Raw genomic sequence first — 49,253 nt, 5'->3', positions numbered from 1 at the left:
GGCCTTCTCTCCTGACGTCTTCAGCCTCAAGAGCCGATAACGCAACAGGCCCCTTGTGGGAGAGGGTGGCTCGCCGCGTAGCGGCGAGACGGGTGAGGGGTCACTCTCCGCGCGTGAGCCTCTCGCATTTGAACTCGCTGAAGCAACCCCTCATCCGGCGCTTCGCGCCACCTTCCCCCACAAGGGGAGAAGGAAGAATCACCGCCGCTCTTTCTTCTCCTTCGGAAGGGGCGCCGGTCTGCGCGGTGCTGCGGGACGTTGCGCGGCGGGGAGGCGCTGCTGGAATCCGCCCGGTCGCTGGATGCCGCCTGGCTGCTGAGCCGCGGGCGGCTGGCCCGGCTGCAATCCGGTGCGCGGCGTTTGTGGCTGCGGCGCCGTGCCCGGCTGCGACGGCACAACTCCGCCGGGCTGCGCCGGGGTCTGTCCGCTTCGCTGTGGCTGCGTCTGCCGTGCGCCGCCGGGCTGCGTTCCTTGTCCAGTACGCGGCGCACCTGTCGCTTGTCCCGCACCTTGCTGCTGACCGGGTTGCTGCTGGCCTCGCTGCTGCTGACCCTGGCCCGCGCGCGGCGTGCCCGGCTGCACGGCGCCGCCTTGTCCTTGCCGCTGCGGCGGCTGCGCGCCTTGCTGTGTTCCTTGGCGGCCCGGCGTGCCCGGCTGCTGCTGACCTGGACGATTGTTCTGGCCGGGCTGGCCGTTCGGGCGCTGCGGCTGTTGGCCGGGCGCTGTCGTCGGCCGCAATTGCTGCTGCTGCGGCGGCTGGGTCGGCCGCGGAATGCGGCTGATCGCGGCCGGATTCGCGCGGCGGAAGTCGCGCTGCTCGGTGACGATCTGCCGGCCCGTGGTCTGCGCCAGATGCACCTGGCTGACGAAGCCACGGTCGCGCGCGATCTGCTGCGGGGCAATCGTGATCGGCACGGCGGCAAAGCGCATGCCGCCTGTGCCGCTTGCGCCCGGGCGGATCGCAAAACCGCTTGCGGCCTGCGTCAGCGCGCCGAGTCGCGTGCCGCTGCTGCGGTCGTTGACCTCGATGTGGCCGACACGGCCGTCGGCGTCGGGATAGAGCTTGATGTTGACGTTGTTCGCGCTACTCGCCGCCGCGCCTTCGGGAACGTCGACGACGCCGGTGGTGCCGCGGATGCCGAGCGTTGCGGTCGGCGTCGCGATCTTCATGTCGCCGGTCTTCGCCACGGCTGCTGCAACGAAGGCAACGGTGCCCTTGCCGATGTCGAAGATCGCCGAGTTCTGCTTGCCGCCGTCCTCATAGACGTAATTGTCGATGGTGATCTTCGCGCTGGCGGAGAGGTTGAACGTGGTGGCGTCGTTGAAGGTGATGCCGAGCGAGGAGTTGGACGAGGTCTGCACGACGTCGTTGAGATAGATGTCGTCGCGCACGCGCAGCGGATACGAGTTCCTGTCGCGGACCACGGTTGCGATCCCTGTGACCGTCGCGACGTTGCCGATCGGCTCGACGGCGGCGGGTTGCGCGTCCGTGGCGGGCGCAGGTGAAGCCGACGGCGTCGGGGAGGGGGCGGGCGTCGGCTGCGCTTGGGGCTGGGCCTGCGCAAGCTCGATTGCATCGGATGCGAGCGCCACGCTCGCGCCGGCCAGCGGCAACGCCAGCAACGGAAGCGCGAAGACGAAGCGGCGCCAAGCCACCATTGATGTCACGAGGAAGTCCCGGTGAGAACGCGAGGCGAGATCGGCCGATATCAACTGGGGCTAGCTGAATGGCGGATGAACATGTGTCGCATGGGAGGGGCGAACGTGCAAACGGTGCGCGATGCTGGCTTGTGGCCAAGCCGCTCCATGCCGTCATGGCCGGGCTTGTCCCGGCCATCCACGCCTTGATGTGCGGCACAAAGAACGTGGATGCCCGGGCCTTCGCCTCGCCGAAGCGGCTTCGGCCGCGCAGGCGGGACAAGCCCGGGCATGACGAAGAGTGTGTATGTTTGGAGACGGCAGCTTCGGTGTCAGCTCACGCGCTTCCAGGTCTGGCCGCCGCAGAACATGCCGCCGAAGGCGCAGCCCTGCACGCGCATCGCATTCGGGCCCTTCATCGCGATCGTGGAGTCGTAGTTGCGGTCGGAATCGGGATCGTGGATGCGGCCGCTCCACTTCGCGCCGTCGGGCTTCATGTTGATCAGGATGCGCTCGTTGGAGTTCACGGCGTAACCGCAGAGATTGGCGCCGCACTGTTCGACGCGGACATTGCCCTTGTTCTCTTCGGTCGCCCAGACGCCGATCGGCGTATTGGCGGCCGGCGCCGGCGCGGCAACGGGAGCCGCGACGGGCGCGGTCTGCGCGGTGTTGTCGTAGCCGGCGGCCGGAGCGGCGGCAACAATCGTGGCGGGAGCCGCGGGGGCGGCGACAGCAGGCGCTGCCGGCGCGGTCGCCTTCACCGGCGCCTGTTGCACGGGCTGCTGCTGCACCGGAGCCGGCGCGGGCTTTGCCGTCGTCGTCGCCGGCGTGGTGTCGTCATCGTCCTTGGAGCCGCCAAGGCCGTTGAGATTGATGTTGTTCAGCTTGATCGGTTTGTTCGACAGGCCAGGCGCCACGATGGTGACGCAATCGAGCGAGGCGCAGTTGCGCGGCGTCTCGATGCGGATGTGCTGGCCTTCGATCTGGAACGCAATCGAATTGCCGGCATGCGCGGCGGCGGTCGAAGCGAGGAAGAGCGCGGTGGCGGCGATGGTGAGCTTGTTCATGACAACCTCCGAAAATTGTGCCGGTCTGAACTGGTGTCGCTGGTGGATGAAGCGTGGTTCGACCCTACGCCGGGCCTGTCCTGACTTCTGTGATGGACGTCACAACGGTTCGCGCCGGCTGGGTGAGGCAGCCCACATTCAGCGGCGGGTCGTCCCACGTAACCTCGTGGCGACACAGAGGGAGGCGCCGATGAAGCGGCTTGCGACATCGCTTGGCACATTGATCGCTTTGGTGGCGATGGCGTCTCCCCCGGCAGGCTTCGCGTCGAAGCCTGCGCGCTCGGCCGCTTCTGGTGCTCCGGCAACGACTGGACGCGCGTCGAGGAGCGGCGGGAGAAAATGATGACGACATCACGGCAGTGGGGAGCGAGGTCGTAGATTCTCTCTCCGCCAGCTCGGAATCGTAGGGTGGGCAAAGGCGCACTTGCGCCGTGCCTACCATCGATCCAAGACTACTATAGAAATGGTGGGCACGCTTCGCTTTGCCCACCCTACGATGCTGAAGCAGCAGCGCGGCGACGATGCGCTGCATGTCGACAGCGCGTTCTGCGATGCGCGACTCGGCGCGCCGCAGAACGGCACGGCGACTTCGGCGCAATACAAGCGCTGCATGCGCACGCGGGGCTGGCGTTTCAGTCATACCGTTCGCGAGAAGGACGACGGCTATCCCGATCCTGATAATCCCGGTCTGGTCTGCCACGACTTCAAAATCGGCGGCGTCACGGGATCGTCCTGCTCGGATTTCTGAGCACGGCAATAGGCCCGGCGGCCGGATGATCCGGCGCCGCCGGGGCAAGCCGGTGATGCGGTCGGTGATGTCTCTAGATCATGCCGAGCACGATGGCGCCGACAAAGGCCATGGCGAGGCACGCGGTGATAACGCTCAGTCTCCCGGCCAACGTCATAAGGTCGCTCCCGCTGTTGTCCCCCGTGCGAGCGCGTCATGGTTAACAGAGAGTCTCTCTTCGAAAAAGTCAGCCTTGCTTCCGCTGCTGCCGGGCGGCGTATGCGCGTGCGTGCCGGTATGGTTAAAGAACACTGAAATCAACACGTTGAAGAGTCTTTAAGTAAATTCACCGAACGTGCGTGCATGACGCGCGGAGTTCGTTTGTATCTCGTCGGCTCCATCGTCCTTGTTTCGCTTGCGGGTTGCGGACGCGGCTTTTTCCAGGCCGAACGTGAACCGTGGCGGGCCGAGGCCGAAGCCGCATGCCTGAAATCAGGCGCGGTGAAAGAGGGGCCGGATCTCGTCCGCATCGACCCGATCTCGGGCCCCGGCATGTGCGGCGCCGAGTTCCCGTTGAAGGTCGCTGCCATCGGTGAAGCCTCGGGCAGCTATGGCTTTGCCGACGAGGAACTGCGCCCGCCGGGGAATGTCGGCGGCCAGCCGCGATGGCCGGTGGCGCAGCCGCGATCGAACGCTCCGCAGGGCCAGAACTATCCGTCATCCTCCTATCCGCAGCGGTCGAACTATCCCGAGAGCGCGGTGCGCCAGCCCTCCGGCTATGGCAACGGGCCCGCCCCGATGTCACTGAATGCGCCCGGCGTGGCACAGCAAGAGGACGAGATCGACCTGCCGCCCGAGGGCACCGATGCCGCGGGCGCGGCGCGCTACATGAATGCGCCGAGCTATCCGACGCGGCCGGCGCCGTACTCGCAGGCGCCCGCGCAGCAACCTTTGCCGCGTCTTGGTCCGGCGCAGGGCAATCCCGTCGTTGCCGTCGGCCCCGTCGCGATCAAGCCGACCGCGACGCTCGCCTGTCCGATCGTGTCCGAACTGGACCGCTGGCTCGCCGACACCGTGCAGCCATCGGCGATGCGCTGGTTCGGCGCCCGCGTCGTCGAGATCAAGCAGATCTCCGCCTATTCCTGCCGCGGCATGAACGGCAACTCGCATGCCCACATTTCCGAGCACGCCTTCGGCAATGCGCTCGACATCGCCGCCTTCGTGCTCGCCGACGGCCGCCGCGTCACCGTGAAGGACGGCTGGCGCGGCATGCCGGAAGAGCAGGGGTTCCTGCGCGACGTGCAATCGGGCGCGTGCGTGCATTTCACCACGGTGCTCGCGCCGGGCTCGAACGTCTATCACTACGATCATATCCATGTGGACCTGATGCGCCGCGCCAGCCGCCGCCTGATCTGCCAGCCCGCCGCTACCTCCGGCGAAGAGGTTGCCGGCCGCGCCCAGCAGCGCAACCCTTACGCCGGTCGGCGCGATCCCTATGTCACGGGCTCGCTCGGAACGCGCAAGAGCACGACGCGCAAGCAGGAAGAGGACGAGTACGCCGACGAGTAGACCAGTTCGCCAGTAGCCCGGATGGAGCGAAGCGCAATCCGGGAAAAGTGCCCCCGCATTCCGCTTCGCTCCATGCGGGCTACTATCGCGTCAGCTGAATGGCCATCGTCCGCTATCTCACCCATCCGCAAGTGCAAATCGATCCCGCCGTGCCGGTGCCGCAATGGGGCTTGAGTTCGGTCGGTCGCGCGCGCACTGAGACCGCGGCGAATGCGGGCTGGCTCGCGAACACCACGCAGATCGTCTCGAGCGCCGAGCGCAAGGCGATCGAGACCGCGGAGATCATCGCAGGCCGCCTCGGACTCATGATCGAGATCCGCGAGGCCATGCATGAGAACGATCGCTCGGCGACCGGCTTCCTCAAACCGGCCGAGTTCGAGGAGGTCGCCGACCAGTTTTTCGCGCAGCCGCATCTCAGCGTCCGCGGCTGGGAGCGTGCCGTCGATGCGCAGGCGCGCATCGTGCGCGAGACCGAGGCGGTGCTCGCCCGCCATCGCCCGGGTGACGTTCTCTTCGTCGGCCACGGTGCCGTCGGCACGCTGCTGTTCTGCCACCATGCCGGTCATGCCATCGATCGCGTTCACGATCAGGCGGCCGGCGGCGGCAACTGCTTCGCATGCACCCGGGAGGGGCACCGCGTCCTGCACGGGTGGCGCAAGATGGAAGAGATCGGGGCCTAGCTCCAGGGGCCCGGACAATCATTTCGAGGCCGGCTTCGACGGTACGGGGACCAGCCCCATGCACCGCTGCACCTCGCCCGGAACGTTGTAGGTCCGCATGATATGGCGGCTGTCGCGCAAGCCGGACGCCTCACGTTGCACCACGAACATCCAGAGCGCCTGGCCGGCTTCCATCACCAGCTTGCGCCGCGCCGCCTGCATTGAGGCCGGCGCCTCCGCGCGCACGTGAGCGGCGTCGAATTCGCGCAATCGCGCAAGGCTCTGTTCGAGTGCGCTACCCATCCGTCCAAGCGCTGAGGCCTGTTCCTGGACGATCTCGTAATGGAGGATATCGACAGGCGGGCGAAGATCACGGGACATGGCGATTAATATAGTGCAGCGGCAGCGGCCTGCGCAACGCGTGGCCTGCCGCTGCTATTTCGCCCGGTACGCCGCCAGAAACATCCGCGTCGCACTGTCGACGACCTCGGTCATGCGCTCTTCCGACGGCGCAGGCGCGGCCTGGAAGACGAAGGGCAAGAAGAGCGAGGCCTTGCACAGCTCCATGAACTGCGATGCCGCAAGGTCGCAATCGTCGATCTTGAGATCGCCGGAGGCGACATGGATTTCGAGATATTCGGAGAGCCGGTTGATGGTCTTGTCCAGCACGCGCAGATAATAGCGGCGGCCGACGTCGGGCATGCGCTCGGCGATCGCCATCACGGTGCGGATCGCCGAACCGCCGCCGGGCCGGCACAGCAGGTGGATATAGGCCCGGCCAAAATCCTTCAGCGTGGTCTCGGCATCGCGCGTGGGATCGAAATTGAAAACGACCTGGCCGTGCTGGAGCGCTTCCTCCTCGAGAATAGATTCGAACAGCGCGCATTTGTCGGCGAAGTAGACGTAGAGCGTGCCCTTGGAGACCTGCGCCGCGCGCGCGATCTCGCCCATGCTGGCGCCGTCGAAACCGAGATCCATGAACACCTTGCGGGCTCCGTCCAGGATCTGGCGGCGCTTGGAGCTGTCCTCCTCCTGGACGACGTGGAGATGTTCGCGGCCGGCTACAACCATTGGTTCAGCGTCTCGGAAGGTTTCTGGATCGGGCCCGACCCATGAAACCCAAATAAAGGATTCGGGCCAGTAGGCTCCTGCCCGGGAATATTATCTATGTTGACCGAACCGTTCGGTCAATGATATTTGGAATGGGCGAGAGGGAACCGGCCGCAGGACGGCCGTCCCTGGTCGCCGCTTTTTTTGTTGGGGAGGCCTTTATGGCCGTATCGAGAGACCAGGCTGCGCGCGTCATTCGCCAGGAAGCGGTGGAGACGACGCCGGGGCAGGCCGGCAGTGAAGCTGCGACCGAGAAATCCGTCGCCCTTGCCGAGCAGTTGCGCTCTCATGTGGCCGAGGAAACCAAGCGCCGCACCGCTGAGGCGCCGGAGAAGCCCGTGACCGACAAGCCGGCCGCACCGGATGCGTCCGCCGCCGGCGCGCCGAAGCCCGGCAAGCGCAAATTCGTGCTGATGGGTGTTGGCCTCGTGCTGGCGCTCGCGGCCGCGAGCTATGCCGGCTACTACACGCTGGTCGGCCGCTTCTACGTCTCGACCGACGACGCCTATGTCCGCGCCAACAACACCATGCTGGGCGCGCGCGTTGCCGGGCACATCTCTTCGATCCTCGCCGGCGACAACACGGTCGTGCGCGCCGGCGACGTCGTCTTCCGCATCGATGACGGCGACTACAAGATCGCGGTCGATGCCGCCGCGACCAGAATCGCGACCCAGCAGGCCACCATCGATCGCATCGGCCGCCAGATTGCAGCGCTCGAGAGCCAGGTTGCACAGGCCAAGGCACAGCTCGTCTCGGCCGAAGCGGGCCTCAAGCGCGCCGACCTCGATTATGAGCGCCAGCAGGCGCTGAGCAGCAAGGGCTTCGCCTCGCGCGCCACGTTCGAAAGCTCGGAAGCCGGACGCGACCAGGGCGCCGCCGCGGTCAAGGCCGCGCAGGCCGCCTACGATGTTGCGGTCAGCAATGTCGACGTCACCAAGGCGCAGCAGGCCGAAGCGCAGGCGCAGCTCGCCGAGCTCAAGACTTCGCTCGCCAAGGCCGAGCGTGACCTCAGCTTCACCGCGGTGCGCGCGCCGGTCGACGGTACGTTCTCGAACCGCCTGGTCAGCGCCGGCGACTTCGTCGCGGTCGGCCAGCGCCTCGGCAACATCGTCCCGCTCGACGACGTCTATATCGACGCCAATTTCAAGGAAACCCAGCTCAAGCGCATTCGTCCCGGCCAGCCGGTGACGATCAAAGTCGATGCCTACGGCATGCGCAAGTTCTCCGGAATCGTCGACAGCATCGCAGCGGGCTCCGGCTCGGTGTTCACGTTGCTGCCGCCCGACAACGCCACCGGCAACTTCACCAAGATCGTGCAGCGCGTGCCGGTCCGCATCCGCGTGCCGAAATCGGTGGCGAAGCAGAACCTGCTTCGCGCCGGCATGTCGGTCTATGCGACCGTCGATACCAACAAGGGCGCCGCCGACGCCGACAGCGAGATCGATCTCGACGATCCCACCGCGATCCACCCGCAGTAGCCACAAATCGAGCGCTGCGAGGTCAGACCATGGCCAACGCCACCACCGCTTCACCCGCCATGATGGCGAACCCCGCCTCGGAGCGCATCGCGCCGAAGCGGCTGTTCGCCTTCATCATCATGGTGTTCGGGATGTTCATGTCGATCCTGGACATCCAGATCGTCTCGGCGTCCCTCAGCGAAATCCAGGCCGGCCTGTCGGCGAGCTCCAGTGAAGTCGCCTGGGTCCAGACCGCCTATCTGATCGCCGAAGTGATCGCGATCCCGCTGTCGGGCTTTTTGTCGCGCGCTTTCGGCACGCGGCTGCTGTTCGCGATCTCGGCGGCCGGCTTCACTTTCTCGAGCCTGCTCTGCGGCTTCGCCACGACGATCGAGGAGATGATCCTCTGGCGCGCGCTTCAGGGCTTTTTGGGCGCCGGCATGATCCCCACGGTGTTCGCCTCGGCCTACACCGTGTTCCCGCGCTCCAAATTCCACATCGTCGGTCCCATCATCGGGCTTGTTGCGACCCTGGCTCCCACGATCGGCCCGACGGTCGGCGGCTACATCACCGATTTGATGTCGTGGAACTGGCTGTTCTTCATCAACGTCGTGCCCGGCATCGGCATCACCCTGGGCGTGCTGGCGCTGGTCGATTTCGACGAGCCGCATTTCGAGCTGCTCGACCGCTTCGACTGGTGGGGCCTCCTGTTCATGGCCGGCTTCCTCGGCACGCTCGAATATGTGCTGGAGGAAGGTCCGCAACATGAATGGATGCAGGACACGTCCGTCGCCATCTGCGTCTGGATCTGCGCGATCTCGGCGATCGCCTTCTTCTGGCGCGTCTTCACCGCGGCCGAGCCGATCGTCAATTTGCGCACATTCTCCAACCGCAATTTCGCGGTGGGCTGCGTGCTGCAATTCTGCATCGGCATCGGGCTCTACGGCCTGACCTACATCTATCCGCGCTATCTCGCCGAGGTGCGCGGCTACAGCGCGCTGATGATCGGCGAGACCATGTTCGTCTCGGGCATCACCATGTTCCTGGTCGCGCCGCTGGTCGGCCGGCTCATGGTCAAGCTCGACATGCGCTACATGATCGCGTTCGGCCTCGTCGTGTTCGCGATCGGCTCCTACCAGATGACCTGGATCACGCGCGACTACGATTTCTACGAGCTGTTGATACCGCAGATCCTGCGCGGCATCGGCATGATGTTCGCGATGGTGCCGACCAACAACATCGCGCTCGGAACGCTGGCGCCCGACCGCGTGAAGAACGCCTCCGGCCTGTTCAACCTGATGCGCAATCTCGGCGGCGCGGTCGGCCTTGCCGTCATCAACACCGTGCTCAACAACCGCACCGATTTGCACATCACCCGCCTTCAGGAGCGGGTGACCTGGGGCAATGCGACCGCGACCGAAACCCTGACCATGTTCATGCAGAAATTCCAGGGGCTCGGCGATTCCACGCTGATGGCGATGAAGCAGCTCAGCCAGATCGTGCACCGCCAGGCCGTGGTGATGAGCTTTGGCGACGCCTTCTTCGTGCTGACGCTGTTCTATCTCGGCCTCAGCCTGCTGGTCACGCTGCTGAGTAAACCGGCCTCGATGACCGGTGGCGGCGACGCGCATTGACGCCACGCACGGCGTCTTCGCCCGGCTTCTTCGCCAGGCTTGACCGGGCGATCCAGTACGCCGAGACGGCGCGGCTAGAACCGAGAAGCCGCGGAGTGCTGGATGCCCCGCCTTCGCGGGGCATGACAGCGGAGATTGAGGCGGCGGCGGAGCACATAGGCGCCCCGCACCAAATTGCAACACTCGTCCGTGATCTCGCGTGGGCCCCGTTGCAAATCGCACGTGACGCATCTATAAAGCGCACCTCATTCAATCGAGCCAGGGAGAGATTTGCATGATTTCGTCGCACTCGCAGATCGTACGCCCGCGCTCGATGATCGCCTGGTTCGGTATGTACGCGGCCTGTTAGAGGCCCCTTCCGCCAGATTCGATCGGGTCACGAGTCCCGATCGCTCCACTTCCCAAGTCAAAATCAGTTGTGAGTGATGCCGGTCAGCCCTCCGTGGCCGACTTGCGTCCGTCAATGGAGCCGGCCGCGCCGAAAGCGGCCGGATAATGTCATGACCTCTCTGTCAAAAAGGCCCGCGGCCATACGCGTGGTGCTGCCCTTCGTATTCCGGCACTGGCTGAAGCAGCCCGGACGCGGCCTGATCGTGGCCGGCGGCCTGCTGGGCGCGACCATCGCCGACCTGTTCATGCCGGTATTCTCCGGAAATCTGGTCGACGCGCTGACGCGCGGCTCGTCCGATCCCGACGCGCGCCGCGCGGCGCTGGTTGCGTTCGGCGCCATCGTGGCGCTGGGCGCGGCCTCCGTGGTGCTGAGGTTGATCGGTCTCCAGGCGATCGTCCCGTTCACGCTCAAGATCATGTCGGATGTCGCCCAGGAGGCTTTCACGCGCGTCCAGCGCTTCTCGACCGACTGGCACGCCAACTCCTTTGCCGGCTCCACGGTGCGCAAGATCACCCGCGGCATGTGGGCGCTCGACCTGCTCAACGACACCATCCTGATGGCGTTGGCGCCGTCTCTGCTGGTGTTGATCGGCTCCATGGTCCTGATCGGCCTGCACTGGGCGTCGCTCGGCGCGGTGATCGCGGTGGGAGCGCTTTTCTACGTCGCCATCACCGTGCTGTTCTCGACGCGCTACATCGCGCCGGCCGCGCGCGTCTCCAACGCCTGGGACACCAAGGTCGGCGGCACGCTGGCGGACGCGCTGACCTGCAACGCCGTGGTGAAATCCTTCGGCGCCGAAGCGCGCGAGGATACGCGGCTCGCCCGCGTCATCAACCGCTGGCGCGTGCGCGTGCGGCGGACCTGGTTTCGCTACAACTACACGGCCATGGCGCAGCTCTCGCTGCTGCTATGCCTGCGTGCGTCCGTGATCGGCGGCGCGGTGCTGCTGTGGATGTCCGGGCACGCTTCGCCCGGCGACGTTACCTATGTGCTGACGAGCTACTACGTCATCCACGCCTATCTGCGTGACGTCGGCATGCACATCAACAACCTCCAGCGCTCGGTCAACGACATGGACGAATTGGTGGCGATCCATGGCGAGCCGATCGGGATCGCCGATGCGGCCGGTGCGCGGCCGATCGCGATCGAGGCTGGCGAGATCGTGTTCGACGACGTCACGTTCCACTATGGCGGCCATCGCGCGCCACTGTATGACGGGCTGTCGGTCACGATCCGCGCCGGCGAGCGCGTCGGCCTGGTCGGCCGCTCCGGCTCCGGCAAGACGACCTTCGTCAAGCTGGTGCAGCGGCTCTACGACGTCTCCGGTGGCCGCGTGCTGATCGACGGGCAGGACATCGCGCTGGCTACGCAGCAATCACTGCGCAGCCAGATCGCGATCGTGCAGCAGGAGCCGATCCTGTTCCACCGCACGCTTGCGGAGAACATCGCCTATGGCCGGCCCGGTGCCAGCCTGGAGGCCATCGAGCACGCGGCGCGGCTGGCGAATGCACACGATTTCATCCTGCGCCTGCCGAAGGGCTACGGCACGCTGGTTGGCGAGCGCGGCGTGAAGCTGTCGGGCGGCGAGCGGCAGCGCGTGGCGCTGGCGCGCGCCTTCCTGGCGGACGCGCCGGTGCTGATCCTGGACGAGGCGACGTCGAGCCTCGATTCGGAATCGGAGGCGCTGATCCAGCAGGCGATGGAGCGGCTGATGAAGGGCCGCACCTCGATCGTGATCGCACACCGGCTGTCGACGGTGCGCAGCCTCGATCGGATCCTGGTGTTCGACCGCGGCGAGATCGTCGAGCAAGGTACCCATGCCATGCTCGCGGGCAAGCTAGGGGGCATCTATCGCGGCCTGTTCGAGCGCCAGGTGGTGGAGCTCGGACATATCGCAGCAGCGGAGTGAGAGGCGCGCGACAGCGGGACGAAAATCCCGCGGTCACGCCGTTAAGGATGGAATGAGATGAAGGACCTGACGCGCGGCTCCATCGTGAGCCACATCTTGCACATGGCGCCTCCGATCGTGGTCGGCATGATCACCATCATGATCTGCCAGCTCGTCGATCTGTACTTCGTCTCGGGACTGGGCGAGGCGGCGATCGCCGGCGTCGCGGCGGCCGGCAATGCCGGCTTTCTGGTCAATGCGCTGATGCAGGTGCTCGGCGTCGGCACGGTTGCGCTGATGGCGCACGCCGTGGGGCGGAAGGACCGCGGCGACGCCAATCTGGTCTTCAACCAGTCGGTCGTCCTGTCGGTGCTGTTCGGGATCCTGACATTGGTCGCGGGCTTCGCGCTGTCGCGCCCTTACATGCGCGCGGTTGCAGCCGACGAAGCTACGGTCGAAGCCGGTACCGTTTATCTGCTCTGGTTCATGCCGGCGCTGGCGCTGCAATTCGCCACGCAAGTGATGGCGGCCGCATTGCGAGCGACCGGCATCGTGCGGCCGAGCATGCTGGTGCAGGCGCTGGCCGTGGTCATCAACATCGCGCTGGCGCCGGTCCTGATCACGGGCTGGGGCACCGGGCACGCGCTCGGTGTCGCCGGTGCCGGCCTTGCCAGCTCGATCGCCGTCTTCATCGGCGTGCTGATGCTGCTCGGCTATTTCCTCAAGCTGGAGCGCTACGTCGCGTTTCACCCCGAGCAATGGCGGCCGCAGCTGCGGGAGTGGAAGAGAATCCTCAATGTCGGCCTGCCCGCGGGCGGGGAATTTGCGATGATCTTCATCATCATGGGCGTGGGCTATTACGTGCTGAGCGTTTTTGGCCCGGCGGCGCAGGCGGGGTTTGGCATCGGGACGCGTCTCCTCGGGCTGATCCAGATGCCGGCGCTCGCCATCGCCCTTGCTGCAGGGCCCATCGCCGGCCAGAATTTCGGCGCCGGCAATGGAGCACGTGTGCGGGAGACTTTTGTCAAGGCGTCGCTTATCGCGACCGCCGTGATGATTGTCTTCATGATCCTCGCGCAGTTCGCGCCCGGTCTGCTACTTGCCGGCTTCTCAAGGGATCAGGAGACGATGGCGGTTGCGTCGCTGTTTCTGCGCCTCGTCTCGCTCAACATGGTGGCGCAGGGGCTGATCTTCACCTGCTCCAGCATGTTTCAGGGGGTTGGCAACACCAAGCCGGTGTTGTGGGCCTCGGCGACGCGGGTCCTCACCTATTCGCTGCCGTCGATCTGGCTCTCGACGTGGCCGGGCTTCCGGATGGAGCATGTCTGGTATTTGTCGATCGCGACGACCACGCTACAGGCCGCCATGAGCGTGTGGCTGTTGCTCCGGGAGTTCAGAAAACGCCTTGCGCTGCCGGCACAGGAGAAGGTCGCGAAGCCGGCAAATCCCGAGCCGGTTGTGCCTCCCATGCGTGAGCCCGCGTAGCACATTGAACGGACGCGCGCTTGTCGCCCACCCACGGCTCCGGCTAGTTTGCCGCGCCGTGGGTGGGCCGCGAATCTGCTGGGGATAGGAATGACCGAGGTGTTGAACGAGCAGGGACGAGCGCAGTGGCTCTCCCCGATCTGGGCGGCGCGCTACCGCACACCGGCCCGCTTCGTTGCGCTGGTCGCGTTGCTGCTGCCCTGGAGCACCACCGGCGTGACTTTTGCGCTCGTGCCGTGGCTGATCGCCTTTGCTTTCATCGACCTACGCGAGCTCCCGCGCTCGCTGCTGCGCCCGATCTGCCTGCTGCCGATTGCGCTGTTCGCGCTGGCACTCGTCGGCATGCTCTGGTCGGATGCGCCCTGGGCCGAGCGGCTGCACGCGCTCGGGCCGCCGGCAAAACTGCTGGTGATCCCTCTGCTGATCTACCAGTTCGAGCGCTGGCCCTTCGGCAAATGGGTTTTTGCGGCGTTCCTGGTCTCCTGCGCACTGCTCATGCTGTATTCCTTCGCTGTCGCAATCGATCCCAGGCTCTCGCTAAAGCTCTATCTGTCGCGCGGGCCCTACCAGGTCGAGAGCGGGATTGCCGTGCGCAACTATATCGACCAGAGCCAGGAATTCGCGCTCTGTGCGATCGCGCTGGTGTACCCGATCGTGACACTGGTCCGGCAGGGCCGCGTTCGGATCGCGGCCTTGTTCGCCGTACTGGCGCTCGGCTTCCTCGCCAACATGATGTTCGTCGTGGTCTCGCGCACGGCACTGGTGACGCTGCCGGTCCTGCTCGTGGTGTTTGCGCTGCTGCATCTGCGCTGGCGGGCGGCGCTCGTCGCCGGCGCTGCGACGGCGTTGGTCGCCGTATCGCTCTGGGCCGTCTCGCCGCATCTGCGCGCGACCATCGGCAAGTTCCAGAGCGATTATGAAAGGAGCCTGGAGGCCGACAACAATTCGATCAGCGGTATGGGCTCGCGTCTCGAATATTGGCGGAAGTCCCTTGGGTTCATCGCCGACGCGCCGCTGATCGGCCACGGCACCGGCTCGATCCGCGGTCTGTTCGCCAGCGTGGCTGCCAATCCGCACGACGACCCGCTGCGCGGCGAGATCGTCAGCAACCCGCACAATCAGACCCTCAGCAACGCCGTGCAGTGGGGCGTGGTCGGCGTGCTGGTCCTCTACGCGCTGTGGATCGCGCACCTCTTGATGTTTCGCGGCGAGGGGCTGGCCTGCTGGATCGGCATGCTGGTCGTGGTGCAGAACATGCTGTCGTCACTGCTCAACACGCATCTGTTCGATTTCACCTCGGGCTGGATCTACGTGCTCGGTGTCGGCGTCGCCGGCGGCATGGCGCTCGCCGCGAAGAGAGCATCGAGCTAGAGCGCGGCAATACTGTTCCAGACGAGGGTCAGGCCCGACAGGAACAACAGGCCGAGCACGACGTCGCCAAAATGCTTGTCGTTCAGCGCATGATAGACGCGGGCGCCGGCCCAGGCGCCGATCAGCGTGCCCGGAAAGGCGACCAGCGCGAGCCAGACCACTTTGAATTCGACGAGACCTGATGCCGTCTGCAACACCAGCGCGGTAGCGAGCACGGTGAAATTGAAGAGCTGGAAGATGCCGCGCCGCTCGTGCTTGTTCCAGCCGCGGATATTGGCCCAGAGGATCGGCAGCGGTCCGGACAATCCGGCGAGGCCGCCGAGAATGCCGCCGGCAAAGCCGATCGCGCCGTCGGCAATGCGGCCACCGAACGTCACGGCGAGCGGCCTCTTGTTGAGATAGAGAGCGGTCGAAAAGATCAGGATCAGCATCCCGACGCTCAGCTTGAACACTTTTGGATCGGCGGAGGCGATCAGCATGGTGCCGAGCGGCACGCCGATCAGGCCCCCAATCAGGAACGGCCAGACCAGCGACAGGTCAAAACTCTTCCACATCGACGGCAGCGTCGAGGTCTGCGCGATCACCGAGCAGATCAGCACCAGGGGCACCGCGAGCGAGGGCGGCAGGACGTAGAGCCAGATGCCGAGCGCCATCAGTGCGGTCCCGAAGCCGGCCAGTCCCGAGACGAAGCCGCCGGCCAGCGCGCCGAACAGCAGCAGCGCATAAGTGAGCGTTTCCAACAGATTGTCCTTGTCGCAACGGACGATCCCGAACTGTTGATCGCCAACGCCCGCATAGCACGGCTGCGGCCGTGCAGGTCAATTCCAAAACCGCACGCAAGCGTGATCCCGAACCGCGGGCATTCGCCAAAGGCAGGCCTACATGACGACCATACTTCAATCCGGGGGCCTGCCCGACGCCATGACGTGCTCCGATTGGCCTTTCCCCGAACGAGATGATGGAGAACGACCATGACCCGCACGAAGATTGCCGTTGCAGCCGCGCTGCTGTCTGCGGCGGCCCTGATGCCGACAATGGCGCAGGCGCAGTTCTCCGAACCCGCGGCCTATCAGGCCGCCCATCCCGACCGCGATGTGCTGAACGGCGGCCGGCTCACGCCTGCGGCGCGCGGGGCTCGTGGCGAGACAGTGGCACCGAGCGAGGCCTATGCGGCTTATCCGTCAGCCGTTGCGCCAGTCGTTCGCCCGCGCCACCGCCGTCACCACCAATAAGAAGTCTCTAGACGATCTGCCTTGTGTCGGCGGGCCTGTGCAAGGCGCCGACCAGGATGCGCAGCGCTTCCGTCAGCTCCGATCGATTGCGGGCGGCGCCGAGCGAGACGCGCGCGGCATGCGGCGGTGTTCCGTCCACAGTGAAAGCGTCGCCGGCGACGACCGCAAGTCCATTCCGCAACAGATGCGCGGCAACGTCGGGGCGGCCGTCCGGCAGCCGCAGCCAGAGATGATGGGCGGCGGGCTTGGCCAGGAACTGAATGCCTTTCAGCGCGCGCTGCGCAAGCTGCTGGCGGCCGATCGCCTCGTTGCGGATGGCGGTGATGATGCGATCGGCGATGCCGGTCTCGATCCAATGCGTCACCAGCGCGACCATCAGCGGCGCCGGCATCTGCACGGTGGCCTGCAGGCCGGCACGCATGTCGCGCTGCGCGGCGTTGTCGGGCGACACGAGATAGGCGACGCGCAGCGCCGGCGCGATGCATTTCGACAGCGTGGTCGCGAGATAGGTCCGCTCCGGAATGAGGTTTGCGATCGGCGATGCCGAACGGTCGAGCAGCCCGTAGGCATCGTCCTCGATCAGAATCGTATCGGCATCGCAGATGATCTTTGCGATGGCGTTGCGCCGCTCGGCGGAAAGCGTCGCGGTGGTCGGATTGTGCAGTGTCGGAATGAGATAGACGGCCTTGGGCCTGTGCGCGCGACAGGCCTTCGCCAGCGCATCGGGCAGGATGCCGCCGTCGTCCATGGCGACACCAATGAGCTTGACGCCGAGCCGCGCCGCGGCGGCCTTGATGCCGGGGAAGGTGAGGGCTTCCGTCAGCACGACGTCGCCGGGCCGTGCGAGATGCGCGAGCAGGTTGAACAGGATCGTCTGCGCGCCCGGAAAGATCACGAGCCTGTCGGCGTGCGCGTGGGGAACGCGGGCACGCATCCAGCGGGCCGCGACCTCGCGCTCATGCGTGCTGCCGCCGGGCGGCTGATAGTTGAGATGCGCCGTCAGGCCCGATTGCGCGCGGATGGCTTCCATCCCGGCCATGATCCGCTCGTCGAGCTGCGCTTCCAGCGGATGCGGCGGTACGTTCATCGACAGGTCGATCGCCACGGGATGCGGCAGGTCAACCGCGCGGCGCGCGCTGGTCTCCGACACGAACGATCCCTGGCCGACGCGCGCTTCCATGATGCCGCGTCGCCGCGCCTCGGTGTAGGCGCGCGTCACCGTGGTGAGGTCGATGCCGAGCGCCTTGGCCAGCGCGCGCTGCGTCGGCAGCTGCTGGCCGCGCACCAGCCGGCCCGCGGCGATGTCGGCCTCCATGGCCTCGACGATGCGCTGGTAGCGCGGCCCGCTCAGCTCCGAGATTGTAGGGGTCCAATCCATGCAATTTAGGCCCATATCCTTTGAATGTATGGATGCAAGATATTATTGTATGGATCGGTGAAAAGGAAGAGGTGCTGTCATGGCAACCGGTTCAGTCTCTCTCACGAAGGCGATGTGGCGTGGTTTCTTGGGCAAGTGCCCGAACTGCGGCGAAGGACATATGTTCGGGCGCTTCCTGAAGGTCGCGGACAGCTGCGACCATTGCGGCGAGGAGCTGTTTCACCAGCGCGCCGATGACTTCCCGGCCTATCTCGTGATGGTCGTGGTTGGTCACCTCGTGGTGCCGGCGATCCTCGCGGTCGAGACGGCCTATGCGCCGGCGGTCTGGTTGCAACTGGCCGTGTGGCTGCCGGTGACGCTGTTCGCTTCACTCGCGCTGCTGCAGCCGACCAAGGGCGCCATCGTCGGGCTGCAATGGCAGATCGGCATGCATGGTTTTGAGGCGGGCAAGCTGCGGCGCGAGGCCACCGAGTTTGCTCCGGCACTTGTGAAGGATTCGCGCGCCGCCTGAAGCAGTCGTGAAGTTTATTTGGCGCGGCCCACCACTACACTCCATCGGACCGACACTAACGATGGAAAATGTAGATGGCCGGATGCCCGAAGATTTTTCTACTCTGTCATGGCGCGTGGTCCGGCGGATGGTCCTGGAAGAAGATGCATCCGTTGATGGCACAGGCCGGCCACCGCCTGATCGTGCCGACCTACACCGGGCTCGGCGAGCGTGAACATCTCGCCAGTCCCGGTGTCGATCTCGACACGCATATCCAGGATATCCTGAACGTCATCAGGTTCGAGGATCTCAATGACATCGTGCTGATCGGCCACAGCTATGGCGGCATGGTCGCCACCGGTGTGGCCGATCGCGCCCGCGAACGCGTGAGGCAGCTGATCTATCTCGATGCCTTCGTGCCGCGTGACGGGCAATCGCTGTTCGATCTCAACGAAGGCGGGCGCGAGCCGATGCGCAAAGCAGCCGCCGCGGGAGACGGCTACCGCATCCCGCCGAATCCGCCGCCGCCGGATACGCCGCAGGCCGATCTCGACTGGCTGGACGAGCGCCGCGTCAACATGCCGATCAAATGCTGCGAGACGAAGCTGAAGCTCGTGCATGGCGAGCCGGCGATGCCGCGCAGCTACATCTATTGCAAGCGCATTCCGCCAGGCGACGTGTTCGGGCAGTTCGCGAAGCGCACGAAGAGCGAGGATGGCTGGCGCTATTTCGAGCTCGATGCGAGTCATGCGCCGAACGTGACGGCGCCCGAGGCTTTGATGGACGTGTTGAACGAGATTGTCGCTTAGTTCGTCATTCCGGGGCGTGCGCAGCACGAACCCGGAATCCATTTCGCCACCAACTCTGTCGCCCGATGGATTCCGGGCTCTCGCTTCGCGAGCCCCGGAATGACGACGGAGGCCAAAATGGTGAGGGGTCCGATGTGCTAGCATCGAACCCCTCGTCACTCTCTTAGTAAGACGCGTTTTCTTCATGCGAACCGGAAAACCACTTCGCTCGAAAACGCTTTAGAATATCAGCCGGCCTGTAAGCCGGGTTCTGTAAGGCACCGTCCGCTTGCGCGAACGATACGTGACGGCCATTCCTCTGGGACCATGTTTGCACATGGCCTCGAGCAACCTACCCGGACGGCGGGCCTGACATCGCCCCGCGGCGTTATCGCTTGCGCGAACAGCCCGCTACGCCGTCCCTATTCGGTTTTGCTCCCGGTGGGGTTTACCATGCCGGCTCCGTTGCCGGAGCCGCGGTGCGCTCTTACCGCACCTTTTCACCCTTACTTCCTCCGAGGAGGAAGCGGTTCGTTCTCTGTGGCACTTTCCCTGGGGTTGCCCCCGCCGGACGTTATCCGGCACCGTATGTCAAGGGAGCCCGGACTTTCCTCCCCGGCGGCCTTTCGGCACTTGCAGGGGCGGCCGTCCGGCCGACTGACGGCCTACGCATGGGCATTTGTGACGGTTTCGTCAAGCAGAGATCGCCGCGCACGCCGGCTGCGAATAATTTATCCTGAACATGTCGTTGGGCGTGGGCCCGCTTCGACTGGATGCCGGCAATCCAGCCGAGCAACAGGAGTTAGGCGATGCAGTATTTGCTGCTGATCTACCGGAACGAAGCTCAACAGAGCAAGATGGACCCCGCAGATTACCAGAAGCTGTCGGCGGAGTATTCCGCCTACACCCAGTCCATCGTCCAGAGCGGCAACTTCAAGGCCGGCGACGGGCTCCAGCCGACCTCGACTGCGACCACCGTTCGCGTTCGCGACGGCAAGATACTCGCGACCGACGGTCCGTTCGCCGAGACCCGCGAGCAACTCGGCGGCTATTATCTCGTCGAGGCGAGAGACCTCGACGTCGCGATAGCAATGGCGGCGCGGATTCCCGGAGCCAGGGACGGATCGATCGAAGTCAGGCCCGTGATGATCTACAAATGATCTCGTCCCCTGATATCGAATAATTATCCCGAGGATGTCGTTTGATGTTGGCCCCGTTCGACTGGATGTCGGCAATCAGGCCGAACAACAGGAGTAAGCCATGCAGTACCTACTGCTGATCTACCGGAGCGAAGCGGAATTGAGCAAGATGACCCCCGCAGACCGTCAGGCGATGTCGGCGGAGTACGGCACTTATACGCAGTCGATCGTCCAGAGCGGCCATTTCAAGGCCGGCGACGGGCTTCAGCCGACCACGACCGCGACCACCGTGCGCGTGCGCGATGGTAAGACCCTGACCACCGACGGTCCGTTCGCCGAGACCCGCGAGCAACTCGGCGGCTACTATCTGGTCGAGGCCAAGGATCTCGACACCGCCATTGGGCTGGCCGCGCGGATTCCCGGGGCCAAGGAGGGATCCATCGAGGTCAGGCCGGTCATGATCTACAAGTGATCTCTCCAGCCGACATCGCTCGGATCTTTCGCGACGAGGCGGGGCGGGTGCTTGCCACGCTGATCCGCCTCGTCGGCGATTTCGATCTCGCCGAGGACGCACTCCAGGATGCCTTCGCGGTCGTGCTCGAACGCTGGTCGGCGGGCGAGGTGCCCGATAATCCGCGCGCCTGGCTCGTCAATGTCGGTCGCAACAAGGCGATTGATCGCATCCGACGGCAGGCCGTGTTCCGCGGCAAGCAGCAGGAGCTCGTGCATGAGCTCGAGCTCAACGCCCAAGCGCCGGACGAGCCGCCGGCGATGCTCGACGACGACATGCTGCGGCTGATCTTCACGTGCTGCCATCCAGCCTTCGCCATCGAGGTCCAGGTCGCGCTGACGCTGCGTACCGTCTGCGGGCTGTCCATGGCGCAGGTCGCGCGCGCCTTTCTCGTCGGCGAGGATGCGATGGCGCAGCGCCTCGTCCGCGCCAAGCAGAAGATCAGGCTCGCCGGCATTCCTTATGAAGTGCCCGAGCACGCCGCGCTTGCGCCGCGGCTCAACGGCGTGCTCGCCGTGATCTATCTCGTCTTCACCGAAGGCTATGTTGCGACCTCGGGCGCGGATTTGATGCGGCCTGATCTCGCGGCCGAGGCGATCAGGCTCGGTCGCCTGCTCGACCGGCTGATGCCGGATCGCGCCGGGATCAAGGGCCTGCTGGCCCTGATGCTGCTGCACGATGCGCGTCGCGCCGGGCGCGAGACCTCGGCGGGTGACATCGTGCTGCTGGAAGAGCAGGACCGCACGTTGTGGAATCGCACGCAAATCGAGGAGGGCCTGCGTCTGGTCGATGTTGCGCTGCGCGTGCCCGGCCCACCACAAGCCTATGCGGTGCAGGCCGCGATCGCCGCGCTGCATGCGCGTGCGCCGAGTTTTGAGCAGACCGACTGGCCGCAGATCGCCGGACTCTATGAGGTGCTGCTGCGCATCAGTCCGTCTCCGGTGATCGAGCTCAACCACGCCGCGGCGGTGTCGATGGTCGACGGTCCGGGACGCGCGCTCGATCTCGTCGATGCGACCGCCGCGCGTGGCGGGCTTCGTGGCTATGAGCTGTTGCCGGCGGTGCGTGCGGATTTGCTGCGAAGATTGGGGCGCAAGGACGAGGCGCGCGAGGCATACCGCGCAGCGACGGAGGCGACGCAACTCGAACCGTTGCGGCGGCTCTATGGGCGACGGATGCGGGAGATGGAGTAGCTGCCACATACTCCGTCATTGCGAGGAGCGAAGCGACGAAGCAATCCAGACTCTTTCCACGGAGACGGTCTGGATTGCTTCGCTGCGCTCGCAATGACGAACACCGTCACTTCGCCGCGACAGCCGTTGCGTCCGCCGGCAGGCTCGCGAGCAACGCCTGCAATGTCGACAGCGTCGAGTGATCCGCGACACCATCGAGCCGCGCCGGGCGGAAATGGCGTTGGAAGGCGGTAACGACTTCCATCGTCGCGGCGTCGTATTTGCCGGTCAGCGGCACGCCGTAGCCGTATCGGGCGAGCGCCTGCTGCAGGCTCAGCACCTCGTCGCTGATGGTGCCGAGCATCAGGCTCTCGCCGCGCACGACCGGCGCGGGCGTCACCCAGTGTCCGACACCGGAATTGGCCAGCGAATGCCACGGAAATTTCTCGCCGGGATCCTTCTTGCGCGCGGGCGCGACGTCGGAATGGCCAAGCACCCGGTGCGCGGCCACCTTGCGGCGAAGCATGATGCCGCGGCACAGCGCGATCACGGCGGCGATCTGGCGCAGCGGATATTCCGGATAGCCCCAATCATGGCCGCGATTGATGATCTCGATGCCGATCGAGCAGGAGTTGATGTCGTCCTCGCCGGCCCAGGACGAGACGCCCGCATGCCAAGCGCGCTTGGCCTCGGGCACGCATTGCACGATGCGGCCGTCCTCCAGCACGACGTAATGCGCCGACACTTCGGTGCCCGCCGTGCACAGCCGCGCCAGCGCGCCCTCGACGTCGGGCATGCCGGTGTAGTGCAGCACGATCATATCCGGCTGCCGTCCCTTGTTGCGGTCGCCATGGTTCGGCGAAGGGATGATGTCGGAGACGATCGAGGAATCCGGCTCAAACGTCCGCGTGTTCGCCGCGGCCTTGGGAACCGGGAGAACGCGTTGACGCTTCGAATCAGATCCAGACGGCGTGGACGGACCGGACGACATAGACAACTCAAGTCGGAGAGAGGGCCAAGCCCTTCTCTTTACTATTCCTTTACCCTCCGCCGCACGCAATCGCGCGGCGCGGTTAACGGATGCATTTTGGCGCATGTGTGTGGATGGAGCATCACCGACGCGTCACCTTTTCGACTTGTAACAAGCCGATCAACGCTTTCTTAACGCTAAGGGCCGTTACTGAGGATTGAAGAGCCGACCCGCGTCCGGAGGCGGCCAAAGCGTATTTTGGCTCGAAATCCCATGGCTGCCCGACAAATTCCACTGGGAACTCCGGGTTTGCGACCCGGGATGACCGGGCTCGGTAAGCATGCTGGACGAGGGTTGGGTCGTGGAACCGCCGCGACGCGGAATTATTCGAGGCGTTATGGACTCGCTCGTCCCAGATCTCGCATGGACGCTCTGCGGGTGTGGCGCATGAGTTCGGTTCCGCACATCCCCGTTCTTGGCCGTGAGGCGGTCGATCATCTCGCGCCGCGCGCGGGTGGGATCTATGTCGACGCCACCTTCGGCGCCGGCGGCTACAGCCGCGCCATTCTCGACGTGTCGGGAACCCGGCTGATTGCGATCGATCGCGACCGCACGGCGATCGCCGGCGGGGCCGAGCTGGTCGAACGCTCCGCGGGCCGGCTGACACTGGTTGAGGACCGCTTCTCCAATCTCGCCGAGGTCTGTGCGGCGCAAGGCGTCGATGCCGTCGACGGCGTCGTGATGGATGTCGGGGTCTCCTCGATGCAGCTCGACCAGGCCGGCCGCGGCTTCTCCTTTCGTCTCGACGGTCCGCTCGACATGCGGATGGGGCAGGCCGGGCCGACGGCGGCCGACATCGTCGCGCGCGCCTCGGAGAGCGATCTCGCCGACATCATCTATCTCTTTGGTGAGGAGCGGCAGTCGCGCCGTATCGCCCGCGCCATCGTTGCCGACCGGCAGGAGACGCCGTTCACGACAACGCGCGCGCTTGCCGATCTCGTCGGCAGGGTCGTGCGCTCGAAACCCGGCGATATTCATCCGGCGACGCGAACGTTCCAGGCCCTGCGCATCTTCGTCAATGAAGAGCTCGAGGAACTCCAGACCGCGCTCGCTGCGGCCGAGCGCGTGCTCAAGCCGGACGGCCGCCTCGTGGTGGTCTCGTTCCACTCGCTGGAAGACCGCATCGTCAAGAATTTCCTCTCCGAGCGTAGCAAGACCGGCGGCGGCTCGCGGCATCTGCCGGAAGTCGCGCAAGCCGCGCCGAGCTTCCAACTGCTGACCCGGCGGCCGGTGATCGCGGGTGAGGCGGAAGTCGCGCATAATCCGCGCGCGCGCTCCGCAAAGCTGCGCGCCGCTGAACGTACCGATGCGCCCGCGCACAAGGATGATGAGTCCTCGTCCTGGCCAAAACTCGCCGACGTGATGAGGGGTGGCTAGCGCATGCGCTTCATCCACCTCCTCGTCATCGGCGCGCTGATCTTTGCGGCGGCCTATGTCTACCGGATCAAGATGGACTCCACGGCGCGCACCGAAAAGGTGCTGCGGCTGCATGCGGAGATCCGCGAGCAGCGCGACGCGATCGCGGCGCTGCGCTCCGAATGGGCCAAGCTCGATGCGCCCTTGCGCCTGCAGGGCCTGTCCGATCGGCATCTGCCGCTCAAACCGGTCAACGGCACGCAATATGACTCGCTGAAGAACCTGCCGGAGCGTCCGCCGCGGATGTTCAGGCCGGGCGAGACGGATCCGATCGGGGCCATGCTCAACACCATCGAAGCCGCGAGCGATCCGGATACGGTGACGGGCTCCGTGCCTCAACCCGAGGACAAGCAATGAGCGCTGTGACCCCGGCCAAGCCAACTCAAAAGCCGCCCGAGCCCTGGCGGCAGCGGCTGATCCGCAGCCTGCTCTACGGGCGCAATGTTGACCGCGCCGCGAAGGCGCGCGCGCGCGTCGGCCTCGCGATGCTCGCCTTTACCTCGGTCTACGTCCTGATCGGCGGCCGCCTCGTGATGTTCGCGATCGGTGCCGATGCCCACAGCGCGCGCCGTGCTGCCGCGCAAGAGGTGGTCGCGACCGCGCGGCCCGACATCGTCGACCGCAACGGCGCGATCCTCGCAACCGACGTCAAGGCGGCGAGCCTGTTCGGCGAGCCGCGCCGCATCATCGACAAGGACGAGGCGATCGAGCTTCTGACCGCGACCGTGCCCGACCTCGACGAAGCCGAGGTGCGCGAGCGCCTGTCGTCGCGCAAGGGTTTCGTCTGGCTCAAGCGCGAGGTCACCGCGAAGCAGCAGCAGGACATCCACAAGCTCGGCGTTCCCGGCATCGGTTTCCTGCGCGAGAACAAGCGCGTCTATCCGACCGGCAACGAGGTCGCCCACCTCATCGGTCTGGTCAACATCGACAATCAGGGCATCGCCGGCATGGAGAAGTGGCTCGACAATCAAGGGCTCGCCGATCTCCACCGCGCCGGCTTTGCCACCGACCGGCTGCAGAAGCCGATCGAGCTCTCGATCGACCTGCGCGTCGAGCACGCGCTGCGCGACGAATTGTTGAAGGCCAAGGAGAAGTACCACACCAAGGCCGCCTCCGGCATCGTCTCGAATGTCAAGACCGGCGAGATCGTGGCGATGGTCTCGCTTCCGGACTTCGATCCCAACAATCCGAAGGAAGCGCACGACCCGGATCGCATCAACCGCCTGACCACGGGCGTCTACGAGATGGGCTCGACCTTCAAGGCGTTCACGCTGGCAATGGCGCTCGACTCCGGCAAAATCAATCTGAACTCGATGTGGGATGCACGTGGAAACCTGCACTACGGCAAGTTCACCATCCATGACAGTCATGCGCTCGGACGTTTCATCAACACCAAGGAAGTGTTCTATTACTCCTCCAACATCGGCGCTGCGCGGATCGCGCTCGGCCAGGGCGTCGAGGCGCACAAGGCGTTCCTTGCCAAGATGGGCCAGTTGACGCGGCTGCGCACCGAGCTGCCCGAGAGCGCGGCTCCGTTGGTGCCGCGCCGCTGGAGTGAGCTGAACACGGTGACCATCGCGTTCGGCCAGGGCCTGTCGGTGGCGCCCCTCCAGGCGGTGATGGGCATCAACGCGCTGATGAACGGTGGCTATTTGATTCCGCCGACCTTCATGAAGCGAAGCGAGTCCGAAGCGGCGGCGATGGCCAAGCGCGTGATCAAGCAAGAGACCAGCGACAAGATGCGGTATCTGATGCGGCTCAACGCAGAGGTCGGGTCGGCGAAACAGGCAGACGTCAAGGGCTATTATGTCGGCGGCAAGACCGGCACGTCCGAGAAAGTCATCAATGGCCGCTACGCCAAGAAGCGGGTGCTCAATTCCTTCACGGCGATCATGCCCTCCGACAATCCAAAATATCAGATCCTGATCATGCTGGACGAGCCGCAGGCGCTGCCCGAAACGCATGGTTTCATCACCTCGGGCTGGAACGCGGTGCCGACCGGCGGCAAGGTGATCGAGCGGATCGCGCCGCTTCTGGGCATCGAGCCACGATTTGACCTGCCGCCGTCCGACCGCCTTATTCTTGCAGCATCCAGGACAACCCAGTAATCAACGGGGGAGGCCGTCGCCGCTGCTGAGTCGCGGCTTTTCCGAAGATTCGGCTTTCCGGCACGGCATGTCGACTGGAAGACCATGAAGCTGCGCGACCTCCTAGGTCAGGACGTTCTGGGCAATGATGCCGCAATCGAGCCCGCTGTCGCGGCGCTCGATGTGACGGGCGTTGCGCTCGACAGCCGTGTGGTCAAGTCCGGCGATCTCTTCTTCGCGCTCGCGGGCAGCAAGACCGACGGCGCGCGCTTCATCGATGCCGCGATTGCGGCAGGCGCGGTGGCGATCGTCGGCGACCATGCGCCAGCGGCCAGCAAGGTGCCGTTCGTTACCGTGGCCAATCCGCGCCGCGCGCTGGCGCTGGCTGCGGCCAAATTCTTCCCCGCGCAGCCCGGGACCATCGTGGCGGTGACCGGCACCAGCGGCAAGACCTCGGTCGCCGCGTTCACGCGCCAGATCTGGGAGCGGCTGGGGCATGCCTCCGCCAGCATCGGCACCATTGGTCTCGTCTCGCCCAAGCGCACCGTCTACGGTTCGCTGACGACGCCGGATCCGATCGCGCTGCACCGGCAGCTCGATGAGATCGCGCGCGAAGGCGTGACGCATCTCGCCTTCGAGGCGTCCTCGCACGGGCTCGACCAGTACCGCCTCGACGGCGTCCGTGTCTCCGCCGGCGGCTTCACCAATCTCTCGCGCGACCACATGGATTACCATCCCACCGTCGCGCATTATCTCGCAGCAAAACTGCGCCTGTTCCGCGAGCTGGTCCCGGCGGATGGCGCGGCGGTGATCTCCGCCGACCATGATTGCTCGGCGGAAGCAATCAATGCTGCGAGGTCGCACGGCCTGCGCGTGATGGCGGTCGGCCGCAACGGCGACGGGGCAGGTGAGGGCATTCGTCTCGCCGGCGCCGAGGTCGAAGGTTTTTCGCAAGTCCTTGCCGTCGAGCATCGCGGCAAGCGTTATGCGGTCCGGCTGCCGCTGGCCGGCGAATTCCAGATCGAGAACGCACTGGTGTCGGCCGGTCTGGCGATCGGTACCGGCAGCGATCCGGCCAACGTGTTTGCGAGCCTCGAACATCTCGAAGGCGCCAAGGGTCGGCTCGAGCGCGTCGGCGAGCGCAACGGTGCGCCGATCTTCGTCGACTACGCCCACAAGCCCGACGCGTTGGAGAAGGCGTTGCAGGCTTTGCGGCCTTACGCAAAACGCAGGCTGGTCGTCGTGTTCGGCGCCGGCGGCGACCGCGATGCCGGCAAGCGCCCGATCATGGGCGAGATCGCGGCCGAGAACGCCGACCGCGTCATCATCACCGACGACAATCCGCGCAGCGAGAGGCCGGAAGCCATTCGCGCCGAAATCCTCGCCACCGCAAAAGGTGCCCGCGAAATCGGCGACCGCGCCGCGGCGATCCGCACTGCGATCGCGGAGTTGGAAGACGGTGATGCGCTGCTCGTCGCCGGCAAGGGCCACGAGACCGGGCAGATCGTCGGCGGCGAGGTGCTGCCCTTCAGTGATCACGAGGCGGTCGCCGCCGCATTAGCGTCGAGGAATGCATGAGCGCGCCAATATGGACGGTTGCCGACGTGGCGCGTGCGCTGGGCGCTGCGGGATCATTTCCGGACACGCCGATCGAGTTCGTTACCCAGGACAGCCGCCTGGTGAAGCCGGGCAGCCTGTTCGTCGCGCTCAGCGGCACGCCGAGCGGCGGCTTCATCTCGGCCTTCGCCAGCGCGCGTGACGGCTGGGAGTTCGCCGACAAGGCGGAGGCGTCGGGCGCGGTCGCGATGATCGTGCCGCACGAGATCGCCGGCATCGGCATTCCCCAGATCGTCGTCAAGGACACGCTGATCGACGGTCTCTGGGGCCTCGCACGCGCCGCACGCGCTCGTTTCAACGGACCTGTGATCGGGCTCACTGGCAGTGCGGGCAAGACCAGCACGAAGGAATTCCTTGCGGCCTATCCCGGCGCCTATGCGAGCCCGTCGAGCTTCAACAATTTCTGGGGCGTGCCGCTGACGCTGTGCAACGCCAAGCCCGATGCCAGTCTGTGGGTCGTCGAGATGGGCATGAACCAGACCGGCGAGATCGCGCGGCTCAGCGAGCTCACGCGGCCGACCGTCGCGCTCGTCGTCAACGTTCAGCCGGTGCATCTGGAAAAGCTCGGCTCGCTCGAAGCCATCAGGCGCGAGAAGGTGTCGATCGCGCTCGGCCTGCGCGAGGACGGCGTGCTGGTGCTGCCTGCCGGGATCAAGGCGCCGGACTGGAAGGGCAAGGTGGTACGGTTCGGCGAGAAAGCCGAGGTGCACGAGGTCGCGCACGCGCCGCATGGCGAGAGCTGGCAGGTCGTGGCCGCGCTCGGCAAGAAGGAGATCGCGTTCAGCCTGACGCCGGGCGCACCGCACCGCGTGCAGAATGCGCTCGCGGCGCTCGCCTCGATTCGCGCGGCGAACCTCGATGCGGCGACGCTCGCGATCAAGCTCGACCGGGTCGGCATCATGACCGGCCGTGGCGTCGAGCAGGCGATCGGCGGCGTCACCGTGATCGACGACAGCTTCAACGGCAATCCGGCCAGCGTGGCTGCTGCACTGCAAAGCCTCCAGGCGCGCAACGTTACCGCCGGCCGCCGCATTGCGGTGCTCGGCGACATGCTGGAACTGGGCGATGACGCACCAAGCTACCATACGGCCCTCGCCAAGCATCTCGACGGCATCGACGGCGTCTACTGCGTCGGTCCCTTGATGCGCCATCTCTACGACGTGTTGCCGGCGGGCAAGGGCCTGGGCTGGCACGACGACCCCGCCACGCTGAAGCCGGGCGAGGTCGCAAATCTGCTGAGGGCAGGCGATGTCGTGGTTGTCAAGGGCAGCAAGAAGATGTTCTGGGTCAACAAGTTTGTGCCGGGCCTAGTGGCCGCCTTGCAGGCAAAGGCGTAAACTGCTTGGAAGGCGCAGTTCCCGAATCCCACCCTTTGCGGCGCGAAGCCGTCCGTTTTCCCAGAGGTCGCCCGACCCATGAAGAAGACCCGCGAATGCGCGTGAGACAAGTCAAGGCCAATACCAGGGCCGCGTGCAAAGGCGCCATAGGATCGTCTGAATGTTTTACTGGCTGATCGAGCTCTCCAACACATTTCCCGGCTTCGGTGCCGTTCGCACCTTCCTGAACGTCTTCCGCTACATCACCTTCCGCACCGGCGGCGCCGTCGTCACCGGCGCGCTGTTCGTGTTCCTGTTCGGGCCCTGGATCATCGACCATCTGCGCATCCGTCAGGGCAAGGGTCAGCCGATCCGGACCGACGGCCCGCAATCGCATCTCGCCAAGAAAGGCACGCCCACCATGGGCGGGCTGATGATCCTGTCCGGCCTCACGGTCGGCACCGTGTTGTGGGCCAATCCGCTCAACCCCTATGTCTGGATCGTGCTGGCGGTGACGCTCGGCTTCGGCTTCGTCGGCTTCTATGACGATTACCTCAAGGTGACCAAGCAGACCACGACGGGCTTCGGCAGCAAGCTGCGCCTGCTGATCGAGGCCGCCATTGCGCTGGTCGCCTGCTATGCGCTGGTGCGGTTGAACCGCGATCCCGCGTCAACCGCGCTGACGATTCCCTTCCTCAAGGACACCGTGCTGCATTTCGGCTGGTTCTTCGTCGTGTTCGGCGCTTTCGTCATCGTCGGCGCCGGCAACGCGGTGAACCTCACCGACGGTCTCGACGGCCTCGCCATCGTTCCCGTGATGATCGCGACCGCGAGCTTTGCGATGATCGCCTATCTCGCCGGCAACGCGGTGTTCGCCGACTACCTCCAGATCAAATATGTCGCCGGCACCGGCGAGCTCGCGGTGCTCTGCGGCGCGCTCCTGGGCGCCGGTCTCGGGTTCCTCTGGTTCAACGCGCCGCCGGCCTCGATCTTCATGGGCGACACCGGCTCGCTCGCGCTCGGCGGCATGCTCGGCGCAATCGCGGTCGCGGTGAAGCACGAGATCGTGCTCGCGGTGATCGGCGGCCTGTTCGTGCTGGAGGCGGTCTCCGTCATTGTGCAGGTGGTATCGTTCAAGATGACGGGAAAACGCATCTTCCGCATGGCGCCGATCCATCACCATTTCGAGCAGCTCGGCTGGACCGAGCCGCAGATCGTGATCCGCTTCTGGATCATCTCGGTGATGCTGGCGCTTGCCGGTCTCTCGACGCTGAAGCTGCGGTGATCGATCGATGATCCCGGTCACGTCTTTCGCGGGCAAGACGGTCGCGGTGTTCGGCCTCGGCGGTTCGGGGCTTGCGTCCTGTCACGCGTTGAAAGCGGGCGGCGCCGAGGTGATCGCCGCCGACGACGATGCGGAGAACGTCGCCAAGGCCGCGCAAGCGGGTTTCATCACCGCCGATTTGCGCAACGTCTCCTGGGTGAATTTCGCGGCGCTGGTGCTCGCGCCCGGCGTGCCACTGACGCATCCCGTGCCGCACTGGAGCGTGCTGAAGGCGCGCGAGGCCGGCTGTGAGGTGATCGGCGATATCGAGCTGTTCTGCCGCGAGCGTCGCCGTCACGCGCCGAACGCGCCGTTCGTCGCCATCACCGGCACCAACGGCAAATCGACCACGACGGCGCTGATTGCGCATCTCACAAAGGTCGCCGGCTACGACACCCAGATGGGCGGCAATATCGGCACCGCGATCCTGTCGCTGGAGCCGCCGCGCACGGGTCGCGTCCACGTCATCGAGATGTCGTCCTACCAGATCGACCTCACGCCCTCGCTCGATCCCTCCGTCGGCATTTTGCTCAATGTCAGCGAGGACCACATCGACCGTCACGGCACCATCGCGCATTACGCTGCGGTCAAGGAGCGTCTCGTCGCGGGCGTGCAGGCAGGCGGCACCGCGATCGTCGGCGTCGACGATGGCTTCTGCCGCGACATCGCCGACCGGCTCGACCGCGCCGGCAAGAACGTGGTGCGGATCTCCGTCAGGAACCCGCTGGCCTCCGGCATCCATGTCGAGCACGGCACGATCGTGCGCACCGCGGGCGGCGCGCGGAGCGAGGTCGCAAAGCTCGGCGGCATCGGCTCGCTCCGCGGCCAGCACAACGCGCAGAACGCGGCCTGCGCCGCCGCCGCCGCGCTCGCGATGGGCATCAGCCTGGATGTGCTGCAGAACGGCCTGCGCAGCTTTCCGGGCCTTGCACATCGCATGGAGCAGGTCGGCCGCCGCGGCAACGTGCTGTTCGTCAACGACTCCAAGGGCACCAATGCCGATGCCACCGCGCATGCGCTGTCGTCCTTTTCGGAAATCTTCTGGATCGCCGGCGGCAAGCCCAAGGCGGGCGGCATCACTGGCCTGACCGGCTACTTCCCGCGCATCCGCAAGGCCTATCTGATCGGCGAGGCCGCGCCGGAATTTTCGGGAACGCTGGGCACGCAAGTGGCGCACGAGATCAGCCAGACGCTGGACGTCGCCGTCGAGCACGCCGCGCGCGATGCGGAAGCCTCAGTCCTCGCGGATGCAGTGGTGCTGCTGTCACCCGCCTGCGCGTCCTTTGACCAGTACCGCAACTTCGAGATCCGCGGCACCAAGTTCCGCGAGCTGGTGCAGGCACTGCCGGGTGTGAAGCCGGTGGTGTAGGGCGCGGCTACTCCTTGCTCCGCTGTCGTCGCCCGGCTTGACCGGGCGACCCAGTATCCCAGAGGCGGTGCTTGAGCCGGGAGGCCACGGCGTACTGGATGCCCCGGTCAAGCCGGGGCATGACCACCATTTGTGGTCGCGTTGTCGCTATCTCCAAAGTTATCGATCTCCTTAACCCCCCGTAAACCAACCTCGGCGACCAATGGACCGACCTCTGTCCGAAAGCGGCCGCCCATGCTCTCCCGTGAAGAACGCACCCCCTTTTCCGAGTGGTGGTGGACCGTCGACAAGCCGCTGATGGGCGCCATCCTGGCGCTGATGCTGACCGGGGTGATCCTGTCGCTGGCGGCGAGCCCGCCGGTTGCGACCCGCATCGGGCTCGATCCCTTCCACTTCTTCAGCCGCCACGTGATGTTCCTGGCGCCGTCCTGCCTGGTGCTGCTCGGGGTGTCCTTCCTGTCGCCGCGCGCGATCCGCCGCTCGGCCCTGATCATCTTCGCGGCCAGTATCATCCTGATCGTGCTGACGCTCGCGATCGGCCCCGAAGTGAAGGGATCGCGGCGCTGGATCACGCTGCTCGGCGTCAACATCCAGGCCTCCGAAATCGCAAAACCATCGTTTGTCGTTGTCGCCGCATGGCTGTTCGCGGAATCGACCAGGCGGCCGGAGATGCCGGCGACCTCGATGGCGCTGGTGCTGCTCTTGATGCTGGTCTCGCTGCTGGTGATGGAGCCCGATTTCGGCCAGACCATGCTGGTCCTGATGGTGTGGGGCTCGCTGTTCTTCATCGCGGGCATGCGCATGATCTGGGTATTCGGTCTTGCTGGCGCCGCCGCGGCCGGTCTGTTCAGCGCTTATCTGTTCGTTCCACACGTCGCCGGCCGCATCAAGCGCTTCATGAATCCGGCCTCCGGCGACACCTTCCAGGTCGATACCGCCATGGAAGCCTTCTACAACGGCGGATGGTTCGGGCTCGGGCCGGGCGAGGGCATCGCCAAGCGCAGCCTGCCTGACAGTCACACCGACTTCGTGTTCGCGGTTGCCGCCGAAGAGTTCGGCATCATCCTGTGCCTTGCGATGTTGGCGCTGTTCGCCTTCGTCGTGATCCGCACGCTGTCGCGCGCCTACGCCAATGAGGACATGTTCTCGCGCTTTGCGGCGTCCGGCCTTGCGATCCTGTTCGGCGTGCAGGCCGCGATCAACATGTCGGTCAACCTCCAGCTCATCCCCGCCAAGGGCATGACGCTGCCCTTCATCTCCTATGGAGGCTCCTCGATCGTGTCGTTGGCCTATGGTGTCGGCATGATGCTGGCGCTGACGCGGCTGCGCCCGCGCACCGAAGTCGAGGCACGCGGCCACGCCGAGGCGATGCGCAGTTACGCGTAAGCCGTCATTGCGAGGAGCGAAGCGACGAAGCAATCCAGGCTGTCTCCGCAGAGGCAGTCTGGATTGCTTCGCTTCGCTCGCAATGACGAGAAAGACCTTGTAAAAGCAGTCTTCATGGACCCTTCCCCCCTGATTCTTCTCGCCGCGGGCGGCACCGGCGGCCATTTGTTTCCGGCCGAGGCGCTCGGTGTCGAGCTAATCCGGCGCGGCTTTCGCGTCCGCCTCGTCACGGACGAGCGGGCGCTGCGCTATAGCGGGCTGTTCAGCAAGGACATGATCGACGTCGTCTCGAGCGAGACCGCGCGTGGCCGCAATCCATTACAGCTCGCCTATGCCGGCCTCACGCTCGCCGCCGGCACGCTCTCTGCGTATCGCCTGATCAAGCGGCTCAAGCCAGTCGCCGTCGTCGGCTTCGGCGGCTATCCGACGCTGCCGCCGCTGGTTGCGGCGAAGTTTGCGGGCGTCCCTGGCATCATCCACGACGCCAATGCGGTGCTCGGCCGCGCCAACCGGTTCCTGTCGCGCCGCGTCTGCGCCATCGCGACGTCCTTGCCCGGCGTGCTTGACCGCGATCCGGCGCTGGCAGGCAAGACCACGACCGTGGGCACGCCGATGCGTCCGGCGATCCTCGCCGCAGCCGCCGTGCCCTATGTCGCGCCTGAAGCGAACGGACCGCTGCGCCTGCTCGTCGTCGGCGGCAGCCAGGGCGCGCGCATCATGGCCGACATCGTCCCGGGTGCGATCGAGCGGCTCGAGCCGGCACTGTGGAGCCGGCTCGTCCTCACCCAGCAGGTGCGCGACGAGGACATGGCGCGCGTGCGCGCGGTCTACGACAAGCTCAGGATCAATGCCGAGCTCGCGCCGTTCTTCACCGATCTGCCGGCGCGGCTCGCCTCCAACCATCTGGTGGTGTCGCGCTCCGGCGCCGGCACGGTCGCCGAACTCGCCGCGATCGGACGGCCCTCGATCCTGGTGCCGCTGCCCGGCTCGATCGACCAGGACCAGTTCGCCAATGCCGGCGTGCTGGCCAAGGTCGACGGCGCGATCCGGATCCCGCAGACCGAGTTCACCTCCGACCGGCTGACGTCCGAGATCTCGGGTTTCGCCGCAGAGCCCGCGCGTCTTGCCTCCATGGCCGCAGCCGCGAAGGGGGCGGGGCGGCTCGATGCGGCCGAACGTTTGGCCGATCTGGTGATCAAAGTCGCGAGAATCTGACGCGAAAAAGCCCTTGTCTTGGCCTTCCAAAGCGGGGCATCCAGTAAGAACGGCGCGGCTGATTTGGCCGTGACCTTCGCCAGATGCCGCCTTTCCGGCGGCAAGGTCAGGGAACAGAGCATGAGACTGCCGCGCGAGATCGGACCCATCCACTTCGTCGGGATCGGCGGGATCGGCATGAGCGGCATCGCCGAGGTGCTGGTCAATCTCGGCTACGCCGTGCAGGGCTCGGACGCCTCCGACAATTACAATCTCGACCGTCTGCGCAAGGCGGGCGCAACGGTCTCGGTCGGTCACAAGGCCGAGAATGTCGACGGCGCTGCGGTCGTCGTCGTGTCCACCGCGATCAAGCGCGACAATCCGGAACTGATGGCGGCGCGCGAACGCCGCATTCCCGTGGTGCGCCGCGCCGAGATGCTGGCCGAGCTGATGCGGCTGAAGAGCTGCGTCGCCATCGCCGGCACCCATGGCAAGACCACGACGACCACGATGGTCGCAACGCTGCTCGATGCCGGCGGCCTCGATCCCACCGTGATCAATGGCGGCATCATCAATGCCTATGGCTCGAATGCGCGCCTCGGTGCCGGCGACTGGATGGTGGTCGAAGCGGACGAGAGCGACGGTACGTTCCTGAAGCTGCCGACCGATGTCGCGATCGTCACCAATGTCGACCCCGAGCATCTCGATCACTTCAAGACCTTCGAGGCGGTGCAGGACGCGTTTAGGCATTTCGTCGAGAACCTGCCGTTCTACGGCTTCGCCGTGATGTGCATCGACCATCCCGTCGTGCAAAGCCTCATCGGCAGGATCGAGGATCGCCGCATCATCACCTATGGCGAGAATCCGCAGGCCGATGTGCGGCTCGTCGATCTCACCCCGATGGGCGGTGGCTCCAAGTTCAAGGTCGAGTTTCGTGACCGCAAGACCGGCGCCGTGCACGAGATCGCCGATCTCATGTTGCCGATGCCGGGACGCCACAACGCCTCGAACGCGACGGCCGCGATTGCGGTCGCGCGCGAGCTCGGCGTGTCGGACGAGGCGATCCGCAAGGCGATCGCAGGTTTCGGCGGCGTCAAGCGCCGCTTCACCAAGACCGGCGAGTGGAACGGCGTCACGGTGATCGACGATTACGGTCATCACCCCGTCGAGATCGCAGCCGTACTGAAGGCGGCGCGGGAATCCACCAACGGCAAGATCGTCGCCGTGGTGCAGCCGCATCGCTACACCCGCCTGCAATCGCTGTTCGAGGAATTCTGCACCTGCTTCAACGATGCGGATGCGGTTGTTGTCGCCGATGTCTACGCCGCCGGCGAGGCGCCGATCGACGGCATCGACCGCGATCATTTCGTCGCGGGACTGCGCGCCCATGGCCACCGCGAGGTGATCGGCCTGCCGGCAGCGCCGGAGCTCGCGGGTATCGTCAAGGGATTGGCGAAGTCGGGCGATCTCGTCGTGTGCCTGGGCGCCGGCAACATCACGCAATGGGCGTATGCGCTGCCCGGCGAATTGAAGGCGCTGGGGTGAACATGCGCTTGTGTAACTCCTCTGCTGCCACACGGCACACCGCGCTCCCTCCCCCCTTGCGGGGGAGGGCGGGGCAGAGGGGTGGCCACGAACTCCGATCTCGCTTGGGGCCACCCCTCTCCCTAACCCTCCCCCGCAAGGGGGGAGGGAACAGAGGCAGCGTGCGCCCCTCACGCGAAGCGAGCATCTCCGCATGACCTTCCCCGACATCACACCCTCACTCAAAGCCGCGATGCCGGAGCTGCGCGGCCGGATGCTGGCCAACCAGTCGCTGGCCGAACTCACCTGGTTTCGGGTCGGTGGTCCCGCGCAGGTGCTGTTCACGCCGGCGGATGAGGACGATCTCGCTTACTTCCTCGCGCATCTTGCAGCCGACATTCCCGTCTATGTCGTCGGCGTCGGCTCCAACCTGATCGTGCGCGACGGTGGCATTGCGGGCGTGGTGATTCGGCTGGCGCCGCGCGCCTTTGGCGAGGCGAGCGCGAACGGCGATGTCGTCACCGCTGGAACTGCCGCGCTCGACAAGCGCGTGGCGGAAGTGGCGGCCTCCGCCAATATCGGCGGGCTCGAATTCTACTTCGGCATTCCCGGCACCATCGGCGGTGCGCTGCGCATGAATGCGGGCGCCAATGGCGGCGAGACCAAGGACGTGTTGATCGAGGCGACCGGCGTTGCGAGGGACGGCAGCAAGCACGTGTTCTCGAATGCCGACATGAAGTTCGTCTACCGCAACAGCGGCGTCGATCCCTCCATCATCTTCACCTCCGCGCGCTTTCGCGGCGAGATCAGGGATACTGATGCGATCCGCGCGCGGATGGCGGAGGTGCAGAGCCATCGCGAGACCGCGCAGCCGATCCGCGAAAAGACCGGCGGCTCGACCTTCAAGAACCCGCCCGGCCATTCCGCCTGGAAGCTGGTCGACGCCGCCGGCTGCCGCGGCCTGCGCGTCGGCGGTGCGCAGGTCTCGGAGATGCACTGCAATTTCCTGATCAACACGGGCGATGCCACCGCGCACGACATCGAGACGCTGGGCGAGACCGTGCGCGAACGGGTGAAGGCAAACTCCGGAATTGAGCTACATTGGGAAATCAAGCGGATTGGAATTCCCGGCTAACCTGGACAGGCGACGAGAGAACATGCGCATCACCATCCTCTTCGGCGGCTCCAACCGGGAGCGTCTGGTTTCGGTCGCCTCAGCCCAGGCGCTCCATCAGGCGCTGCCCGAGGCCGATCTCTGGTGGTGGGACGTCGAGGACAAGGTGCATGTCGTGCAGTCGAAGCAACTGCTCGAACACGCCCGTCCGTTCGAGGACGAGTTCAAGCCCGGCACATCAGGCATTCCGCTGGGGCAGGCGCTCGACCAGGCCAAGGCGGAGGGCCGCGTGCTGGTGCTCGGCCTGCATGGCGGGCGCGCCGAGAACGGCGAATTGCAGGTGATGTGCGAGGCGCGTGGCGTGCCTTTCACCGGATCGGGCTCGGCCTCCTCGCATCTCGCCTTCGACAAGATCGCGGCCAAGCATTTCGCCGCGCTCGGCGGCGTGACGCCGCCGGCCAACGTTGCGCTGGACAAGATCGACGAGGCCTTCGCCGAATACGGCCGGCTGATCGCAAAGCCGGCGCGCGACGGCTCGAGCTATGGCCTGATCTTCGTCAACGCCAGGCAGGATCTCGTCGCCGTCCGCAATGCGGCGAAGCACGAAGACTATGTGATCGAGCCCTACATCGCGGGCGTCGAGGCCACCTGCGGCGTGCTGGAGCGCACCGACGGCTCGATCATGTCGCTGCCGCCGATCGAGATCATTCCGGGCGAGGGCAATTTCGACTACGCCGCAAAATATCTCCTGAAGTCGACCCAGGAGATCTGCCCCGGCCGTTTTTCGCCCGAGATCACCGCTGCGCTGAAGGAGCAGGCGATGCTGGCGCATCGCGCGATGTCCTGCACCGGCTATTCCCGCTCGGACTTCATCGTCTCCGACAGGGGCCTGATCTATCTCGAAACCAACACGCTGCCCGGGTTGACGAAGTCCTCGCTCTACCCCAAGGCGCTGAAAGCCGAAGGCATCGAGTTCGTCGACTTCCTGCGCGGCCTGGTCGAGCTCGCCGGTCGGGGCGTAAGAAAATAATTAGGACTGGTTAACGGCCGAACCGGCGAAATGGCCGGTTTTGGAACCCAAAACCGGTAAAATGCCGGACATCGCGGCATAAATGCCTCACATGCCTGGGCAAAACGCATCCGGCGTTAACGAAGTTTACCTTTTGTTTACCAGGACGTCCGAAGGTTAACGCTGGCGGCGCATATGACGCTTTGGCTGCCGGCGCGTGGGCTGTTGCGGGTGATGTCACCTCCAGCGAACGCTTTGAAGGGGAGAGGTTTTCTTCTTCTGAAGACCAGCACCCGGCCCGGCAAGTCCGAGACGTCATGTTCGCCAGGACCCGCGCGATGTCGCGGGCTAACTGTTGACGAGCTCGTGCAATGGATGGTGCAGGAAGCCTCACCCGGTCGTTTCTGAGATCGCTGAGGCCCCAAGCTGACCTGAAGGCGGCCGCTATCGGAGCGGTCGTGCTTCTGCGCGAGTGGGTGCAAGAAAAACGTGAGCAGAAGCGCGCTGTCGCCCAGAACAAGATCAGGTCCAAGACCAAAGCCAAGCCCGTCGTCGAGCGCGAGCCGCCGCCGCGCGTGGTCGCGCTGGTCGAGCGCTATGCGCCGCGCCGGGTCGGGATCACCATGACCGTTCTGCTGCTGGTCGGAAGCTGCGGCTTCGGCATCGTAAGGGGCGGCCACCTCCAGGATTTCATCGCCGCGGTCAGCGATGCCCGCAACGCGCTGGCCAATTCCGCGGGCTTTCGCATCACCTCGGTCGTGATCAACGGCCGCAAGCAGCTCAGCCAGGACGAGATCCTCGCGGTCGGCGGCGTCAGCGGCCGCTCCTCGCTGCTGTTCCTCGACGCCGACGTCGTGCGCGACAAGCTCAAGGCCAATCCCTGGATTGCGGATGCGACCGTACTGAAGCTCTATCCGGGCCGGCTCATGATCGACATCACCGAGCGCCAGGCGTTCGCGCTGTGGCAGGAGGCCGGCCGGCTCTCCGTCATCGCCGATGACGGCGCCGTACTCGAGCCTTACGTCTCGCGCCGGTTCCTGTCGCTGCCGCTCGTGGTCGGCAAGGGCGCCGACACCCAGGCGCGCGATTTCCTGGCGCTGCTGGCGCGCTATCCGCAGATCAATTCGGTGACCAAGGCCGCGATCTATGTCGGCGAGCGGCGCTGGAACCTGAGGCTCAAGGATGGCCTCGACATCCGTCTGCCCGAGCAGGACGTCGGCAACGCCCTCGCGACGCTGTCCAGGCTCGACAAGGAGGACAAGCTGTTCTCCCGCGACATCGTCGCCGTCGACATGCGCCTGCCCGATCGCCTGGTGGTGCAGCTGTCCGACGACGCCGCCAAGGCGCGCGAGGACCTGTTCAAGGACAAGAAGAAAAAGAAGGCCGGGGACGCCGCATGACCGGTCTTGATCGCACCCAGACCCCGAAGACGCGCCCGATGCCGCACAAGCGCGGCGGCATCGTCGCCTGCCTCGACATCGGCACCAGCAAGATCGCCTGCATGATCGCGCGGCTGAAGCCGTCGGCGCCGAGCGAAGCCCTGCGCGACCGTACCCACGCGGTGGAGCTGATCGGTTACAGCCAGATCCAGTCGCGCGGCATGAAGGCCGGCGCAGTGGTCGATCTCGCCGAATGCGAGCAGGCGGTGCGCCAGGCCGTCGGGCTGGCGGAGAAGATGGCCAAGGTGCGGGTCGAGTCCGTGCTGCTGTCCGTCTCCGGAGGCCGGCTTTCCGGCCAGCTGGTCGAAGCCGCGGCCGACATCCGCGGTGGCGCCGTAACGCCGGCCGATGTCAGCCGCGTCACCTCCACCGGCATGCGCCACGCCACCGGCGAGGGCCGCACCGTGCTGCACGCGCTGCCGGTCGGCTACACGCTCGACGGCGTCAAGGGCATCCGCGATCCCCGCGGCATGGTCGCGCATCAGTTCGGCGTCGACATGAACGTCGTCACCTGCGATGCCACCGTTGCCCGTAACCTGATGCTGGCGGTGGAGCGCTGCCACATCAATGTCGAAGCCATGGCGGCGAGCCCCTATGTGGCTGGCCTGTCGGTGTTGACCGACGACGAGGCAGATCTCGGCGCCGCCGTCGTCGAGATGGGCGCAGGCACCACCACCATCGCGGTCTATTCCGGCGGCCGCTTCGTGCATGCGGCGGGCTTTGCGGTCGGCGGGCAACACATCACGATGGATCTCGCGCGTGGACTCTCCGCGACCATTGCCGATGCCGAGCGAATCAAGACGTTATATGGGACCGTCATCACCGGCGGATCGGACTCGCGTGAGCTGATGTCTGTACCGACAGCCGGTGACGAGCAGGATCTGCCGCAGATCGTCTCCCGCGCCACCATCGCCAACATCGTCAAGCACCGTGCCGAGGAAGTCTTCGAAATGGTTCGGGACAAGCTGAAGGATTCGCCCTTCGCCTCAGAGCCCAACGGCCGCGTCGTGCTCTCCGGCGGCGCCTCGCAGCTCACCGGCCTCGTTGAACTCGGCACACAGATTCTCGGCCGGCCCGTGCGGGTCGGACGTCCGCTCGGTTTCGGCCGGCTGCCCAACGAGGCGAAGAACGCCGCGTTCGCGGTGCCGGCCGGGCTCCTCGTCTACCCGCAATATGTTCACCACGAGCATGTCGAACCGCGAAATACGCGGCAGCAGGTCAAGACAGGGACGGGCGGTTATTTTGGAAAGGTCGGACGATGGCTACGCGAGGGCTTCTGATGAACCGGTTCCGCAACCTTCGCATTTCACCAACTCCCGCGGCCGCCGGCCGGGGCGAACCCACGCGCGCGTGATCGAGAGGCAAACATGACCATCAGCATCAATGTTCCTGATATTCACGAATTGAAGCCCCGGATCACCGTGTTCGGCGTCGGCGGCGCCGGTGGCAACGCCGTCAACAACATGATCACGGCCGGCCTTCAGGGCGTCGACTTCGTGGTCGCCAACACCGACGCGCAGGCGCTGACGATGTCGAAGGCGCAGCGCATCGTGCAGATGGGCACCGCGGTCACGCAAGGCCTCGGCGCGGGTTCGCAGCCGAACGTCGGCGCGGCGGCGGCGGAAGAGGTGATCGACGAACTGCGCGACCATCTCTCGGGTGCCAACATGGTGTTCGTCACCGCCGGCATGGGCGGCGGCACCGGCACCGGTGCAGCTCCCGTCATCGCCAAGACCGCGCGCGACATGGGCATCCTCACCGTCGGCGTCGTGACCAAGCCGTTCCACTTCGAGGGCGGCCGCCGCATGCGCACCGCCGAGGCCGGCATCAACGAGCTGCACAAGGTCGTCGACACGCTGCTGATCATTCCGAACCAGAACCTGTTCCGGGTCGCCAACGAGAAGACCACCTTCGCCGACGCCTTCGCGATGGCCGACCAGGTGCTCTACTCCGGCGTTGCCTGCATCACCGACCTGATGGTCAAGGAAGGTCTGATCAACCTCGACTTCGCCGACGTTCGCGCCGTCATGCGCGAGATGGGCAAGGCGATGATGGGTACGGGCGAAGCTTCCGGTGACAAGCGCGCGCTGACCGCCGCTGAAGCCGCGATCGCCAACCCGCTGATCGACGATAGCTCGATGAAGGGCGCCAAGGGCCTCCTCATCTCGATCACCGGCGGCAAGGACCTCACTCTGTTCGAGGTTGACGAAGCCGCGACCCGCATCCGCGAGGAAGTCGACCAGGACGCCAACATCATCGTCGGCGCGACCTTCGACGAAGCGCTCGACGGCCTGATCCGCGTCTCGGTCGTTGCCACCGGCATCGAGCAGGCAACGATCGCCCGCAACACCCAGGCCACCAGCGCCCCGGTCGCGAACGCGGCGCCGCAGCAGATCCAACAGGTGCAGCAGGCTCCCGCTGCTCCGGCCGCCGCTGCCGAGAGCCGTCTCGCCGACCTGACCGCGCGTCTGCGTGCCGACAATCAGCGCATGGCCGAGCGCGCCCAGAAGCTGGAAGCCCAGATCCCGGCCGCTGCCGCGCCGACCGCGCCGCGTCCGAATGTCGAGCGTGCCGCGCTGGCCGCCATCGCGGCTGCCGTTGCCGAGGTCCCGCAGGCGCCCGCGCCGATGCAGACCTATGGCGACGTCACGGTACGCCCGATCGCGCAGAAGCCGACCCTGTTTCCGGAGCCCGACATGGCCCCGGTCGCGATGCAGGAGCCGATGACGCCGGATACCTTCATCCCGCCGCAGGCCGAGCGTGGGCCGGTCCGTGCGCCCAGGATGCCGCGTATCGACGAACTGCCGATGCCGGCCCAGGCCGAGCTTCGTCAGGCCCGCGGCGAGGCGGAAGAAGAGACCCCGCAGAAGACCCGCCTGTCGCTGCTGCAGCGTCTCGCCAATGTCGGCCTCGGCCGCCGTGACGAAGAGAGCGAGGCGCCGGTCGCAGCCCGCACCGCCGGTCCCGCGATGCCGCCGCTGCCCGATCGCCGGCCCCAGAAGACCGTGGCGCAGCAGATCGCGGCCACGGAGCCGGTATCAGAGTATGCCCGCCGTCCCGCGCCTCAGGGCCTGGACATGCATGGCCGCCCGGCGCCTGTTGCGCCGGCGCCACAGGGTGACGACCATCTTGATATCCCCGCCTTCCTGAGGCGTCAGGCGACGTGAGGATTGTTACAATAAGGCTGACGAAAAAGGGTCCCGGCGGGAAGCTTGCCGGGACCTTTCCTTTTGTCCCGTGCATGTCCGGATTGCGGGACCAAGCAACTGATTTTAAATCATTAATTACGTATTTGGTGGTTCAGTAAAACTGCCGATAACGGTCCCGAAATCCGGCGCAATTTGGTTAAGCCTTGGCGCGAATACGGCAGGTTTGGGGTAACAATCGGTAAAAAAGCGTGAGTTGGCTTGTTTGAGGCAGTGACTATGGTTTGCCGTGACTTGGGGATACGGAGATTCGCAACCGTCGGCACTGGCCGGCCAAGCGGGTCTAGTATAAGTCGCAGTGGGTCGTAGTGGGGCGGATTCCGAATGAAATTTAGCCGGCAAACAACGCTTCGTGCGCAAGCCACCGTGGCCGGCGTAGGCGTTCATTCCGGTCTTCCCGTCACTCTCACGCTTGGGCCTGCGCCCGTCGATGCGGGTTTTGTTTTTGTCCGCACCGGCCTCGAGGGAAGTGACCGTGAGATTCAGGCGACCGCCGACCAGGTGATCGCGACCGACTTCGCCACCGTCCTCGGCGATCGTGACGGCCCGTTGGTTTCCACCGCCGAGCACGTGCTTGCTGCGCTGCGGGGCATGGGCGTCGACAACGCCACCATCGAGATCGACGGCCCTGAAGTGCCGATCATGGATGGCAGCGCGGCGGCCTTCATTGCCGCGATCGACCAGGCCGGCATCGTCAGCCAGCCGGCACAGCGCCGCTTCATTCAGGTTTTGAAACCGATCTCGGCCAAGGTCGGTGACTCCTTCGGCGAGATCCGGCCCTACGCCAACGGGTTCCGCGTGGATATCGAGATCGACTTCACCAATCCCGTCATCGGCCAGCAGAGCTGCGGCTTCGACCTGAGCCCGGAGCGCTTTCGCCGCGAAGTCGGCCGCGCCCGGACTTTCGGCCTGATGTGCGACGTCGCCCGGCTCTGGAGCGCGGGTTATGCACTCGGCGCCTCCTTCGACAATACCGTCGTGTTCGACGACGAGCGGCTGCTCAACACCGAGGGCCTGCGCTACGCCGACGAATGCGCCCGCCACAAGGTGCTGGACGTGATCGGCGACCTCGCGCTGGCCGGCCTGCCGCTGCTTGGCGCCTACCGTTCGGTGCGTGGCGGTCACAAGCTCAACCACGCTGTCCTGACCGCGCTGCTGGCCGACCGTACCGCCTGGCGGGTGGTCGAGGGCGAGGCGGTCCGCCGCACCACGCGTCCCGTGGGCGAAGTCGGTCGCGGCATCGTCGGCGGCCGGATCGCCGCGGCCTATGGGCCGGACGTGTCCTGAAGACACCTGTCGCCACTGGCGTTCTGTTGCCGCCGGCGTTTGGCGGCGGCTTTCCCCGGGAAACTCCTGGTAACGATGATCGGCTAGGATTGCGGCGCGTTCGCCTTAATCCGGGCGAAATGCCTGCCTATCCGGTTGGTTCGAGATCGTTTTTCGGTTACACGGCGTGGTCGCATAGCAGGCGCCACGGCTACATTTCGCGCCCATGACGGGGTTCATAGGCTGGCGGACACCGCATCACAGGGCGTCAGGGCTTAAATTCATGTCGGCACAGCGTATGACGCGCGGATATCTCTCGGTCTCGCCTGGAGTCCGCGGGCTGCTTCAAGCCGCCACCTTTGTGGTGCTCGCGCTGCCGCTGGCCGGCTGCGGCACCGGCGCGCTCTGGGACAAGTTCACCGCCAAGGACGACACCTTCACCGAGGAGCCCGCCGACAAGATCTATAATGAGGGCCTGTACCTCATGAACGAGAAGAAGGACATGAAGGCGGCGAACAAGAAGTTCGAAGAGGTCGACCGCCAGCATCCTTATTCCGACTGGGCCCGCAAATCGCTGCTGATGTCGGCCTATGCCTCCTACCAGGGCGGCGACTATGACGGCTGCATCGGCGCCGCGACCCGCTACGTCACGCTGCATCCCGGCAGCCCGGACGCGGCCTATGCGCAATACCTGATCGCCGCCTCCCATTACGACCAGATTCCGGACATCAGCCGCGACCAGAACCGGACCGAGAAGGCGATCGCCGCGCTGGAAGAGGTGAACCGCAAATATCCGAACTCGGAATATGCGACCTCGGCCAAGGCCAAGATCGAGGGCGCGCGCGACCAGCTCGCCGGCAAGGAAATGAATGTCGGCCGCTATTACATGCAGAAGCGTGACTACACGGCGGCGATCAACCGCTACAAGGCCGTCGTCACGCAGTATCAGACCACCCGCCATGTCGAAGAGGCGCTGTTCCGGCTCACCGAGGCCTATATGACGATCGGCATCGTCGCCGAGGCGCAGACCGCAGCCGCGGTGCTTGGCCACAATTTTCCTGACAGCCGCTGGTACAAGGACGCCTATAATCTTGTAAAATCCGGCGGTCTCGAGCCGAGCGAGAATCAGGGTTCCTGGATGAGCAGGGCCTTCAAGAAGATAGGCCTTTAGTCTCGGCTAGGAAATTTGATTCCATGCTGGCGCGTCTGTCGATCCGTGACATCGTCCTGATCGAGCGGCTCGATATCGAATTCGCCACCGGACTTGCGGTTTTGACCGGTGAGACCGGTGCGGGCAAATCCATCCTGCTCGATGCCTTTGCGCTGGCGCTCGGCGGCCGCGGCGACGCCGGCCTCGTGCGCCATGGCGCGGAGCAGGGGCAGGTCACCGCCGTCTTCGATATCCCCAAAAATCACCCCGCGACGAAGATTCTGGCCGAGAACGGCCTGGATGATACCGGCGAGATGATTCTCCGCCGGGTGCAACTCGCCGACGGCCGCACCCGCGCCTTCATCAACGATCAGTCGATCAGCGTGCAGACGCTGAAGGCGGTCGGCGCCGCCCTGGTCGAGATCCACGGCCAGCATGACGAGCGCGCGCTGGTCGATGCCGCCACCCACCGCCGCCTGCTCGACGCCTTTGCCGGGCTCGAGAAGGATGTCACCGCGGTCGAAGCGCTCTGGGACGCGCGCCGCACGGCCAGCGCCGCGCTGGAAGAGCACCGCGCCGCCATGGAGCGCGCCGCGCGCGAGGCCGACTATCTGCGCCACGCCTCCGACGAGCTGAAGCAGCTCGCGCCCAAGGAGGGCGAGGAGACCTCGCTGGCCGGTCGCCGCACCACCATGATGCAGGGCGAGAAGATCGCCTCCGATTTGCGCGAGGCGCAGGAAGCCGTCGGCGGCAATCATTCGCCGGTCGCCTCCCTGTCGGCCGCCGTGCGCCGGCTGGAGCGGCGCGGTGTCAACTCGCCGGCGCTGGTCGAGCCTGCCGTGAAGGCGATCGACGCCGCGATCAACGCGCTGGAGGAAGCCGACCAGCATCTTCTGGCCGCGCTCGCCGCGACCGACTTCGATCCGGGCGAGCTCGAGCGCATCGAGGAGCGGCTGTTCGCCCTGCGCGCCGCCTCGCGCAAATATTCGACGCCGGTCGATGGGCTCGCCGCTCTTGCCGCCAAATATGCTGCCGACGTCGTCCTGATCGATGCCGGTGCTTCGCGGTTGAAGAAGCTGGAGCAGGCGGCGATCGAGGCTGACGCGCGCTATGCCGCTGCCGCCAAGAAATTGTCGATGGCGCGGCAGAAGTCGGCGGACAAGCTCAACAAGGCGGTCAACGCCGAGCTCGCGCCGCTCAAGCTCGAACGCGCCAAGTTCATGACGCAGGTCGAGACCGATGAGGCCGCGCCGGGCCCGCAGGGTTTCGACCGCGTCGAGTTCTGGGTGCAGACCAATCCCGGCACCAAGCCGGGTCCGATGATGAAGGTCGCTTCCGGCGGCGAGCTCTCGCGCTTCCTGCTGGCGCTCAAGGTCGTGCTGTCCGACCGCGGCTCGGCGCCGACGCTGGTGTTCGACGAAATCGACACCGGGGTCGGCGGTGCGGTCGCCGACGCCATCGGCGGGCGGCTCGCGCGGCTTGCCGGCAAGGTGCAGGTGATGGCCGTGACCCACGCCCCGCAGGTCGCCGCCCGCGCCGGCCAGCATCTGCTGATCTCCAAGGACGCCCTCGACAAGGGCAAGCGCGTCGCCACCCGCGTCAATGCGCTGGCCGCCGACCACCGCCGCGAGGAGATCGCCCGCATGCTCGCCGGCGCCGAGATCACGGCGGAGGCGAGAGCAGCCGCCGAACGGCTGCTCAAGGCGGCGAGTTAGACTTTGTCCCGGACGCGCGTAGCGCGAGCCGGGACCCGGAATGCCGCCACATAGGCCCCGGCTCTGCAGCGCACCGCTCCGCGCTGCGCAGCGTCCGGGGCACGAGACTAACCGCCTTTACCCTCCCGCCCGCTCCGTCGTATCCAAGCACCATGGCAAGAGCAGCAAAATCCAAAGCAAGGCCGCTTCGCGACGTCGCCGACCTCACCAAGGCGCAGGCCAAGGTCGAGCACATGCGGCTCGCGCTCGAACTCGAAGAGCACGACAGGCGCTACTATCAAGAGGACGCGCCCACCGTGACCGACGCCGAGTACGACGCGTTGCGCCAGCGCTTCAACGCGATCGAAAAGCGCTTTCCGGATTTCGTCAGCGCGCTGTCGCCGTCCCAGAAAGTCGGCGCGGCACCGTCGGGGCGGTTCAGGAAAGTCCGGCATTCCGTTCCGATGCTGTCGCTCGACAACGCGTTTGCCGAAGAGGACGTCCGCGACTTCGTCGGCCGCATCGTGCGCTTCCTGAAGCTCGACGACGACAAGGTCGATTTCTCGGCCGAGCCGAAGATCGACGGCCTCTCGATGTCGCTGCGCTACGAGGGCGGCGAGCTCGTCACCGCGGCGACCCGCGGTGATGGCGCCGAAGGCGAGGACGTCACCGCCAACATCCGTACGCTCGAAGACGTGCCGCAGAAGCTGAAAGGCCGCAACGTCCCCGACATCTGCGAGGTGCGCGGCGAGGTCTACATGACCAAGAAGGCGTTCCTCGCGCTCAACGAGCGGCAGAAGGCGGAAGGCAGCACCATCTTCGCCAATCCGCGCAATTCGGCCGCAGGCTCGCTCCGCCAGAAGGACCCGACCATCACCGCCTCGCGCCCCCTGGGCTTCTTCGCCTATGCCTGGGGCGAGATGAGCGCGATGCCGGAGGGTACGCAGAGCGGCATGATCGGCTGGTTCGAGCGCTGCGGCTTCAAGACCAATCCGTTGACCAGGCTCTGTCATTCCGTCGAGGAGCTGCTCGCATTCCATCATTCGATCGAGGAGCAGCGCGCAAAACTCGATTACGACATCGACGGCGTCGTCTACAAGGTCGACCGCATCGACTGGCAGGAACGGCTCGGCTTCGTCTCACGCACGCCGCGCTGGGGCATCGCGCACAAATTCCCCGCCGAGCGCGCCATGACGGTGCTGCGCGACATCGAGATCCAGGTCGGCCGCACGGGCTCGTTCACGCCCGTCGGCAAGCTCGAACCGGTCGGCGTCGGCGGCGTGATCGTGCAGAACGTCACCCTGCACAACGAAGACTACATCAAGGGCATCGGCAACAAGGGTGAGGTGCTGCGCGAGGGACGTGATATCAGGATCGGCGACACCGTCGTGATCCAGCGTGCCGGCGACGTCATCCCGCAGGTGGTCGACGTCGTCCTCGACAAGCGACCGAAGAGCGCCAAGGAGTTTCACCTCCCGAAGAAGTGTCCGTGCCCGCTGCACACCGACGTCGTACGCGGGGAGACGGCGGCGGGCGAGGAGGAGTCGCGATCCCGTTGCACCGGCGAGTTCGCCTGTCCCTATCAGAAGATCGAGCACCTCAAACTGTTCGTGTCGCGGCGCGCCTTCGACATCGACGGTCTTGGCGAGAAGCAGCTCCAGTATTTCTTCGACGAGGAATGGGTGAGGGAGCCCGCCGACATCTTCACGCTGGAGAAGCGCAACGCGAAGCTGAAGCTCGAGGAGATCGAGGGCTACGGCGCAACCTCGGTGCGCAACCTGTTCGGCGCCATCGAGAGCCGGCGCAGAATCGCGCTTGAGCGCTTCGTCTATGCGCTCGGGATGCGACATGTCGGCGAGACCACGGCGCTGGCGCTCGCCCGCGGCTATGGCTCATGGGACGCTTTCCACGACGCCTGTCTCAAGGTCGCCAAGGGCGACGAGGAGGCGATGGCCGAGATGGACGCGCTGGACCAGATCGGCGACACCGTGATCAAGAGCATCGCCGATTATTTCGGCGAGAGCCACAATCGCGGCATCGTCGAGCGGCTGACCAAGGAAGTCGAGATCATCGACGCCGAGAAGCCGAAGAGCAACTCCGCCGTCGCCGGCAAGACGGTGGTGTTCACGGGGGCGCTGGAGAAGATGACGCGCGACGAGGCCAAGGCCACCGCGGAGCGTCTGGGGGCGAAGGTGTCGGGTTCGGTGTCGAAGAAGACCGACCTCGTCGTCGCCGGCCCCGGCGCGGGCTCCAAGCTCGCGGAAGCCAACAAGCACGGCGTCAAGGTGTTGACCGAGGACGAGTGGCTGACGCTGATCGGGGAGTGAGGCTCTTCCCTTCTCCCCTTGTGGGCCTGTTGCGTAATTCGTCAATTGTGATTCCCTCGGGCAAAGCCTTGGAGGGTAG

Annotated in this window: 40 protein-coding genes and 1 other RNA gene; 33 read left to right on the top strand and 8 right to left on the bottom strand. The window is 65.7% G+C overall.

All coding sequences use genetic code 11. The annotated features are described in order from the left end of the window. Positions 1 to 198: 198 nt before the first annotated feature. Entirely contained in the window at positions 199 to 1,659 is a 1,461-nt protein-coding gene (locus AC5ZFO_RS41810) for a FecR domain-containing protein (RefSeq protein ID WP_282525403.1), read from the bottom strand. A gap of 311 nt (positions 1,660 to 1,970) precedes the next feature. Then, entirely contained in the window at positions 1,971 to 2,705 is a 735-nt protein-coding gene (locus AC5ZFO_RS41805; RefSeq protein ID WP_282525368.1) for a DUF2147 domain-containing protein, read from the bottom strand. Positions 2,706 to 3,168: 463 nt separating this feature from the next. Between AC5ZFO_RS41805 and AC5ZFO_RS41800 the strand changes: the two genes are divergently transcribed. The 3 genes from AC5ZFO_RS41800 to AC5ZFO_RS41790 all read left to right on the top strand — a co-directional run bounded on the left by AC5ZFO_RS41800 (position 3,169) and on the right by AC5ZFO_RS41790 (position 5,681). Then, positions 3,169 to 3,453: a hypothetical protein gene (locus AC5ZFO_RS41800; RefSeq protein ID WP_282525369.1), complete on the top strand. Its 285-nt coding sequence runs from the start codon at positions 3,169 to 3,171 to the stop codon at positions 3,451 to 3,453. Positions 3,454 to 3,795: 342 nt separating this feature from the next. Continuing rightward, complete coding sequence (locus AC5ZFO_RS41795; protein ID WP_282525370.1) at positions 3,796 to 5,001, top strand: extensin-like domain-containing protein; 1,206 nt, start codon at positions 3,796 to 3,798, stop codon at positions 4,999 to 5,001. A 98-nt stretch (positions 5,002 to 5,099) separates the two neighbouring features. Beyond that, entirely contained in the window at positions 5,100 to 5,681 is a 582-nt protein-coding gene (locus tag AC5ZFO_RS41790) for a histidine phosphatase family protein (RefSeq protein WP_282525371.1), read from the top strand. 18 nt (positions 5,682 to 5,699) lie between these two features. Here AC5ZFO_RS41790 and AC5ZFO_RS41785 read toward each other — a convergent pair whose 3' ends face one another. Both AC5ZFO_RS41785 and AC5ZFO_RS41780 read right to left on the bottom strand, forming a co-directional pair. After that, positions 5,700 to 6,041: a DUF6665 family protein gene (locus tag AC5ZFO_RS41785; RefSeq protein ID WP_496123663.1), complete on the bottom strand. Its 342-nt coding sequence runs from the start codon at positions 6,039 to 6,041 to the stop codon at positions 5,700 to 5,702. Positions 6,042 to 6,095: 54 nt separating this feature from the next. Then, entirely contained in the window at positions 6,096 to 6,731 is a 636-nt protein-coding gene (locus tag AC5ZFO_RS41780; protein ID WP_282525373.1) for a TetR/AcrR family transcriptional regulator, read from the bottom strand. A 200-nt stretch (positions 6,732 to 6,931) separates the two neighbouring features. Between AC5ZFO_RS41780 and AC5ZFO_RS41775 the strand changes: the two genes are divergently transcribed. The 5 genes from AC5ZFO_RS41775 to AC5ZFO_RS41755 all read left to right on the top strand — a co-directional run bounded on the left by AC5ZFO_RS41775 (position 6,932) and on the right by AC5ZFO_RS41755 (position 14,996). Then, positions 6,932 to 8,248: an HlyD family secretion protein gene (locus tag AC5ZFO_RS41775; RefSeq protein ID WP_282525374.1), complete on the top strand. Its 1,317-nt coding sequence runs from the start codon at positions 6,932 to 6,934 to the stop codon at positions 8,246 to 8,248. Positions 8,249 to 8,277: 29 nt separating this feature from the next. Then, positions 8,278 to 9,861 carry a DHA2 family efflux MFS transporter permease subunit gene (locus AC5ZFO_RS41770; protein WP_282525375.1) on the top strand — a complete coding sequence of 528 codons (1,584 nt, stop codon included), beginning with the start codon at positions 8,278 to 8,280 and terminating at the stop codon, positions 9,859 to 9,861. Between the two features lie 500 nt (positions 9,862 to 10,361). After that, complete coding sequence (locus AC5ZFO_RS41765; protein ID WP_282525376.1) at positions 10,362 to 12,161, top strand: ABC transporter ATP-binding protein; 1,800 nt, start codon at positions 10,362 to 10,364, stop codon at positions 12,159 to 12,161. Between the two features lie 57 nt (positions 12,162 to 12,218). Continuing rightward, positions 12,219 to 13,625: an MATE family efflux transporter gene (locus AC5ZFO_RS41760; protein ID WP_282525377.1), complete on the top strand. Its 1,407-nt coding sequence runs from the start codon at positions 12,219 to 12,221 to the stop codon at positions 13,623 to 13,625. Positions 13,626 to 13,715: 90 nt separating this feature from the next. Beyond that, positions 13,716 to 14,996, top strand: a complete 1,281-nt coding sequence (locus AC5ZFO_RS41755) for an O-antigen ligase family protein (RefSeq protein WP_282525378.1) — start codon at positions 13,716 to 13,718, stop codon at positions 14,994 to 14,996. Here AC5ZFO_RS41755 and AC5ZFO_RS41750 read toward each other — a convergent pair. Continuing rightward, positions 14,993 to 15,736, bottom strand: a complete 744-nt coding sequence (locus AC5ZFO_RS41750; RefSeq protein ID WP_282525379.1) for a sulfite exporter TauE/SafE family protein — start codon at positions 15,734 to 15,736, stop codon at positions 14,993 to 14,995. The genes AC5ZFO_RS41755 and AC5ZFO_RS41750 overlap by 4 nt on opposite strands. Before the next feature lie 231 nt (positions 15,737 to 15,967). Here AC5ZFO_RS41750 and AC5ZFO_RS41745 point away from each other — a divergent pair, with 231 nt between their 5' ends. Continuing rightward, a complete protein-coding gene (locus AC5ZFO_RS41745; protein ID WP_282525380.1) occupies positions 15,968 to 16,228 on the top strand; it encodes a hypothetical protein in 261 nt (86 codons plus the stop codon). Between the two features lie 7 nt (positions 16,229 to 16,235). Here AC5ZFO_RS41745 and AC5ZFO_RS41740 read toward each other — a convergent pair whose 3' ends face one another. Further along, complete coding sequence (locus AC5ZFO_RS41740) at positions 16,236 to 17,606, bottom strand: aminotransferase-like domain-containing protein (protein WP_496123662.1); 1,371 nt, start codon at positions 17,604 to 17,606, stop codon at positions 16,236 to 16,238. Between the two features lie 79 nt (positions 17,607 to 17,685). Here AC5ZFO_RS41740 and AC5ZFO_RS41735 point away from each other — a divergent pair, with 79 nt between their 5' ends. After that, the gene (locus tag AC5ZFO_RS41735) at positions 17,686 to 18,117 is read left to right on the top strand and encodes a DUF983 domain-containing protein (protein ID WP_282525382.1); all 432 of its coding nucleotides are present in this window, start codon (positions 17,686 to 17,688) and stop codon (positions 18,115 to 18,117) included. A gap of 74 nt (positions 18,118 to 18,191) precedes the next feature. Next, positions 18,192 to 18,905, top strand: coding sequence for an alpha/beta fold hydrolase (locus AC5ZFO_RS41730; protein WP_282525383.1), 714 nt, complete (start codon positions 18,192 to 18,194; stop codon positions 18,903 to 18,905). A gap of 223 nt (positions 18,906 to 19,128) precedes the next feature. Here AC5ZFO_RS41730 and rnpB read toward each other — a convergent pair. Continuing rightward, an RNA gene (gene rnpB / locus AC5ZFO_RS41725) (RNase P RNA component class A) lies at positions 19,129 to 19,545 on the bottom strand. A 148-nt stretch (positions 19,546 to 19,693) separates the two neighbouring features. Here rnpB and AC5ZFO_RS41720 point away from each other — a divergent pair. The 3 genes from AC5ZFO_RS41720 to AC5ZFO_RS41710 all read left to right on the top strand — a co-directional run bounded on the left by AC5ZFO_RS41720 (position 19,694) and on the right by AC5ZFO_RS41710 (position 21,727). Beyond that, positions 19,694 to 20,044 (top strand): YciI family protein, encoded by a 351-nt coding sequence (locus tag AC5ZFO_RS41720; RefSeq protein ID WP_282525384.1) that lies wholly within the window; start codon positions 19,694 to 19,696, stop codon positions 20,042 to 20,044. 100 nt (positions 20,045 to 20,144) lie between these two features. Next, complete coding sequence (locus AC5ZFO_RS41715; protein WP_011089353.1) at positions 20,145 to 20,495, top strand: YciI family protein; 351 nt, start codon at positions 20,145 to 20,147, stop codon at positions 20,493 to 20,495. Further along, positions 20,492 to 21,727, top strand: a complete 1,236-nt coding sequence (locus AC5ZFO_RS41710; RefSeq protein WP_404979910.1) for an RNA polymerase sigma factor — start codon at positions 20,492 to 20,494, stop codon at positions 21,725 to 21,727. The genes AC5ZFO_RS41715 and AC5ZFO_RS41710 overlap by 4 nt, the downstream gene beginning before the upstream one ends. 106 nt (positions 21,728 to 21,833) lie before the next feature. Here the strand turns inward: AC5ZFO_RS41710 and AC5ZFO_RS41705 are convergent, their stop codons facing one another. After that, positions 21,834 to 22,697: an N-acetylmuramoyl-L-alanine amidase gene (locus AC5ZFO_RS41705; RefSeq protein ID WP_282525385.1), complete on the bottom strand. Its 864-nt coding sequence runs from the start codon at positions 22,695 to 22,697 to the stop codon at positions 21,834 to 21,836. A gap of 426 nt (positions 22,698 to 23,123) precedes the next feature. On the opposite strand from AC5ZFO_RS41705, the gene rsmH reads away from it, so the two are divergent. The 19 genes from rsmH (at position 23,124) to ligA (ending at position 49,174) form a co-directional block, all read left to right on the top strand. Continuing rightward, positions 23,124 to 24,113: a 16S rRNA (cytosine(1402)-N(4))-methyltransferase RsmH gene (gene rsmH, locus AC5ZFO_RS41700; RefSeq protein ID WP_282525386.1), complete on the top strand. Its 990-nt coding sequence runs from the start codon at positions 23,124 to 23,126 to the stop codon at positions 24,111 to 24,113. A gap of 3 nt (positions 24,114 to 24,116) precedes the next feature. Continuing rightward, a complete protein-coding gene (ftsL, locus tag AC5ZFO_RS41695; RefSeq protein ID WP_282525387.1) occupies positions 24,117 to 24,509 on the top strand; it encodes a cell division protein FtsL in 393 nt (130 codons plus the stop codon). Next, a complete protein-coding gene (locus AC5ZFO_RS41690; RefSeq protein WP_282525388.1) occupies positions 24,506 to 26,260 on the top strand; it encodes a peptidoglycan D,D-transpeptidase FtsI family protein in 1,755 nt (584 codons plus the stop codon). Before ftsL ends, AC5ZFO_RS41690 begins: the two co-directional genes overlap by 4 nt. 84 nt (positions 26,261 to 26,344) lie before the next feature. After that, positions 26,345 to 27,817: a UDP-N-acetylmuramoyl-L-alanyl-D-glutamate--2,6-diaminopimelate ligase gene (locus AC5ZFO_RS41685; RefSeq protein WP_282525389.1), complete on the top strand. Its 1,473-nt coding sequence runs from the start codon at positions 26,345 to 26,347 to the stop codon at positions 27,815 to 27,817. Next, on the top strand, positions 27,814 to 29,193 hold the full coding sequence (locus AC5ZFO_RS41680) for a UDP-N-acetylmuramoyl-tripeptide--D-alanyl-D-alanine ligase (protein WP_282525390.1): 1,380 nt from the start codon (positions 27,814 to 27,816) through the stop codon (positions 29,191 to 29,193). The genes AC5ZFO_RS41685 and AC5ZFO_RS41680 overlap by 4 nt, the downstream gene beginning before the upstream one ends. Positions 29,194 to 29,353: 160 nt before the next feature. After that, positions 29,354 to 30,457, top strand: coding sequence for a phospho-N-acetylmuramoyl-pentapeptide-transferase (mraY, locus tag AC5ZFO_RS41675; protein ID WP_028156369.1), 1,104 nt, complete (start codon positions 29,354 to 29,356; stop codon positions 30,455 to 30,457). A 7-nt stretch (positions 30,458 to 30,464) separates the two neighbouring features. After that, on the top strand, positions 30,465 to 31,865 hold the full coding sequence (gene murD / locus AC5ZFO_RS41670; RefSeq protein ID WP_282525391.1) for a UDP-N-acetylmuramoyl-L-alanine--D-glutamate ligase: 1,401 nt from the start codon (positions 30,465 to 30,467) through the stop codon (positions 31,863 to 31,865). A 234-nt stretch (positions 31,866 to 32,099) separates the two neighbouring features. Further along, a complete protein-coding gene (gene ftsW / locus AC5ZFO_RS41665; protein ID WP_282525392.1) occupies positions 32,100 to 33,251 on the top strand; it encodes a putative lipid II flippase FtsW in 1,152 nt (383 codons plus the stop codon). Between the two features lie 114 nt (positions 33,252 to 33,365). Then, a complete protein-coding gene (gene murG / locus AC5ZFO_RS41660; RefSeq protein WP_282525393.1) occupies positions 33,366 to 34,466 on the top strand; it encodes an undecaprenyldiphospho-muramoylpentapeptide beta-N-acetylglucosaminyltransferase in 1,101 nt (366 codons plus the stop codon). Between the two features lie 120 nt (positions 34,467 to 34,586). Then, positions 34,587 to 35,990, top strand: coding sequence for a UDP-N-acetylmuramate--L-alanine ligase (gene murC / locus AC5ZFO_RS41655; RefSeq protein ID WP_282525394.1), 1,404 nt, complete (start codon positions 34,587 to 34,589; stop codon positions 35,988 to 35,990). Between the two features lie 193 nt (positions 35,991 to 36,183). Next, a complete protein-coding gene (gene murB, locus AC5ZFO_RS41650) occupies positions 36,184 to 37,104 on the top strand; it encodes a UDP-N-acetylmuramate dehydrogenase (RefSeq protein ID WP_282525395.1) in 921 nt (306 codons plus the stop codon). A 22-nt stretch (positions 37,105 to 37,126) separates the two neighbouring features. Continuing rightward, a complete protein-coding gene (locus AC5ZFO_RS41645; RefSeq protein WP_282525396.1) occupies positions 37,127 to 38,113 on the top strand; it encodes a D-alanine--D-alanine ligase family protein in 987 nt (328 codons plus the stop codon). Positions 38,114 to 38,463: 350 nt separating this feature from the next. Then, a complete protein-coding gene (locus tag AC5ZFO_RS41640; RefSeq protein ID WP_282525397.1) occupies positions 38,464 to 39,492 on the top strand; it encodes a cell division protein FtsQ/DivIB in 1,029 nt (342 codons plus the stop codon). Next, positions 39,489 to 40,811 carry a cell division protein FtsA gene (ftsA, locus tag AC5ZFO_RS41635; protein WP_282525398.1) on the top strand — a complete coding sequence of 441 codons (1,323 nt, stop codon included), beginning with the start codon at positions 39,489 to 39,491 and terminating at the stop codon, positions 40,809 to 40,811. The genes AC5ZFO_RS41640 and ftsA overlap by 4 nt, the downstream gene beginning before the upstream one ends. 87 nt (positions 40,812 to 40,898) lie before the next feature. Continuing rightward, the gene (ftsZ, locus tag AC5ZFO_RS41630) at positions 40,899 to 42,698 is read left to right on the top strand and encodes a cell division protein FtsZ (RefSeq protein ID WP_282525399.1); all 1,800 of its coding nucleotides are present in this window, start codon (positions 40,899 to 40,901) and stop codon (positions 42,696 to 42,698) included. A gap of 363 nt (positions 42,699 to 43,061) precedes the next feature. Further along, positions 43,062 to 44,024, top strand: coding sequence for a UDP-3-O-acyl-N-acetylglucosamine deacetylase (lpxC, locus tag AC5ZFO_RS41625; protein WP_231143143.1), 963 nt, complete (start codon positions 43,062 to 43,064; stop codon positions 44,022 to 44,024). Positions 44,025 to 44,286: 262 nt separating this feature from the next. Then, the gene (locus AC5ZFO_RS41620; protein ID WP_282525400.1) at positions 44,287 to 45,174 is read left to right on the top strand and encodes an outer membrane protein assembly factor BamD; all 888 of its coding nucleotides are present in this window, start codon (positions 44,287 to 44,289) and stop codon (positions 45,172 to 45,174) included. Positions 45,175 to 45,197: 23 nt separating this feature from the next. Next, positions 45,198 to 46,868, top strand: a complete 1,671-nt coding sequence (gene recN, locus AC5ZFO_RS41615; protein ID WP_282525401.1) for a DNA repair protein RecN — start codon at positions 45,198 to 45,200, stop codon at positions 46,866 to 46,868. 152 nt (positions 46,869 to 47,020) lie between these two features. Then, positions 47,021 to 49,174 carry an NAD-dependent DNA ligase LigA gene (ligA, locus tag AC5ZFO_RS41610; RefSeq protein WP_282525402.1) on the top strand — a complete coding sequence of 718 codons (2,154 nt, stop codon included), beginning with the start codon at positions 47,021 to 47,023 and terminating at the stop codon, positions 49,172 to 49,174. Positions 49,175 to 49,253: the final 79 nt, after the last annotated feature.

The sequence above is a fragment of the Bradyrhizobium sp. Unk1 genome, assembly GCF_059512345.1.
This window is presented reverse-complemented; position numbering and strand designations above follow the sequence as displayed.

Excerpts from the sequence above, each read along its gene's own strand:
- AC5ZFO_RS41795 (WP_282525370.1), top strand. The coding sequence starts at position 3,796 with ATGACGCGCGGAGTTCGTTTGTATCTCGTCGGCTCCATCGTCCTTGTT.
- mraY (WP_028156369.1), top strand. The coding sequence starts at position 29,354 with ATGTTTTACTGGCTGATCGAGCTCTCCAACACATTTCCCGGCTTCGGT.
- AC5ZFO_RS41690 (WP_282525388.1), top strand. The coding sequence starts at position 24,506 with ATGAGCGCTGTGACCCCGGCCAAGCCAACTCAAAAGCCGCCCGAGCCC.
- AC5ZFO_RS41640 (WP_282525397.1), top strand. The coding sequence starts at position 38,464 with ATGGATGGTGCAGGAAGCCTCACCCGGTCGTTTCTGAGATCGCTGAGG.
- ftsL (WP_282525387.1), top strand. The coding sequence starts at position 24,117 with ATGCGCTTCATCCACCTCCTCGTCATCGGCGCGCTGATCTTTGCGGCG.
- AC5ZFO_RS41745 (WP_282525380.1), top strand. The coding sequence starts at position 15,968 with ATGACCCGCACGAAGATTGCCGTTGCAGCCGCGCTGCTGTCTGCGGCG.
- ftsZ (WP_282525399.1), top strand. The coding sequence starts at position 40,899 with ATGACCATCAGCATCAATGTTCCTGATATTCACGAATTGAAGCCCCGG.
- AC5ZFO_RS41780 (WP_282525373.1), bottom strand. The coding sequence starts at position 6,731 with ATGGTTGTAGCCGGCCGCGAACATCTCCACGTCGTCCAGGAGGAGGAC.
- AC5ZFO_RS41760 (WP_282525377.1), top strand. The coding sequence starts at position 12,219 with ATGAAGGACCTGACGCGCGGCTCCATCGTGAGCCACATCTTGCACATG.
- AC5ZFO_RS41645 (WP_282525396.1), top strand. The coding sequence starts at position 37,127 with ATGCGCATCACCATCCTCTTCGGCGGCTCCAACCGGGAGCGTCTGGTT.
- ligA (WP_282525402.1), top strand. The coding sequence starts at position 47,021 with ATGGCAAGAGCAGCAAAATCCAAAGCAAGGCCGCTTCGCGACGTCGCC.
- AC5ZFO_RS41740 (WP_496123662.1), bottom strand. The coding sequence starts at position 17,606 with ATGGATTGGACCCCTACAATCTCGGAGCTGAGCGGGCCGCGCTACCAG.
- murC (WP_282525394.1), top strand. The coding sequence starts at position 34,587 with ATGAGACTGCCGCGCGAGATCGGACCCATCCACTTCGTCGGGATCGGC.
- AC5ZFO_RS41810 (WP_282525403.1), bottom strand. The coding sequence starts at position 1,659 with ATGGTGGCTTGGCGCCGCTTCGTCTTCGCGCTTCCGTTGCTGGCGTTG.
- ftsW (WP_282525392.1), top strand. The coding sequence starts at position 32,100 with ATGCTCTCCCGTGAAGAACGCACCCCCTTTTCCGAGTGGTGGTGGACC.
- AC5ZFO_RS41680 (WP_282525390.1), top strand. The coding sequence starts at position 27,814 with ATGAGCGCGCCAATATGGACGGTTGCCGACGTGGCGCGTGCGCTGGGC.
- murD (WP_282525391.1), top strand. The coding sequence starts at position 30,465 with ATGATCCCGGTCACGTCTTTCGCGGGCAAGACGGTCGCGGTGTTCGGC.
- AC5ZFO_RS41800 (WP_282525369.1), top strand. The coding sequence starts at position 3,169 with ATGGTGGGCACGCTTCGCTTTGCCCACCCTACGATGCTGAAGCAGCAG.
- ftsA (WP_282525398.1), top strand. The coding sequence starts at position 39,489 with ATGACCGGTCTTGATCGCACCCAGACCCCGAAGACGCGCCCGATGCCG.
- AC5ZFO_RS41685 (WP_282525389.1), top strand. The coding sequence starts at position 26,345 with ATGAAGCTGCGCGACCTCCTAGGTCAGGACGTTCTGGGCAATGATGCC.
- AC5ZFO_RS41720 (WP_282525384.1), top strand. The coding sequence starts at position 19,694 with ATGCAGTATTTGCTGCTGATCTACCGGAACGAAGCTCAACAGAGCAAG.
- lpxC (WP_231143143.1), top strand. The coding sequence starts at position 43,062 with ATGAAATTTAGCCGGCAAACAACGCTTCGTGCGCAAGCCACCGTGGCC.
- AC5ZFO_RS41620 (WP_282525400.1), top strand. The coding sequence starts at position 44,287 with ATGTCGGCACAGCGTATGACGCGCGGATATCTCTCGGTCTCGCCTGGA.
- AC5ZFO_RS41730 (WP_282525383.1), top strand. The coding sequence starts at position 18,192 with ATGGCCGGATGCCCGAAGATTTTTCTACTCTGTCATGGCGCGTGGTCC.
- AC5ZFO_RS41805 (WP_282525368.1), bottom strand. The coding sequence starts at position 2,705 with ATGAACAAGCTCACCATCGCCGCCACCGCGCTCTTCCTCGCTTCGACC.
- AC5ZFO_RS41735 (WP_282525382.1), top strand. The coding sequence starts at position 17,686 with ATGGCAACCGGTTCAGTCTCTCTCACGAAGGCGATGTGGCGTGGTTTC.
- AC5ZFO_RS41785 (WP_496123663.1), bottom strand. The coding sequence starts at position 6,041 with ATGTCCCGTGATCTTCGCCCGCCTGTCGATATCCTCCATTACGAGATC.
- recN (WP_282525401.1), top strand. The coding sequence starts at position 45,198 with ATGCTGGCGCGTCTGTCGATCCGTGACATCGTCCTGATCGAGCGGCTC.
- AC5ZFO_RS41715 (WP_011089353.1), top strand. The coding sequence starts at position 20,145 with ATGCAGTACCTACTGCTGATCTACCGGAGCGAAGCGGAATTGAGCAAG.
- AC5ZFO_RS41790 (WP_282525371.1), top strand. The coding sequence starts at position 5,100 with ATGGCCATCGTCCGCTATCTCACCCATCCGCAAGTGCAAATCGATCCC.
- AC5ZFO_RS41770 (WP_282525375.1), top strand. The coding sequence starts at position 8,278 with ATGGCCAACGCCACCACCGCTTCACCCGCCATGATGGCGAACCCCGCC.
- AC5ZFO_RS41755 (WP_282525378.1), top strand. The coding sequence starts at position 13,716 with ATGACCGAGGTGTTGAACGAGCAGGGACGAGCGCAGTGGCTCTCCCCG.
- AC5ZFO_RS41705 (WP_282525385.1), bottom strand. The coding sequence starts at position 22,697 with ATGTCGTCCGGTCCGTCCACGCCGTCTGGATCTGATTCGAAGCGTCAA.
- murG (WP_282525393.1), top strand. The coding sequence starts at position 33,366 with ATGGACCCTTCCCCCCTGATTCTTCTCGCCGCGGGCGGCACCGGCGGC.
- murB (WP_282525395.1), top strand. The coding sequence starts at position 36,184 with ATGACCTTCCCCGACATCACACCCTCACTCAAAGCCGCGATGCCGGAG.
- AC5ZFO_RS41765 (WP_282525376.1), top strand. The coding sequence starts at position 10,362 with ATGACCTCTCTGTCAAAAAGGCCCGCGGCCATACGCGTGGTGCTGCCC.
- rsmH (WP_282525386.1), top strand. The coding sequence starts at position 23,124 with ATGAGTTCGGTTCCGCACATCCCCGTTCTTGGCCGTGAGGCGGTCGAT.
- AC5ZFO_RS41775 (WP_282525374.1), top strand. The coding sequence starts at position 6,932 with ATGGCCGTATCGAGAGACCAGGCTGCGCGCGTCATTCGCCAGGAAGCG.